Raw genomic sequence first — 56,142 nt, 5'->3', positions numbered from 1 at the left:
CTGCGCGACGGTGGTCAGCCGCGGCGACGTCCATTCGCCGAGGGTGATCCCGTCGCAGCCGATCACCGAAAGGTCTCCGGGCACCGACACCCCGGCGCGGCGGGCCGCTTCGAGCAGGCCGACCGCGGCGATGTCGCTGGCGGTGAACACGGCCGTCGGCTCCGCGCCGGCCCGTGCCATATGCGCGAAGAAGTTCATGCCGAACGCCGAGCTGAAGGCGCCGCGCACGATCATCGACTCGTCCACCTCGACCCCGTGGGTCTTCATGGCCGCCCGGTAGCCGGCCTCGCGCTGGTCGGCCGTGCGCAGCCCGGCCGGCCCGCCGACATGGGCGATCCGCCGGTGGCCCAGGGAGATCAGGTGGGTGGTCGCCTGGTAGGCGCCGCCGAAACCGTTCGCCGTGACGTGCGCGATCCGCGGACCGGTGGCTTCGACGTACTCGTCGAGGAAGACGACCGGGAAGTCCCCTGCCAGCCGGCTCGCGAAGGCTTCGTTGGTGTTGTGCATCCCCAGGTAGACCAGCCCGCCCACGTCCGGCACCCGCATCAGGCGCTCGACGGCGGCGCGCTCCCGCAACGGCGACGAGCCGGTGAGCGTGGTGAGCACGTCGATGCCGTCGGCCGCGGCGGCGTCGACCACCGCGTCCGCCAGCGTGGAGAAGTACGGATTGTCCAGCGAAGGGACCACCAGGCCGAGGCTGAGGCCGGTCACCTGTTTCTGCACGGGCGGATGCCCTTGGGCCGACAGTGCGGCGTCGATGCGCCGGGCCGTCTCGGAGGCGACGTTGAGCTCTCCCTTGACGTACCTCGACACGGTCGACACGGCCACTCCGGCCTCTCGGGCCACCTTCGCCAGCGACATCCGGCTCCTCCCCGTTGAGCGTTGACGGCGACTGCAGCGCATCTTATATTGGCGGCGTTGCGCTATGTTGCGCAACAAACGCTACCGCTTTCGCCCGAAGGAGTCGTCGATGGTCAAGGTCCTGCTAGCCGGGGAGTCGTGGGTCAGTGCGACGATCGACCACAAGGGATACGACCCGTTCGCGCACACGCAGGTGGAGATCGGGTGCGAGCGGCTGCTGGCGGCGCTGGCGGCGGAAGGGGTCGAGGTGACTCACCTGCGTTCGCACGACGTGGCCGAGAAGTTCCCGCAGACGCTGGAGGAACTCGGCGCCTACGACGTCGTCCTGCTCTCCGACGTCGGCTCCAACACGCTGCTGCTGCATCCGGACACCTTCACCCGCGGCCGTCCGACCCCCAACCGGCTCAAGCTGCTGCGCGAGTGGGTCACGAACGGCGGCGGCCTGATGATGGCCGGCGGCTACCTGAGCTTCCAGGGCTTCGAGGGCAAGGCCAACTACCACCGGACCCCGATCGAGGAGATCCTGCCGGTCGACATCGACCCTTACGACGACCGCGTCGAGACGCCGGAGGGCGTCCGTGCCCGCGTCGTGCGGGCCGACCACCCCGTGGTCGCCGGTCTCGACCAGGAGTGGCCGATCCTCCTGGGCTACCAGCACACCACGCTGAAACCGGACGCGGAGCTGCTCGCCACCGTCGAAGGCGACGTCATGCTGGCCACGCGTCAGGTCGGCAGCGGCCGCACGCTCGCGTTCACCTCGGACATCTCCCCGCACTGGGCTCCGGAGGAGTTCATGGACTGGGACGGTTACCGCAAACTCTTCGCGCAGGCGATGACCTGGCTCGCCGGCCGCGAACTCTGAGCCGCGCGCACTCGGGATCAAGGAGGATTCGATGAGTACGTCACCCACCGGCCGCGCGGCCTCGGTCGTCGTCCTGACGATCGCGACCGTCTTCGCCGGAATGCTCGGCCCGTTGCAATCACTCGTCAACGGGCATCTCGGCACCGCGCTCGCCGACGGGCACGCCGCCGCGCTGGTGTCCTTCGGCACCGGCCTGGTGCTGATGCTGATCATCGTGCTGGCGCGCGCCCGGACACGCGACGCGTTCTTCCGGCTGCCCGGTCAGCTGGTGCGCGGCGAGATCCCGCGGTGGAACTTCTTCGCCGGCCTGTGCGGTGCGGTGATCGTGCTTTCCGAAGGTGTCACGGTGGGTTTCCTCGGAGTCGCGATCTTCCAGACTTCGCTGATCTCCGGCATGGTCATCTCCGGCGTGGTGTGCGACCGCCTGGGCATCGGCGTCCCGTTCAAGCAGGCGATGAGCGCGCCGCGCGTGGCCGGGGCGATCCTCGCCATCTGCGCCACGGTGCTGGTGGTGTCCCCGAACTGGTCGGCCCCGCACATGATCGCGCTGGCGATCATGCCGTTCGTCGGCGGCCTGCTCGCCGGCTGGCAGCCCGCGGGCAACTCCGAGGTCGGCCTGCTGTCCGGCTCGATGTTCGTTTCCATCACCTGGAACTTCCTCATCGGCTTCGCGGCGCTCGGTCTCGTGTACGTGGTGCGCATGGTCGTCTCGGGCGCGCATTTCGCGTTGCCGGGCACCTGGTGGATGTACTTCGGCGGACCGCTCGGCCTCCTGTCGATCGCGTTGATGGCCTTGCTGGTGCGTGGTCTCGGGCTCCTGTTGCTGGGGCTGGCCTCCACGGCCGGTCAGCTCATCGGGTCGCTGCTGCTCGAAGTCGTCGCTCCCGCGGCGGGTTCCAGCCTGCACCTGGTCACCGTCATCGGTGCGGTCGTGGCGCTGGCGGCCGCGGCGATCGCGATGATCCCGTCCCGGCACACGGCCGAACCGGTGGTCCTCGCCCAGCCCGCCGAGGTGCGCCGTGGCTGAGGTGCGCGGTGTCCTCGGCGCGGTCGACGCGGCGGATCTCGGGCTGGTGCTGCCGCACGAGCACCTCTTCAACGATCTGTCCTCCGCGGTCGCCGAGCCCGCCTATCCCTCCACGCGGCGGCTCGCCGAGGCGGAAGTGGGGCCGGGCTGGCAGTTCCTCCTCTGTCAGGATCCCTACTGCTGCGCCGACAACGTGGCGCCGAAGGACCGGGCGAGCGTCGTGCGCGAGGTGACCGCGTTCGCCGCGGCGGGCGGCGGCACGGTGGTCGACGCGACCGGAAGCGCGGCGATCGGCCGGGATCCGCTCGCCCTGGCGGCGGTCGCCGAGGCCACCGGGGTCACCATCGTCATGGGCACCGGTGCGTATCTGGAGAAGTTCGAGGGGGAGCGCATCACCGCGGTCGCCGTCGACGCGCAGACCGAGCGCATCCTCGCCGAACTGGACGAGGGTGTCGGCGAGACGGGGATCCGGGCCGGGGTCATCGGCGAGGTCGGTGTTTCGCCGCTTTTCACCGACGGGGAGCGGGCCTCCTTGCGGGCCGCCGCGCTCGCGCAGGCGGCGCGGCCGACCGTGGGGCTGAACATCCACATGCCGGGCTGGCAGCGTCGCGGGCACGAAGTGCTCGACCTCGTGCTGGACGAATGCGGTGCGCTTCCGGGAAAAGTGGCGCTGGCGCACAGCGATCCGTCCGGCGAAGACCCGGGATATCAGCGGGGTCTTCTCGAACGCGGTGTGCTGCTGGAGTTCGACATGATCGGCCTCGACATCGCGTTCCCGGGCGAAGGCGTCGCCCCGACGGTTTCCCAGACCGCTCGCGCCGTGGCCCGGTGGGTGAACGAGGGCTTCGGTGACCAGATCATGCTGTCGCACGACCTGTTCCTGAAGCAGATGTGGACGCGCAACGGCGGGAACGGGCTCGTGTTCGTGCCGACGATCTTCGCCGATCTGCTCGTAGCAGAAGGAATCGCGGCCGAAGCCGTCGCCCGGCTGATGCGGGACGTCCCCGCCCGATGGCTGACCGCATGAGCCGCGCGATCGCGGTGGTCGCGTCGCTCAACGTCGATCACATCGTCCAGGCGCCGCGCATCCCGGAGCCGGGGGAGACCCTGATGGGATTTTCGGCGAGCCGGGAGCTGGGCGGTAAAGGCGGCAACCAAGCGGTCGCCGCCGCCCGGCTCGGCGCGGAAGTGGCCGTGATCGGGTGCGTCGGCAAGGACGAGGACGGCGACGAGTACCTGGCAGCCCTGCGCGCCGAAGGTGCCGACGTGACCCACGTGCACCGGTCCGCTTTGCCCACCGGCCGGGCGGCGATCACCGTCGACGCGGAAGGCGTCAACTCGATCGTCGTCGTGTCCGGGGCGAATGGCGACATCCCAGCGGAGGCGGCCGAAGCGGCGATCTTCGACCTGCCGGGGCTTCGGGTCGTCGCGGGCCAGTTGGAGGCGGCACCCGAAGCGACGGAACGCGCTTTCGCGGCCGCTCGCTCGCGGGGCGTGCTGACCGTGCTCAACACCGCGCCCGCCGACGACGTCGCCGGGAAACTGGTGCCACTGAGCGATGTCGTGGTGTCGAACGAAATCGAGTTCCGTCAGCTCACCGGCCAGGATCCGTTCGACGACGACGGTTTGCGGCGCGGCGGTGCCGATCTGTTCGCCGCGGGATGCCGGTGGGTGATCGTGACGCTGGGCGCCGAAGGATGTGCCGTCCTCGACGCGTCGTCGTCCACGCGCGTCCCGGCCGTCCCGGTACGGGCCGTGGACACCACCGCCGCGGGCGATTCGTTCGTCGGAGCGCTCGCCGCCCGGCTCGCGGAAGTTCCCGGTGAGCCGGCGACCGCGGACGTGGTGGCGGCTTGCCGTTTCGCGGCGAGGGTGGCCGCTGTCGTCGTGACGCGGCACGGAGCGCACCCTTCTTTGCCGCTCTTGGCCGAGGTGCCGGCATTCCGGCGGTGAGCCGGGTGAATATGCGCTGATCCAGCGTCCGGCCTCCGGCATACTCGCGGGATGGCGGAACAACTTTCGCTCACCGGCTATCAACGGGGCCTGCGGGCAAGGATCCTGGCCGCGCCGACGGTGGCGGCGCCCCCGCCGTGGCGTCCAGCCGACCGCCACGTGGCCGCTGTCGGCGGGTTGCTCGGTGTCGGTTTCGCCGCTGACCCCGGCACTGGCCGCGACTTGCTGTTGGTGGAGTCGACGAACGGGCTCGGGCTGTTCGACACCGTCACCGGTGAACGGCTGGCCCGCGACCCCGATCCGGATCAGCCGGAGGGCAACGACTTGACGTGCCAAGGGATCGGGCCGATCGCGGGGCATCGCGTGCCGATGGCCGGGCTGGACGGCGGCGGCCTGCACACCGGCACCACGGGGTGGTCGGTGCATGTCGCAGGCCCGGACTGGCCGCACGAGCGGGTGCTGCTGTCCACCGGGAATCCGTACACCGGTGGGGCGCACGGCGAGACCTGGTGGCATATCTTCCATTCGCGCCACTCCGAACTGCGGGCGGCCGGGTTCTCGCCGTCCGGGGCGACGCTGGTCGTGGCGACCAGCAGCGACGTCACCCTCTGGACCAGGGCCTGACCCAGGCCCCCGAGGTGGGCTGAAAGCGTTCTTCGCCCCATGTCGTGCGGTGAAGGCGCCCTTCGGCTCACGTCAGCGCTGGATGTCCCTCGCGTCCGAGCTGCCGGACGAAAGGTGTTTAGGCGGTACCGGGCAGGGGCATCACGGTCTCGCCGTAATTCGTTCTACGCGAGGAGTCTCCGGGTGGCGTCGTTCAAGGTGAAACCCTCCAAACCGGTCGCCGTGTTCGGAGCGGTCGGTGGGATGGCGGTGCTGGTGTTCGTTCTGGTCAGCGGAACCGGCCGCGGAAACGGCTTCGTCTGGTTGTGGGCGGCCCTCTGCGTCGGGGTGGTGGGGTTCAACCTGTGGGCGGCGTTCAGCGAACGAGGCGCCACCGAAGTCGTCGAACGCAGCGCCACGGACCGGTCTTGACCGGGCTGACTCGGCGGGGCGGTGCGATCCTGGCGGTATGACGAGCAGGTCAGGGCCTCGACGAGAACTGGAGCGGATCCTGGAGAACGCCGGGCCGGGCGCGGTTCATGCCCGGACGGCGCTGGGTACCGGGCCGGTGCCCGATCGGTTGCGGGCGGCGATCCTCGCCTTGGCCTTCGCGCGAGGCGAATGCGGCAGCTGCTGCCCTTCCGACGCGGCCCGGGCGCTCGCGGACGAGTGGCGTCCGTTGCTGCCGCGGGCTCGGGAACTGGCGCGCGAACTCGCGCGGGCGGGGGAGGTGCGGTTGACCCAGGGCGCCCGGTCGCTCGACCCGGACGCGGAATGGGAGGGGCCCATCAGGATCCGGCTGGCCGGGGACGCGGATGACTGAGCCGGACCGCACCCCCGACGGGCGTTTCGTCGTGATCGGCGGCCGGCGCTGGCGCGCGACCGATCCGGAGATACCGGAGGAGACGGCGGCCCGGTTGCGCGGCCTGCTGATGCGGGCCCGCCGGGACGTCGGCGCGGCCCGGCGAGCTCAGGATCCCGAAGCCGAGCGGGAGGCCCGGGCGCGGGTGCACATCGCCAAGGTCGCCTTGGGGGAGCGTGGAACTCCGTGGTGGGAGCAGGACCAGGCGGAGCGTCGGCAGCGGTGGCAGCGCGGCCTCGACCTCTTGAGCTGAAGACCAGGACGGCGGCCGTTCAGCCCGCGGCGAGCCCGGTTCGCCGTCTCCGGCCCCCGCCGACGTACTTCGAAGCGGCCAGCCGGTTCAACAGGCCGATCCGTCCTCGGTTGGGGACCGAACGAAGCGGGTGACCGGCGAGGCCCCAATGCCCGAGAAGGGTGTTGGCCGCGGCCCAGCCGGTGGCGGCCGCGCGCTCCATGAGGGCGACCGGCAGGTCGATCCGGATGCCGTCGCCCGCGAGCGCGAGGAGCGGGTCGGGAGTCCGCACGGCCGGCCGCCGGGCGAAGTCGCCGACTCCGAACAGTGGGCAATCCTCGCGCCACAACGTGCTTTCCCCGGCCACTCGCGCGTCCCGGGTCTCCGGGTAGATCTCGTGAAGCCGTTGTTCGAGGGCTTTCTCCAAGCCGCTTTGATCCGCGGTGGCGGCCGCGTAGGCGTGCAGTTCGACGACGGAGCCGCCGGTGCGCGCCGCCCAGCGCCGTGCTTCGCCTTCGTACCGGTCGAGCAGGCTGATGTTGTCCAGCGGCGGGACGCTGCCGGTGCCGAGGAAAGGCGGACGTCGTCGCTCGACCGGCCGGTCGAGCCAGAGCCGCCGGACGAGGAAGGGCGGCGCGGTGCGCAGTTCCCCGATCGCGCGCCGCCAGGACTCGGTCGCGAGGTCCGGGGATGCGGTGACGAGGTCGCGCAGCCCGGCGATGTCGCAGGCGAGCACCACCCCGTCGAAGCCCTCCGTGCGGCCACCGGTCTCGACTTCGAAACCGTCCGGCGTCCGGCCGAGGGCGGTGACCGCCGCGCCGGTGCGGATTTCGACGCGGCGCCCGGCGAGGTAGCTCGCGAGCGGATCCCACAGTGCCTGCGGGAACGGCTCGGTCGGCACGTCGAAGACGAGTCCTTCGCTGGAGCCGAGGAAATAGAGGTGGAACATGGCCGCCAGTTCCGCGGCGGACAGGTCCCGCGGGTCGGCGAAGAAGCTGCGCGAGAACACCTCGAACGCGAGATGCCGTGCGGCCGCTGGGAAGTTGATCGCTTCGAGGAAGGTCGACGCGTCGATGTGATCGAGCCGGTGATAGGTCTCGGGCACGCTGACCGTGGCGAGTGGCAACGCCTCGCGTCCACTGAGCCGCAGGAGGTCCCTGGGGGTGAAAGTCGGGCTCCGCAAGGCGAAAACCGCCGCGTTCCAGATCGGTGTGCGAGGGAGCCCGGCGAAGGTGTCGATGCGGCCGTGCGCGTCCAACAGCGGGTAGTCGGAGAGCGGAGTGAGCCGCTCCGAATGCGGATCCGTGCGGGTCAGCAAGGTACGCAGGTTGTAGTACTGGCGGAAGAAGGCGTGGAAGCCCCGGCTCATCGTCACCGGAGTGCCGTCCGGCAGCCGCTCCCGCCAGCCGCCGACCCGGCCCCCGAGATGGTCTTCTCGTTCGAAGACGGTGACGGTGACGCCGCGTTCGGCCAGTCCGGTCGCCGCGGTGAGACCGGCGATGCCGCCGCCCACGACGGCCACCGTGGGGCGCGCGCCGAGTTGCCCGGCGTCCGCGAGGCCGCGCGACGCCGGATAGGTGACCAGGCGGCGGTCCAGGGGAGAGGTCACGGAGTCTCCTCGGGAGCTGTGCCGACGACGGTGTGCACGATGTCGCGTTGCCAGCCGGGGACGGTGGCGGTGTGGACGTCGGTGAAGCCGGCGTCGGTGAGACGGTGGGCGAGAGAGCCGATTCCGTCGAACTCGGCGACGCTGCGGCGAAGATGGCGGTAGAGCGTGGCGTCGCCGGTGACGACCTTCCCGAGAGGGATGATCACAGCCGCGCAGACCGCGTTCCAGACCCAGCGGGCTCGCCGGGAGTCCCGGACCGAGTATTCGTGCACGGCGATCCGGCCGCCCGGGCGCAGCAGGCCACGCAGGCGGCGCAACTGGCTCGTGGGGTCGGCGAGGTTGCGCAGGAGATAGGCCGCCAGTATCGCGTCGAACGGCCCCTCCACCCCCGCCAGCTCTTCCGCTGAGGTGTGGACGAACTCGACCCCTTCGGGCCAGGTCTTGTCCCGGGCTCGCGCCAGCATTTCGCGGGAGGCGTCGAACGCCGTGATCTTCGCTCCGGGTGCCGCCGCGACGAGCGCGGCGGTGGACGCGCCGGTGCCGCAGCCCGCGTCGAGCAATCGAAGGTGCTGGCCGTCGTACGGCAGATCGAGCCGCTGGGCGGACAGCAGCAGATGCCGGTGATAGCCGGGATTCGCCCGCACCAGACGGTCGTAGAAGCGGGCTTCGGTGTCGAAGGCCGACGGCACGGTGTCCCGCGGCAGGCCGTCACGCGCCAGGGCGTTCACCGCGCCTCCTCGCGTGGCCGGGACCGTTCCCACAGCAGCAAAACGGCGGTCACCAGCGCATAGCCGAAGAGGAAGTCCTCGACCGGGATGTCCCACGGGAAGCGCCAGCCGGTGACGTGCTCGGGCGCGTAGAGGACGATCGGCGCGGACAACTTCGTCAGCCAGCCGTCGACGGGGATCTGGAAGCCGAGGACGATGGCCATCGTGATCCAGTAGGCGGGTTTCCGGAACAGACCGGTCTTCAGCACGACGACCTCGGCGAGCACGACCACGACCACCGCGACGACGGCCGGAACGGTGTAACCCCAGGGAATCACCGGCGGACCGCCCGTTCGCCGCGGCGCCGGGCCACGGTGAGCGAAAGCTGGACCATTTCGTAGGTGAGCAAGCCACAGATCGGGATGACGACGAAGAACAGGATCTCCTCCAGCGGGATGGCGAACGGGGCGTGGACGCCGGTCATGAATTCCGGTGCGTAGCCCCAGACCCCGGCGGCGATCGCCAGCGCGTCCCAGACCAGGAAGACCAGCGCCACCGGGAGCAGGGCGCGGGCGAGCCGTTTCGGTTGCCGGTAGACGCGGGCGCCCGCCATTTCCAGCGGCAGGGTCACCAGGACACAGGCCGCGAGGACGATCAGGTACTCGAATTTGCCCACTCAGCTCACCGCCGCGGGGGGAGCGGGCGCCGGATGCCGCCTGCGGGCCCACTGGGAACGAGCGAATGCGCCGCAGGCGACCCCGAGCCGTCGGCGGCGTGTCACCCTCACCCGGCGGGCGAACACGTCGTGGCCTGCGTCCTCGATCCGGTCGAGGATCTCCCCGTAGAGGGTCGCGGCGGTGGCGACACAAGGGCGCGAGACCGGGTGCAGCATCGCGATTCCGGGCCGTGCCTCGGCGTAGATCCGCCGGGTGACCGCGATCTGGTCCCTGATCGCCGCCCGTACCGGTGCGTCGGCCCGGCCGTGCTCGGCGCACCAGGCCAGCCGGTCCCGGTCGACGTCGTGCACCTTGAGCTCGTCCGCGGGCAGGTAGACCCGTCCTCGCGCGAAATCCTCGGCGACGTCGCGGAGGAAGTTGGTCAGCTGGAACGCCTTGCCCAGCGCGGCCGCTCGCGGGGCGGCCTCCTCGCGGTGGGTCACCGCGCCGAGGATCGGCAGCACCTGCAGGCCGATCACCTCGGCCGAGCCGTGCACGTAGACGTCGAGGTCGTCTCGCGTGGCGTAGCCGGTGACGCTCAGATCCATCCGCATCGACGTGAGGAAGGCGCGGAAGAGGTGTTCTTCGAGCTCGTACCTGGCCGCCGTGTCGATCACCGCTCTGAGCAAGGGATCCGTACTCGTGCCCGAGGCCAGATCGGCGCGGAAGCGACCCTCCACTTCGGACAGTCGCGCGGCCAGTGACCGCGGCGTGGCGGCGGGATCCGGTTCGTCGACGATGTCGTCCAGCCATCGGGCGAAACCGTAGAGCGCGTGGACCGCGGGCCGCTGCGGCGCGGTCAGCATGCGGGTCGCCAGGAAGTACGTGCGCCCGTGGCGGGCATTGAGGCCGCGGCACCACGTATAGGCGGCACGAAGGTGTGGATCGCGGATGCCGGCGGCGTCGAGTTCGTGCTTGGTCATCGGTTCGCCTCCGCGCCGCGCATCGGTGTCCCGGTGATCCGGTCGGCGGCCAGCCTGCCGGAGATCAGCACGGTCGGGACTCCGACGCCGGGCACCGTCCCGCCGCCGGCGAGGACGACGTTTTCGGTACCGCGCGGGAAGTTCCTAGGACGGAACGGTCCGGTTTGACCGAACGAGTGCGCGTAGCCGAAGGGGGTCCCGGCGACCAGGCCGCGGTCCGCCCAATCGGCTGGGCTGATCACCTCGGTGAACTCGGGTTCGAAATCCGGCAGCAGGCGTTCCCGGGCCACGGAAAGGATCTCCTCGGCGTACGGGCCCGCATCGGCGGTCCAGTCCGCCGGGCCACGGTCGAGATTGGGTACCGGCGCGAGGATCGAGAAGAGCTGCCGCCCCGGCGGGGCGAGTCCCGGATCGGTCGCGGTGGGCCGGGTGATCAGCAGGGACGGATCGGTCATGCGGCGCCCGGTGGAGATGAGCTCGTCGAAGGTCGAAGCCCAGCCCTGCCCGAAGGAAATCGTGTGGTGGCCGATGGCGGAGTGCTCACCTGGGCCTCCGGTGTGCAGGATCAGCGCGGACGGCGCTGGCCGCAGCGGGACGGGCCGCTTCGGGTGCCGGCCGAGGAGCCGGTAGCTCTCGGGTGGCTCGGTCGTCAGCACGACGGCGTCACACGGGTGGCGTTCGCCGCCCGCGGTGCGGACCGCGCGGATCCGGCCGCCGTCCCGTTCGAGCGCGTTCACGGGGTCGCCGTAGTGGAAGACGACCCCGTTCGCCGCGGCGACGCGGGCGAGGGCCTGGGGGAGCGCCGCGACACCTCCGGGCGGGAAATACACGCCACCGACGGTGTCCATATAGGAGATGACCGCGTAGAGCGCCAGTGCCCGCATCGGCGACTCGCCCGCGTAGAGGGCCTGGAAGGTGAACACCCGCTTCAGCCGCTCGTCCGACAGGAACGAGCCGATCTTGGGATCCAGCCGCCGGAAGCCGCCGAGCGCCACCAGCCGCGCCAGTTCCGGCCGGAGCATGCCCGGCGGCGAGTCGATGTTCGAGTCGATGAACCGGGAGAACTCGGTGCGATACAGGCGAGTCAGCCATTCGCGGAGCCGGACGTAACCCGCGGCCTCCGCCGGGCCCGCGAACTCGCGGACCGCGTCCGTCATCGCCGCGGCGTCCGTGTGCACGGGCAGCGTGCTGCCGTCGGCGAACTGCGCCACGTACGCCGGGTCGAGACGGATCAGCGGCAATTCCTCGCTCAGCTCGGCGCCGACGGCGCCGAAGGTGTCCCGCAGGATCGAAGGCATGGTGAGCACCGTGGGCCCGGTGTCGAGCAGATAGCCCTTACGCTCGACGCGTCCCGCGCGGCCACCCGGACCGGGGTCGCGTTCGAGAACGGTGACCGAGCGTCCACGGCCCGCCAAGTGCAGGGCGGCCGCGAGTCCCGACAGCCCCGCTCCCACCACGACGACCCGGTCCGTGGGCCCCGGCACCGTTTTCACTGGTCGCGCTCCGTGCATTTGGTGGCCAGGACGGCCAGCGAATCCGCGGCGTGCCGAGGGAACACGGCCGGGTCGATCACGGCCTGGGCCTTCTCGGCCCGTTCCCGGATGAGCTCGCCGAGGCGTTCCCGCGCCCCGGTCGCCGTGATCAGGGCGCGCCAGCGGGCCACGGCTTCGTCGTCCACCGTCGACGGCGCGAGCAGTTCGCCGAGTTCCGCGCGCTGCCGCCGGTCGGCCATCTCGGCGGCGAGCACCACGACACTGGACGCCTTGCGATCACGGAGGTCTTGGCCCGCGGGCTTGCCGGTGACCGCCGGATCGCCGAAGACGCCGAGCAGATCGTCCCGGAACTGGAACGCCTCACCGACCAGGCCGCCGTATTCGGCGAGGGCGGCCAGGACGTCCGGCCCGCACCCCGCCAGCGCGGCGCCGAATTCGAGCGGCCTGCGGACGGTGTAGTTGCCGGACTTCCGGCGCAGGACGTCGAGCAGTGTCTCCCAGTCCGGGAGCGTCCTGGCGTCGTTCACGAGATCGGCGAGCTGCCCGACCGCCAGTTCCGCGCGCATGAGGTCGTATCGCGGCCAGCCGCGGGCCAGCGCCGCCGCGTCGAGGCCGGATTCCCGGAGCATCCGCTCCGACCAGACCAGGAAGAGATCGCCGGACAGGGTCGCCGCGGATTCCCCGAAGCGGTCGGCGGATCCGCTCCAGCCCTGTTCGGTGTGCCAGCGCGCGAACCGGACGTGCAGCGCCGGGCGGCCGCGGCGCAGCGGTGAGCCGTCCATGACGTCGTCCTGCGCCAGCGCGAAACAGTGGAGCAGTTCCAAACTCGCCGCGGCCCGCAAGGCCGCGTCCGATTCCGGTCCGCCGCATCGCCAGCCCACGTAGGCGAACATCGGGCGAAGGAATTTCCCGCCCGCGACGAACTCCGGGATGACGGTCTCGGCGAGTTCACCCTCGCCGTGGCCGGCGAAATGTTCGGCGGCCCGTGCCTCGACGAAACCGTACGCCTCGGCGAGGCAACGTCGGCCCAGGGTGTCCAGCCAGGCGGCCGGCGCCTCTTCCGCCATGATCGACGCCATCCGACCGTCCCTTCCGCCATCCGGTGATTCGATTCGCAACCGTTTCATTGCCGGTGTACCTTGTCTACTGGATCGGGTGACAGCCTCGCAACTCGAGCGGGATCCTCCGGTAGACGCCAGAAGCCGGGGTTCCCTCGAGTTCCGGGCTCAAACCCCGGATCGCTCACGAATCGAAGATGACCGCCCAGCGACGGAGGTGGCCGGGACCTCGCCACCCTCCGGGAATCCGGCGCCCCTCCCCTGAGCCGGGTTCCGGACGCCCGGCGGTGCCTGGCGGATCGGTCCCCTCCCGATCGCCCTCGGCACCGCCGGGCGTTCGTTCCTCAGTGGACGCCATACGTACCGTGTTCGAGATTCGACCGACGGTGAGCAACGTAAGCTCGGGCATCGGATGTCTTCGTGCGAAACGTGGTACTGAATGGAAGTCGACGAGGAGAACGGCCTTCGGCCCACGGGTTCGTGGACGCCCGGCAAGGTCGCCGAAGTGCTGGGCATCTCGCCGGTCACGCTCCGGACGTGGGCGACGCGGTACGGCGTGGGACCTTCACTGAGGGCCGACGGGCGTCATCGCCGGTACTCGGACGCGGACGTCCGCAGGCTCCAGCACATGCAGCGGCTGATCGACCGCGGTATCCGTGCCCGTGAGGCCGCCGCGGCCGCGTTCTCCGGCGCCGCAGCCGCGCTCCCCGAAGTCCCGGCCGACCGGCGGGTCGACGAACTGGAACGGGCCGCGGAAGATCTGGAGTTCGCCTCCATCGCCGCGTTGCTCGACGAAACGCTGGACTCGCTCGGCGCGGCGGCGACGTGGACCGACGTGCTCCTGCCCATCCTGCGGAACCTCGGCGGCCGCTGGCAGCGGGGCGACGTCTGCTTCGAATCGGAATGGGCGCTCACCACCGAGGTCTCCCTGGCGTTGCAGCGCTACGTCGCCCGATTCGCCACGGCACCTTCGGAACGCGGCGCGCTCCTCTCCTGCTGTCCGGACGAACGGCACAGCCTGCCGGTCGAGATCCTTCGCGCGTCGATGGTCGAGATCGGTATCCCCGCGGTCTATCTCGGTCAGATGGTCCCCGCGGAGACCGTCGCCGGCATGGCCTCGAAACTGGATCCGGTGCTGATCGTGCTCTGGTCGATGTCCGTCACCACGGTCGACGACCTGCTCCGCCGTCGTCTCCAGCAGCAGGGTTTCGAGGTCGTCGTCGCGGGGCCCGGCTGGGAAGGACTCGATGTGCACGGCACCCCGTGGGTCAACGATCTCGACGGCGCGCTGGAGGTCGCCGCCGAGCGGCTGAAGTCCTGAACCGTTGCGAGATCGCTCCAAGTGCCAGAGGATGGTTCCGTCGGATATCGCGGGACGGGAGAGTCTGTGGTGGATCTCAGGCGGCAGGTGCTCGAGCGGTGGCCGTCGAACTGGCCGGTCCAGCCCTTCCGGGAACCGGCCTGGGCGCGGCAGGAACCGACGTACCGGGAATGCGCTCCCGCGCTGATCGACGCCGCGGTCAAACGCGCCGACGCCCGGGTGGCGGGCAACTGGTTCGTCGTCGCGGCGAGCCGTGAAATCCGTGCGGACAAGCCACTCGGCCTGCGGGCGGGCGGCCGGGAACTGGTCGCCTGGCGCGGTCCGGACGGTGCCCTGACCATCGGTCCCGGTGCCTGTCCTCATCTGGGCGCTCCGCTGGCGGAGGCGCGTGTCCATTGTGGAGAGTTGGTCTGCCGATGGCACGGCCTTCGGGTCGGGTCCGATCGGCCGGGCTGGACGTCGTTGCCGTCCTATGACGACGGTGTGCTCGCCTGGGTCCGCCTCGATCGCTTCGGCGGTGAGGCTCCGACGGAACGGCCGGTCGTGCCGGACCGCCCGCTAGGAGACCTCGCGGTCGACGCGGTCGCGACGCTGACCGGGATCTGTGAACCGATGGACGTCGTCGCGAACCGGCTCGACCCTTGGCACGGCGCCTGGTTCCACCCGTATTCCTTCACGCGGCTGCGGGTTGTTTCGGCGCCGCAAGGAAACGAGGTCGCCGACGCGGACGACAAGTTCGTGGTCGAAGTGACCTTCCGGCTCGCCGGGAAGCTGGGCGTGCCGGTGATCGCCGAATTCACCTGCCCCGAGCCTCGGACCGTGCTGATGACCATCGTCGAAGGCGAGGGCACCGGAAGCGTGGTGGAGACGCATGCCACCCCGCTCGGAACCGGCCCGGACGGCCGTCCGCGCACCGCCGTGATCGAGGCGACGATCGCGACCTCCGAACGTCCTGGGTTCGCGAAGGCCGCCCGGATCGCCCCGGCACTGCGGCCTTTGATGCGCCGGGCGTCCGCGCGGCTGTGGCGGGACGATCTCGCGTACGCGGAACGCCGCTACGCCTTGCGAGCAGGACACGTCTGAGTTCGCGTCCACCGTGACACCGAGGAGCGTTTCCGATGCCTGTGCACGAAACCGAAGTCGTGGTCATCGGTGCCGGACTCGCCGGTCTCTCGGCCGCGCTGCACCTTCACCGCGCAGGCGTCGTCTGCACCGTCCTGGAGGCCGGGGACGAGGTCGGTGGCCGCGTGCGGACCGACGTCGTCGACGGCTTCCGGCTGGACCGCGGCTTCCAGATCCTCAATCCCGCGTACCCCGCGATCCAGCGCTTGGTGGACGTCGACGCGCTGCGGCTGGGCAGGTTCTGGCGCGCGGTCCGGGTGGCCGACGACGACCGGCTCAGCCTCCTCGGAAACCCGCTCGACACACCCAAGGCGCTGCGGGACGTCGCGGCTAGGCGCTATCTGTCGGCGAAGGACCTAGCCGCGCTCGGTGCCTTCACCGCGCGGGCGGCGGGCGGTCCGGCGCGGTCGATCGTCCAGGGACGCGACGGCACGACCGCCGACGAACTGCGCGGTGCGGGATTGTCGGACCGCGCGGTGGAAACCGTGCTCCGCCCGTTCCTGTCCGGGGTCTTCCTGGAGGCCGGGTTGAGTACCTCCTCGCGGTTCTTCCGGCTCGTCTGGCGCAGTTTCCTGCGATCCGCGCCGTCGTTGCCGTCGCTGGGCATGGGCGAGCTGCCCCGGCAACTCGCCCGGCTGCTGCCCGTTTCCGCGGTGCGGACCGGAACGCGCGTCGAGCGAGTCGGCGACGGTGAGGTACGCACCTCCGGCGGAGACGTCTGGACCGCGCGCGCCGTCGTCGTCGCCACGGACGGCACCACCGCCGCGGGCCTGGTCGACGGCGTCCCCGAACCGCGGTGGAACAGCGTCACGACTTGGTATTTCGCGCCACCACGGTCACCGTTGCGAGAGCCGGTCATCGTGGTCGACGCCCGCGGCGGCCCGATCCTCAACACCTCTGTACTGAGCGAGGTCTGCCCGGCTTACGCCCCGGAAGGCTCGGCGCTCGTCAGCGCCTCGGCGCTCATGCCGCTCGGGGAATCGGAAGTGCGGCGGGAACTGAGCCGGATGTACCGTGTGGACGCTTCGCGCTGGCCGTTGGTCGCGCGCTACGAGATCCCCCGCGCGCTCCCGGCCATGCCTCCGCCGCACGACGTCCGCGGCGAGATCCGGTTCGGTGAACGGCTTTACGTCTGCGGGGATCACCGCGACACCAGTTCGCTGCAGGGCGCGCTCGCCTCCGGGGGACGGACCGCTCGCGCGGTGCTACGGGACCTGTGAGGCGATTTCCCGGATCGCGTCCGACAGCCGCGGATACACCGGCACCCGCACGTCGAGGCCGAAGAGCCGCAAGATCCTGAGGTCCGTCGGCGACGAACTGACCAAGGCCAGCCGACGGCGCTCGTGACCGGCCCGGGTGACGGCGGCCTCCAGCACCTGAAGCCCCGCCACGCCGAGAAAGGTCACCCGGGACAGATCGATCACCGTCCGATCGTGGAGGTTCCCGTCCAGATGCCGGTCCAGTAGCGGGGCTGTGCTCGCGTCCAGCTCGCCGGTCACGGTGAGGATCAGCAGACCGGTGGCGTGCTCGTGCCCCAGTACGGGGGCAGGTGTTTTTCGGTGCGGTGATGGCATGGAGGTCTCCTCGGGAAGCGGTATGACGCGCACTTCGAGTGCCCGCAGCAGCACGTCGCCGGACGCACCCGGTCTTCGGCCGGACGGTGCGAGGCCGGGCAAGGTCGCCGAACACGCGAAGCTGCGAGTTGAACCTCACGTGCTCTCACCGTACGTCGCCGGAGCCGCCTCCGCAGTCTGCGGGACAAGGAAATCCGACGCGGTGAATCGGTCTCGAATCGGTTTGCGACGGGTGGTGGCGGGTAAGCCGATCGTGATGGCCGCGCACGTGTGCTCCGGGAAGAACCGGGGTAACCGGCCACTGATTCATCCGGATCATGGGAAAGGGAATCGACATGAGCCTGAACGACGACGACATCTCCACCACCTCGGGCGAGGACCGGGAAGGACCGGCCGACGCCGGTGCCGGCCAGGGGACTCCCGGCGAACACGACGGCGGGGCCGACGGTGGCGCCGAGGGGCCTGCCGATTCCGGCGCCGGCGAAGGCACCGCGGGCCAGCACGACGGTGGAGCCGACGGCGGCGCCGACAGTGGCGCGAGCTGAGCTGAGCGGGCCGTCCACCGGCTCCGGGGAAAGCGTCCCGGAGCCGGTGGACGGCCACGTGCCGACAAGTGTCCTGTCGCGTCTGGTCGGTTCCGACGTCGCGGAGTTCGCCACCCGGCACTGGGGCAGGGAACCGTTGCTGCGGCGAACCGGCGGCGACTTCGGTGATCTGCTCGATCTGGACGGCGTCGACGAAATGCTGTCCCGCCGCGGGTTGCGGACGCCGTTCCTGCGGCTGGCCCGCGACGGGGCGGTGGTCGATTCCCGTTCGTTCACCGGTGGAGCCGGTGTCGGCGCGGAAATCGGCGACCAGGTCCGTGACGACCGGGTCGCCGCCCTGTTCGCCGAAGGCAGCACCATCGTGCTCCAGGGATTGCACCGCATCTGGCCTGCCATCATCGACTTCACCACGCGGTTGACCGGCGAACTCGGCCACCCCGCGCAGGTCAACGCCTACATCACCCCGCCGTCGTCGCAGGGCTTCTCGGCGCACTACGACGTGCACGATGTCTTCGTGCTTCAGGCGGCGGGCCGCAAGCGGTGGAAGGTGCACGCGCCCGTCCACCCGTCGCCTCTGCGTGACCAGCCGTGGGGCGAGCACGCCGACGCCGTCGCCGGACGGGCCCGCGACGATGCTCCGGTCATCGACGAAGTCCTCGCGCCCGGGGACGTGCTGTATCTGCCTCGCGGCTGGCTGCATTCGGCGACGGCGCTGGGTGACGTCTCCGCGCATCTGACCGTCGGCGTCCACGTGATCACCGCCTTCGCCCTGGTGGAAGCGCTCACCGCGCTCGCCGGTTCCGAGGAACGGCTGCGCAAATCGCTCCCGCTGGGGATCGACGTCGCGGACCCGAGCCTGTTGGAAGCCCATGTCGAGTCCGTCCGGGAAGACCTGATCGCCGCCCTGCGGGCGGTGCCCGGCGACGCCGTCGCGCGGCACGTCCGGGACAGGACATGGCGCGGAAATCGTCCGGAACCGCTGGCGCCGATCGCGACGGCCAGGTTCGTGCTGGGCCTCGGCGACGGGGATTCGGTGCGGCGTCGCGACGGCTTGCGCTTCCGTATCGGTGGGCCGGCGGACGGCCGGATCGTTCTCGAACTCCCGGATCGCCGCCTCTCGTTGCCTGCCTCCACCTCGACCGCCTTGGCGGCGCTGCTGGACGGAAGGACGTGGCGGCTGGGAGAGATCCCGGGAATGGACCGGGCCGACCAGCTCGTACTCGTGCGCCGCCTGCTCCGGGAAGGCGTGCTGATGGCCTCGACCGCATGACCGCGGCGCAACGGTGCGCGGAACTGGCCGAAGCCGCGGGCGATCCCGGGGAAGGAACGGCCCCGCCCGCGGAGCATTGGCTCCTGATCGAGCATCCGGGCCCGTGGGGCCGGTTCGCGCTCAAGGAGTCCGGGATCGATCCGGCGGCGGTCGCCCACCTCGGTTCGTGGGCGGCGCGGGTCGGTGGCCGGATCGCTCTGGTCCGCCGGGTCGCCCGGCGTCCGTCCACTCGCGACCGTCCCTTCCGCTGGTTCCGGGTCGACGCTCGCCCCGGCCACGAGCAGATCCGGACCGGGGAATTCACCGACGCCGCGGAACTCTCCCGCGTCACCTCCGCGGCGGGGAGCGTGTGGCCGGAACCCCTCGCGCTGGTATGCGTCCACGGCAGACACGACACCTGCTGCGCGGTGCGCGGCCGTTCGCTCGCGACCGCGCTGGCGGCGGAGTTCCCCGGGGCCACCTGGGAATGCAGCCACCTCGGCGGCTGCCGCTTCGCTCCCTCGATGGTGTTGCTGCCACACGGTTTCACCTTCGGCGGCCTGCGTCCGGACGACGCGATCGGTCTCTATCACCAGTACGTGGACGGCATCCTCGATCCCAGGTTCCTGCGTGGCCGTTCCTCGTATCCGCCGATCGTCCAAGCGGCTCACCACCACGCCCGCGCCGCCACGGGCGCCGCTGGAATCGACGATCTCCGGCTGACGAAGACCACGCGTGCAGGTGATACCTGGCAGGTGGGCTTCGCCGAACCCGACTGCACCGTGTACCTGCGCGAAGGCCGAATCCCGGCGGGCAGGCGGCTCACGTGCGCGTCCGAGCCCGTGCGGACGATAAGAGTGTTCGAATTGGTGGATCTCCGGTACTGACCGGGGGCCGCCAGGAAGGTGGGGAGCCCATGGGGGAGCAGTGGTGGTGGGGCGCGATCGGCGCGGTGATGGTCGTCGGCGGCTTGCTGATGCGCCGGCCGAGCGACCGGAAGTGGCGATCGTTCGCCGTCGGGATCGTCACGTCGGCGGGCTGGATGCTGGTCGCCCTGTTCGTGATCGCGCCGCTGATCCCGGCGAACGTACTCGGGATCACGATCCTGATCGTGATCGTGCTGGGCGTCCTCGCGGTTCCGCTGATAGTCCGGCTCGGTGCCGTTTCGCGCACAAGCCGCGGGGTACCCGGCCGCATGACCGAATACCGGCACACCGCGACCATCGAGATGCCCGCCGCGGATCTGTTCGCCTACTTGCGAGAGCCGCGGAACCTGCCTCGCTACTTCCCTCGGATGAGTCGTGCCGAGCCTGAAGGCGGCGAGGCGGTGCACGTCGAAGCCGACGTCCACGGTGAACATGTGGAAGGCGAGGCGTGGCTGAAGGTCGACGAGGCCAATCGTTCACTGCGCTGGGGAGCCCAAGGGCCACACGACTATCAGGGGGAACTGTCGATCGAGGACGCCGGTCCCGCGGCGTCCCGCCTCACGGTGACACTGCACAGCGTCCGGGACGCGGATGACGAGGACGTGCAGCGCGGGCTCGAGGAGACCGTTGCCGCGCTGGCGCACACCGTGACCGCCGATGCCGATGTGGACGCCGCCGAAAAAGAAGGAGGCTGGGCGGGACACCGGGATTCGTGACGGCCTCAGGTGCGGAACGGCCGCGACCCTGATCCGGGTCGCGGCCGTCATCGCACTCGCTCCTCACGAAGCGTTGTCGTCGATCAGTAGGGCCGGACGGTCCATCGCTGGTGCGCCTGACCGCTGTCCACCTGCTGGACGACGGCGGTGGCGTTGGGGTCCGCGCCACCCGCGGCTTCGACGATCTTCGCCGAATGCACGCTGCGCAGGGCGACCGAGCCGTCCGCGGTGGTGGTGAACTCCCACTGCTGCGTCGTCCCGTTGTGGCACTGGTACTGGACGATCGAGTTGCCGTTGTGCAGTTCGCCGTACCGCAGGTCGAGGCACTTCCCCGAGTGGCGGTTCTTCAGGACGTAGACGTTGTTGCCGAGATGGGTCACGTCCCAAAGCTGCTTGACACCGCCGACGCAGTCCCACAGTTCCATGCCGGCGAGGTCGTTCAACGCGCCTTCCCCGATGAGACCGGCCGTCTGGATGCAGCGGCCAGACTTGGCTCCCCTGAGATCGACCGTCTTGTGGGGGACCGCCGCGACCCGGTATGCGACGGTCGAGCCGGTCTCATTGCTCCAGTCGATCCGGCCGTTCTGGAACAGGTTGCGCCTGCCCATGGGGAGGGCGGTCTCGTCGGACTTCGGGTAGCCGAGGTACGAACGCTCGGCCCCCAGCGACTTGTACTTCGCGCTGATGCTCCCGTAGACCAGGCGTGCGCCGGTGCTGGGATGCCAGTAGATCGAGCCCGAACCGACGGCGAAGTCGGCGACCTTGCCCACACCGTCCGAAGTGGACCGGATATCGCCCGTCGGATTCCCGAGAGGACCGGTCTCGTAACCGTGCTCGGCGAACTTCCGGTGGATGTCACCGTTGATCGCGACGGTTCCGTTGCGGGTGATGTACACCGAGCCCGACGTGAAGCGCTGCATGGGGCTGGCGTCGGGGCCGTAGGTGCCGGCGTCCGCCAGGGGATAACCCATGCCCGCCTCGAAGCCCATGGCGGCGAACTTCCGGTGGAGCTCACCCTTGACCTGCCGGATCGCGCTACCGGGCACGTAGTAGATGGTGCCCGCGGCGAACCGGCTGTAGCGGACGTTCGTGCCACTGACGGTGCCCTCGTCGGCGAGCGGGTAGCCGTAGGGACCCGTTTCCCCGCCCGAATTCGCCCAGATCTCCCCGATCAGGCCGAAGACGATGTGGACACCCGTCGACGCGCTCCACACGATGTGGAGGTGCGGCCCGCCCATCGTGGGTTTGACGACCCGCAGGACCTGGCCGTTGCCGTCCTTGGTCGGCACCTGGTCGGTCATCGCGCCGCCGACGCCGGCGGGCCCGCCGAGTGCCAGTAGCTTGTCGAGGACCGGTCCGTTGTAGACCGCCTGCACCGCGAAGCGCTGAGTGGTCCCGTCGTTCCCGGCGGTGAGGTAGAGCCTGCCCCGTTCGTACAACCGGTGGCCGAGGCCGACCCCGTTGGAAGTCCCTTCGGGAACGAAGTCGCCGACGGGCTTGCCGAGCTTGTCGCGCAGCGGCTGCTCCGCGGCGTAGCGCCGGTCGATCGGGTGCGGGGCCAGCGGAGCCTCGGCGTGCCACTTCGTCGCGATCGCATAGGCGTCGTCATCGATCGCGCCGGTGACGAACAGGTACTTGGCGGAACTGCGCGAGGGGCGGATGGAGACGCTGGAGGCGTCGCCCCGCACGCACCAGGTCGCGTCACCCTTGAAGGCGTTGGAGCCGTCGGTCGGGTCGACGTAGGCCCGCACACGTTGCGACTGCGGGGGGATCATCGCCGTGTTCGCCGCGGAAGACGCTCCCGAACGCCAGCGAAGGTAGTGGTTGGGGCGGCTGACCGACTGGAACGAGAAGCACTCGGGATTGCTCAGCCCCGGCTCGATCCTCCACCGCGCCTCCGGACGGTCGCCCGGCTGCCACTGCTCGAGCACGACGTCGCCGTTGCGGTCGGTGAGGTAGACGTCGACACCGCTGTACGCGTCGACCCGCAAGGTCTGGACCAGGTTCTCGTACTGGCCGGTGCGAAGGAACTTCTCGCGATCGCTGCGCTTGGCGGCGAGTGCCGCGTCCGCGGCGGCGACCAGCGCCGGCCGGATCAGCTGGTTCGCCGCGCGCGTGCGCAGTTCGGTGATCAGCCGGATGTACTCCTGGTCGCGTTTGGCGAGCTCGTTGACGATGTCCCGCAGGTGCGCTTCCTCGGCACCCTGGTTGATGAAGAAGGCCCAGTCGGCGGGGTCGAGGCTGCCGACGGCGTCTTCGGCGGCGCCGTGGACCTCGGTGTCACGGGGGACCGACTTCCAGATTTCGACGACGAAATCCCGGTCCTTCAGGTTGATCAGGTACTCCAGCCGCGCCGGGGGCACGGATCCCAGCGTGTGCGACACGGCGTTCGCCTTGGCGGCCTTCGCTCGTTCAGCGGCCTTGGCCGCTTCGTCCTTGGTGGCGTCGTCCTGGATGACCCGGTCGACGTCCTTCTTGTGCTCGGCGAAGAGCACGACGGTCAGGAAGCGCCACTGATCGTCCGCGGTACCCCGCAGTGCCGCGCGGGCGGCCTCCTTGACGGCCATGTCCTTGTAGCCGTCGGCGTTGAGTTCCAAGTGGACGATGAAGTCGAAGATCGACTTCGCCAGGACGGTGTTGTCCACCGGGATGCCGAGGGTCGAGGCGGCCAGCGCCTTGGCGGCGCGTTCCTGCTCCTGCTGCTGACGGCGGTCGGTGACGATCTTCTGGTCTTCCCGGTGCGCGTCGTGGATCCCGACCTTGATCCACTGCGTGGACGCCGCCTCGCCGTCGGCGGCGAGCGCGGCGATGGCCGTCTCCTTGAGCTTCTGGTGCTCGGGTTCGAGCGGATGCTGCTTGTCGATGTCGTCGGCCGCGTAATACATCGCGGCGACGAAGCCCCGGTCGCTGAGGACCAGGAGATCGGGTCCGGCCACGATCTTCAGGACGGCGGCGGCGTTGCCCTTGTCGATGTCCGTGGACTGCGCGGCTGCCGACGGCGCCGATGGCGGGGCGGCGGAGGCCGTGACGGGTGCCGCGACGCCCGCCGTCGTCGCGACGATCGCGGTGGCGATGATCAATCTCTTGAAAACCCCTCTTCGCCGTGCCGATGGCACGCCGGAGGGACCCCAGTATTCGTTCAAGACATCCTCTCCTTGGATGTAACGCGCGAGACCGTCATTCGGTCTCCATCGCGAGTTTGAATAGGAGACCAGTTAATGGCGAAAAAAAGACCGTGACTGTGATGTGGATCACGTCCTTTACGGGCGTTGTGTACTTGTGCCATAGTCGTCTTCAGGCGTGCGCGAGCACGCAATTCTGGGGTCTGGGGTTCTGGGGATGAGACTTCGTGCACTGTTCGGCGCCCTCGTGGTGTCGATCATCGGGATCGGCGCAAATGTCGCTACGGCGAATGGAGTAACGGAAACGGCCATTGGTTCGAGTGTTCCCGGTATCGAGAATTCGATTTACTATCCGATCGTCCGTCAGAACGCGTTGTACCACTCGGAGGATCTGGTCAGGGTGGCGGCGTGGCAGGCGCTGCGGTCGGACGAGGGCGAGCCGGCGCTGCGGGCGTTCGTCCGGACGGGGTTCTTCGAGGCCAGGAAGCGGGCCGAGGGGTATCACGCGCGGAACAAGGAGTTCGCGCGGCGGGTCATGACCAACTACAGCGCGCAGTATTCGCCGAACGTGCACGCCGAGGCCACGGCGGCGTACAAGGGCAGTGCCGCGCAGCAGGAACAGTTCTTCCGGACCGGTTTCGCGGCGGCGAAGGCGCTCGACGATGCCGCCCGTGAGGCCGATGAGCAGCACAAACAGCAGATTCTCGAGCAGGACCGCGCGTTCGTGCGGCTGCTGGCGGAGTTCGATCCGGGTGAGCAGGTGCGCCTGGCCGCCCAGCACGCCTTGCGAGCCGGGGGTACGGACAGTCACCTTCGGGCGTTCTTCGCCTCCGAGTGGATGGCCGCGGCCGCGACGGATGTCGAGGTCTACCGGATCCGCACGCAGGAGGCGGGTGTTCGCTTCTACGCCTTGATCCCGCAGCTGATCGCGGACGCGGAGGAGGCCGAGCGGGAAGCGCTGGCGGCCGAGGGTGCCGCGGCGGAGCAAGCCCGCGCGGTCGCCGCCCGGGCATGGGCCACGACCAGGGAAAAGGCCGACGAAGCCCGTACGGTCTGGGAGAACGAAGCGCTGGCCTGTGCCGAGCAGGCCCGGTACTGGCGGACGGTGATCGACCGGGCCAACGCCGGTGTCGACCCGGTCTGGGCGATGATCGCCACCAGGGCGGACAAGAATCGTGCCGGCTGGGCCGCCGACGGAACGTTCGCCGACGGGCAGACCCAGTACTGGGCGAGTGTCGAAAAGCATGCGAAAGAGCATCGAGACCAAATGTCGCCCGCGGGCTGAGCTCGGCCGGGCACCTCTTTTCAAGCACTGAAAGGCCTTCTTCTTTCGATTAAATTCGAAAAAGGCTCCAGTGTGCTCGATTCAACGCCGAGACGGGTAATCGACGGCCGACGGGGCGGAGTGGCGGACAGCTGCACCCGTCCCGTTTTCTCCGGTGCCCGGAAACCCTCCCGGGATTCTTTCTCGTGCGCGATTCACGAAATCTTTCTGCTACTGGGGAGTGGTGTGCCATGAAAAGGAAGACGCGACGCGCCAGACGGGGGCCACTCGCCTCCGGATGGTGCCGCGGCGCGGTCGTGCTGACCGTGACCACGGCCTTGGTCGTCTCGGGCGCGGGCCTGGAACTCGCCGCCGCCGCGCCCGCCGTCCCGGTGGTGGCGGACGGGCGGCAGGCGCCCGCCACACCGCCGGGCGCGGCGACGCCGCCCGCCCCGGCGACGGCGACGATCGATCCGGAAGAGGAGGCGCTGCTGCGGCAGTTGCAACTGGACCTCCTCGCCGACATCGCGGCGCTGGACGAGCACGAGGAAGTCCGCGTGGCGGCGCGGGAAGCCTTGAAGAAGGCCGAAGCCGGCGACGACGCGGCCATCACGACGTTCTTCGAGCGTGGGCACCAGGAAGCCACGGCACGGGCGGAACGCCGTAAGCAGGAGGCCGACGACCGCAACCGCGCGGTGATCCAGTCCCTCGCGGGCACCGGCGGTCCGGCGTTCAACGCCGCCGTCGACCGCGCGCTGCGGGGCAACGCCTACGACCGCGAGAACTTCCTGGCCTTCGGGCGGGACATCGCCACGGAACAGGATCGCCGTTCCGGCGCCTACGAGAAGGAGATCCGGGACCGGCGGCGCGCCCATGTGCAGATCGCCGCGGACCGGGGGACACCCGAGGTCTCCGCCGCCGCGAAGGCCGCGCTGGCCCAAGGCGACGCCGCGATCGAGGAATACCTCAAGACGGGCTACCTGGCCGCGGCCAAACGCGACGCGGAGGCGCGGGAGAGCCGGCTCGCCGAACTCGAACGACAGCGCAAGGAAGCCGAAGCGAACTCTGAACTGGCGCAACGGATCGCGCGGGTCATGCGGGCGCGGCAGAACCTGCTCTCCGCGCACGCGAGCGGCGTTCAGGCGCTGGAGCGGACCGCCAACGACATGACACTGGCGGCGAACGCGTCCCGGGAGGCCGCGCGGGCGCTGGCCGCCGATCAGGCGGGGAACAGCTATCACCCCGAGCTGTACCAGCGGGCGAAGGACGACGCCGCCCGGTTCGTCCGGGACGCGCGGACCGACGCCCAGCAGGCACAGTCGGCGGCCGCGCTGGCGAGCGCCCAGGTGGACGTCCTCGTGCAGAACCAGATGCCGCACGGCACCCAGTGGGCCAAGGTCGTCCAAGGCATGGCGGCCGCCGCGAACGCCGCGAAGCAGGCCGCCGAAACCGCGGCGCACGCGATCGACGCGATCGCCGCCGACGCGGCGGCCACCGACGCCGCGGAGAAGGCCAGGGCCCGGGAAGAGAACGCCCGCCGCTGGCGGGCCAACGCGCAGTCCCACGCCGACGCGGCGGAGCGCCTGGCCACGGCCGCCGGTGAACAGGCCGCGGCGGCCGCCCAAGCGGCGGCACAGGCACAGCAGGCGAAGACCGACGCGGAAACCGCGCTGCGGAACGCCAAGGCACACGCCGCGAAGGTCAAGCAGGCACGTGCGGACGCCGAGCGGGAACGCGATATCGCCGACGCCAAGCGGCGTGAAGCCGAACAGTGGCGTGGTCAGGCGGCCCTCAAGAGGCAGGAGGCCGAGGCCAAGCAGCGGGAAGCCGCGAGCGAGCGGGACAAGGCCAAACGCGAGGCGGGTATCGCCCAGCAGAAGCGGCAGGAGGCCGAATCGCAGCAGCGGATCGCCTCCGAGAAGCGCGTCGCCGCCCAAGGACAGGAACAGATCGCCGCCGACGCCGCGAAGGAGGCCCGGCGGCAAGAACAGATCGCGGCGGGAATCGACCAGAACGCCGGTGTCGAGGAGGGCAAGGCCCATCAGGCTCGGGAGGACGCCGCACGGGTGCGGCAGTCGGCCGAGACGACCGCGAAGAAGGCCCAGGCGCTCGAACAGCTGGCCGCGCGGGCGGAAGCGTCGTCGGAGATCCTCCAAGAGGAAAAGGAAAAGGTGCGGGCCGCGGCGACTCAGGCCCGGGCCGAGGCGAACACGGCGAGGGACGCCGCGCAGGCGGCCGACGGCCTCGCCACCCAGGCGGGCCAGGCCGCGGCGTCGGCTCGTGCCGCGGCGACGGAGTCACAGGCCGCCGCGGGCAGGGCGCGAGCACACGCGGATCGAGCGCAGGCGGCGGCGTCGCAGGCGCGAGCGGCGGCCAGGGAAGCCGAAGTCGCGGCGGAGAAGTCCCGGACGGCGGCGAACGAAGCGGAGGCCGCGGCGGCGCGCGCCAACGAGGCGGCGGCGCGCGCCGAGCGGGAAGCCTCCGCCGTCCACGCGGAAGCGATGAAGGCCCGCGCGTCGGCGGAGGAGGCGACGGCCGCGGAATCGCGTGCTGCCGAGAACGCCCGCAACGCGGCGAATCTGGCGCAGGAAGCCGCGGTGCACTCGGAGCAGGCGCTCACCGCCGCGCATCGAACCCAGGAGGAGGCCAACGCCGCCGCGGCGGAGGCCGCCACCGCGGCCACCCAGGCGGGGATCGCGACCCGTGCGGCGGTCGCGGCGGGGCTGTCGGGGTCCGGGATCGCCGCCCCGGCCGACCAGGCGATCAATCTGGTGAGCCCGTTCACCGGCGACGACCTCGACGCGGACTTCGTGCTCATGGTGGCGAACCGGGCGAAGGACGTCGGTGACACCCAGGTCCGGGCCGCGCAGGCCGCCGCGGCCGATGCCGCCGCGCAGGCGAGCCGGGCCGCCGAGGCGGCCAGGAACGCCGGGCTCGAGGTGAAGCCAGCGTTCGAGGCCGCGGCGGCGGCCGCCACTTCGGCGGCCAACGCGGCGAAGTCGGCGGCGGCAGCCCAGCAGTCCGCGGCAGCCGCGGCGGTGGCCGCGGCCGCGGCCAGGGCGGCATCGGCCGAGGCTGACGCCGTCGACGCCGCGGCACAGGCCGACGCCAAGGCCTCACGTGCGGCGGCCGACCAGGCGGCGGCCGATGCCGCCCTGGCGGGACGGGCGGCCGATCAGGCGGCGGCCGACGCCGTCGCGGCGAGGAAGGCCGCCGACGACGCGACCCGCGCGGCGAACGAAGCCACCGCCGCCGCCACCCGGGCCCAGCAGGACGCGGTCGCCGCCCAGCAGGCGGCGGAGCAGGCCCAGCGTGACGCGGACGCCGCTCGCGAGTCCGCGAACCGGGCCGCGGATTACGCCCGTGACGCCGATTCCGCGGCCACCAACGCGGAGAAGTACGCGAAGAACGTCGAGGACCGGGCGGCGAACGCGGCGGCGGACGCCAAGGCGATCCAGGACCAGCTGGCCGAGATGCAGGAATTGCTTCGCCAGGAGGAGGAAGCACGCGAACGCGCCGAGGCCGAACAAGCCATCACCGACGACAGCGAGGTTCCCGAGCTGACGCCGGAGGAAGTGGAACTGCTGCGCGCGGAGAAGGGGCAAGCGGGTGTCGACGAGTACAACCGTGCCCGTGCCGACGCGAACAGGGACCTCATGGACCTCATCGTCGACGAAGGCGGCCAGGTCATCCTCGACCTGATCGGCTACACCGACGCGAAGCGGTGCTTCATGGAAGGCGACTTCATCTCCTGCGTGATGACCGTGATCAACGCGCTGCCGATCCTCAAGATCGCGTCGGTGCTGCGGAAGATCCCGGACGCGGTCGGGGCGACCGTGCGCATCGTGAAGGGCATCCGCACCTTCAAGGACGTGAAGATGCTCGGCCGCCGCATCACCGACAACCTGCGTGACCTGATCAGGCAGCTCAAGGGATGCAAGAACCCCGCGGCGGCCGCGTCGGCGGCGGCACCGCCCGCCTGCCAGGTCGTGGACAGGGAAGCACTGCGCAAGAAGGTGGAGGACGAACACAAGAAACAGCCCGCGGTCAATCCCCAACCGGGACAGCGGCTCAGCACCATCGCCCGGCAGCGCGAGGTGGAGGGTTGTTTCAAGAGCGTGATCCCGGCGAACATCTCCTTCAACTACCCCATGGAGGACTTCACCTGGCTCGGCAACGACGCGAAACGCGCCACCGGCGGCATCGTCTGCGTCAACCAGACCGCGAAACGATCGGGAGAACCGGCGGCGCCCGTCGGGCATCCCGACACCTCGCCGCCGAAGCTGAACGGTACGGCTGTCCACAAGGGACACCTGGTGCCCGCCAGGCTCCACGGTTCCATGCTGGTGGACAACATCGTGACCCAGTGGTCGAAGGTCAACCTCTCCGACGTCAAGAAGGTGGAGAACGCGGTGGGGGACATGCTGGACCGGTATCCCAACCGGGACGTCTCGGTCATCTACGAGGTCCACGTCCAGTACGCGACCAAGACCGCGGCGATGCCGAGGTGGATCTTCATCGAGGCGATCGCTTCGAACGGCGCGAAGTGCTTCGCGAAGATCGAGAACATCCCCACCGGTAACCTCGTCAAGGAAACCTGTCCCGCCTTCCGGACGGCCTGACGATCGAATGAACGGAGGACGGACGTGCCGAAACGGTCGTACGTCGACGAAATCTGCGAGCTCGTCGGATGGCGGCCCGGGGACTTCGTGCCCGGGACGGACTGGACCACCGTCGAACGCGAACTGGGGACACCGCTCCCCGGCGACTACAAGGAGCTGCTGACCCGCTTCCCCTCCGGTGGATTCCGCGGCGTCATCTCCTTCTCGAATCCCGCCGAAAGCGTCGAGGCGTGCGGGAACGTCAAGAAGGAGAACGCCGAACTGCTCGAGATCTTCGGCGACGAGGACCTCGACTACCTGCGGGGTGTCCCGTACCGGCTCTTCCCGGAGCCGGGCGGGATCTACCCGTGGGGGACCAACGGCGCGGGGGGATCGTTCTGGTGGGTGCCCGGCTCGGCCGACCCGGACGAGTGGGCGGTCGCCTACAACGACCGGGACTCCTGGCACGAGGAGCATTCCGGGCCGATGACGAAGGTCCTCTTGGAGCTGCTGGAGAGTACCGGCGAGGACAACATCCTCGGCTGGGACATGGCGGGTAAACCGGTCGGCTTCGACGGCTACTGGGCGGGCCGGTACGTCTCCTATCCTGGCTGACCGGTCCGGGCGGCGGCGTGCGCACGCCGCCGCCCGGCATCGATCTCATGCGTCGACGAAGAGCGTGCCCGCGTCGGCGAGTCGTTCGACCACGTGGGCCGGTTCGAGCAAGGTCTCCGGGGTGTAGAAGCCGGGCGGGACCGCATCTGCGCGCAGGCCGAGCAGCCGTTCGATCCCCATGGCGAGGCCGAGCGAGGTCAGCGGACGCTGGCCGCGCGGATGGACCAGGTACCGGCTGACGCTCAGCGGGACGCCCGCCGGGCCCGTCCCGTCGAGATCGATCCGGACCTCGACGGACGGACCGTCGCCCCGGCGCGTCCCCGCGGATTCACCGACCGCGAACGCGAATTCGACGTCCGGCGCGCCCGTCGCGAACGCCAGGCTGGTCACGTCGAGGATCGGGATGGTCTGCCCGGTGACCGTGGTGCCGTCGAGGCCGCGCAACTCCACCCGGGCGTCGGCCGCGCCGGACCAGGCGAACACGCCGTCACGCCGCGCGTACCCGGCCGAGGTGACCTCCGCCCAGCGCGCCAGGTCCGCGAGTCCCGCGGGGCCGCCCGCGTCTTTCTCGTCGAGGATCGCGCCGATCCGGATCGTGTCGACCCGGTCGAATGCCTCGGCCCACGCCAATGCCGTGAGAGTGATGACGCCCGCGGCCCAGTGGCTGGCCATCAGCACCGGCGCGGCCGCCGGGCGCTGCGCGGCGGCGGTGACCTCCGGCGCGATGTCGATCATGCCGCTGGAGAGACTGACGTAGGGCACGCCGTGGTCCTGGGCGAAACGCAGCCCGTTCAGCCTGCTGTCCCACAGCGTCGCGACCACCGCCGCGTACTCCCGGCCGGCGGGCAGGCCGAGATCACCGCGGGTGAGATCGACCCTCACCGCGGTGGCGCCGCCCAGTTCGCCTGCCACCTTCCGCGCGCGTTCCGGATTCCGGCCCGCGATGGTCAACGGCAGCTCCGGGTACCGCCGCCGTAGGAGAGTGGCGGTATCCGAGCCCGCCTGTCCCGCCCCGCCCAGTAGCAGAACCGATCCCCGTTGTCCCATGTCGTCCTCCTCGATCCCCATAACCTACATTTTGTAACTTACACGATGTAGCTAGGATGGGGCGATGACCACCGCACCGACCCGGCTGTCCAAGGAGGCCCGGCGTGAGCAGTTGCTCGACGTGGCCCTGGAGATCGTGCGTGCCGACGGTGCCGACGGGTTGACGCTGCCCACTCTCGCCGAGGCGGCCGAGGTGAGCAGGCCCATCGTGTACAACCACTTCGGCACCCGCCCCGGACTGCTGCTGGCGCTCTATCGGCGACTCGACGAACGGCACCGCGCCGCCATCGCGCGGGCACTGGAAGAAACCTCGCCGACCGCGGTGGACGTCGCGGAAGCCATCAGCGTCGCCTACTTCGCCTGCGCCACCGACATTCCGGAGTTCAACGCCGTTTCCTCGGCCTTGAAAGGGAATCCGGAGATGGAGGCCAGCCGGCGCGACCTGCACGAGGGCTACACCGATCTGATGGCCGACGCCTTGACGCCGTACTCCGGCCTGAGCCGGGCGGCGCTGCGACTGCACTGCGTCGGCGCGCTCGGTGCCGCCGAGGCGATCGCCGGTGAACTGAACCGTGGTGCCACGACCGCCGCCGACGCCGTCGCGGCCTTGACCGGTGTCATCCTCGGCCGTATTGAGCGAACGGCCGGATAGTGTCGGCGCGTGTCGCGAAAGCCAGGCGGATTCATGGGGTCGTTGCAACATCCTTCGTGAGCTGGGAGTTGTGGTGGCTGGTGGGTTGGTGTTGCCGCGTGTGGTGCGGGTGCGGTTCTGGGATGCGGTGCGGGCGGGGTGTCTGCCCAAGCCTGCAGCCCGTTTGGTGGATGTGTCGCACGAGACCGGGCGGCGGTGGTTCGCGCAGGCTGGCGGGGTGATCGGGAACGCACCTGGCTCGTTGGGTGAGCGCTATCTGAGTTTGGCTGAGCGGGAGGAGATTTCTCGTGGTCTGTCCGGGGATCTCTCGTATCGGGAGATCGCTCGGCAGCTGGGCAGGGCCCCGTCGACGATCAGCCGGGAGGTGACGAACAATGGTGGCCGGGGCGGGTATCGAGCACATCGGGCGGAGTCGGCGGCGCGGGATCGGGCCCGGCGGCCGAAGACCGCGAAGCTGGCCGAGGCCGGTAATCGCGAGTTGCGGGATCATGTGCAGGCGCGGTTGCTGCAGGAGTGGTCTCCGGGGCAGATCACAGCCAGGCTGGCGATGGAGTTCCCCGACCGGCCGGAGATGCGAGTGTCACACGAGACGATCTACCAGTCCTTGTATGTGCAGAGCCGGGGAGCGCTGCGCCGCGAGCTCACCGCGTGTTTACGGACAGGACGGGCGCTGCGCCGCCCGCGCAAGCAAGCACAGGCACGACGGTCACGGATCCCTGACCTCGTCGAGATCAGCGAACGGCCGGCCGAAGCCGAGGACCGGGCAGTCCCGGGGCATTGGGAAGGCGACCTGATCACCGGTGCCGGTAACAAGTCCGCGATCGGCACCCTCGTGGAACGCTCCACTCGGTTCGTCGTACTGCTGCACCTGCCCCACGGCCACGACGCGATCCAGGTCCGGGACGCGATGATCGACGCGATCCAGACCCTCCCGCACCAGTTGCGGCGGTCACTGACCTGGGACCGGGGCAACGAGATGGCCCGTCACGCCGACATCACCCTCGCCACCGACCTGGCCATCTACTTCTGCGACCCGCACTCCCCATGGCAACGCGGGACGAACGAGAACACCAACGGCCTGCTTCGCCAGTACTTCCCCAAAGGGACCAACCTGCACCAGCACACCGCAGAACACCTCACCGCAGTCGCCGCACGACTCAACAGCCGCCCCCGCAAAACACTGGACTGGCACACCCCACTCGAAAAACTCACCACGCTACTGTCCTAAACAGAGCACGTTGCGACCACCGCATGAATCCGCCCCACTTTCGGGACACCAGACGTCCCGAAAGTGGCTTTCGCGACGCCCGCGAGCGGCGGCGGCGTTGCTCGATGGCCGGCGCCCGGATCTGCCGGGTGAGGTCAGCTCTGCCCTGCTGTTCGTAGCCTCGCCAGCAGTTCTCGACTGGTCGAGTCCTCGGAGTCGAAGGCGTGAATCGTGTCCTGCTCGGGGGGAACGGCGGGCCCGCGCAGCAGCGCGCCATGGCACCGGAAGCAGAAGCTGATCTCGAAAAGGAACCGCGTGCCGCTGTGCGCCCGGATCTTCCAGACGGGGATGAAGCACCGTTTGAGCTCGCCCTCGGGCAGGCCGGCAACGAGCGTCAGCGCGGCTTGGGCCTCGTCCCCTTCCCAGATGGCGACCAGCTGATCGTCTCCGGTGCCATCGGGACCGATCACCTCGACGAGTTCGACTCGATCGTGCGCGACTGGAAGGAACACCGGGCCACGATAACCCGCACGGCCTTCCGGCGGTTCCCCACGTCGAGGAACCGCCGGCCGGTTCGCATCAGGGCCGGAGCCAGGGCCCGGTCATCGCGGCGAGAAGGCTGTGCTGCGGATCGTCGGCGCCCAGCTCCCACATCATCATGCCCGCCAGGCGGTTGCGTTTCGCGAACAGCGAGCGGTCCTGGATGGACCGCGGGTTCTCGTAGCTCACCCAGATCTTCTTCTCCGGGTTCCAGAGGTACGGCGAGCGGACGATGGGATCCCAGCCCTTGCGGAATCCGGGATCACCGGCCCACTCCGGGCCCATGAGGACCTTGTAGTCGAGGAACTGCATGGCCGTGTACGGCTGGTAGAGGCCGTCGTTGGCGGTCGAGGTGACGGTGAACGCCCGGCCGTAGAAGGGAACGCCGAGGACGATCTTCTCGCGCGGGACACCGTGGTCGGTCATGTACTTCAGGGCGCCGACGTTGTTGTTGTACTCGTCGTTCGGATCACCGGGCCGCTTGACCAGCGGGTCGTTGAAGCAGGAGAACTTCGAGTAACCCGTGCAGAAGTCATAGGTCATCAGGTTGAAGATGTCGACGAGCCTGCCGACTTCGCGCAGGTCGAAGCTGTTGGACGCGTCGTAAGGCGCGCCCCCGGTCCCGGTGCCGTCGTCCTGGACGCGGCCCGCGGGGATGTCCGCGGACAGCTTCATGGCGCGGCCGGGCCTGCCGTGTTCGCGGGCATAGCGCTGCAGCTGTGCCCGGAACTCCTTGAGCAGCAAGGTGAAGTTCGCGCGGTCGGCGGGCGAGTTGCCGATACTGGGCAGCCCTCCGGATACCGGGAACTCCCAGTCGACGTCGAATCCGTCGACCAGCCCGACGGGGAACGCGCTCAGCCAGTTGTCCACACAGGACTTGACGAAGGCGCGCCGGGATTCCCCGGTCGCGGCGCCCGCCCCGAAACCCGGTGCGGCCCAGCCACCGATGGAGATCAGCACGGTCAGATCCGGGTGGCTACGTTTCACCGCCGCGAGGCTTTCGATGTCCTTGCGCTGCTTGGCATCCGGGGTGCTGCACCGGCCGCCCGCCGGTGAGGCGAACCAGTAGCTGATGGTGTTCAGCATCTCCCAGGGGACCTGATCGGCGGGCGGTGTACCGCCCCAGAACGCCTCCAGGACCGGCCGGTCCGGTGGCGGGGCGGCCTCGATCTCCGGTGCCCCGGAAGCGGGCGAGGCGGGAAGCAGTGCGAGGACCGCGGCGAGGCACAGCCCGAGCCGCAAGGCCAGATTCTTCGGTCGCATGGAACACCCTTCCTATCGGTGACGCGTACGAGTGGTGGTGGCGACCAGGCCCGCCCGTGCGGCGGCGACGCCCGCCTGGAACCGGCTCTCCGCGGCGAGTTCCTGCATCATCGCCGAGATGTGCCTGCGCAGCGTCCGTTCGGACAGGCCGACGCGGCGCGCGATCACCTCGTCCTTGAGGCCGGCGGCGAGCAGGTCCAGCACCCGGGCCTTGACGACGTCGAGGGTGCCGGCGTAGCCCGCCCGGCCGGGATCGAAGTCGGTGCCGGATTCCCAGCCCCGATCGTGCGTCCCGGCGAGGAACTGCGCGATCACCGGACCGTGCACCATCGCGACGGCCTGGTCGCCTTCGAGCCCGGCTCGGAGGAACGCGACCTCGCGGTCGAAGACGGCGAACCGGTCGAAGATCTCGCCCGAGGTCCGCACCCGGCCGCCGAGGGAGGCGACGTTGCACAGGAACGACCGGGTCGCCGCGTCCGCGCGGGCCGCGTGCGGATACAGCACCCGCACGCGGATCCCGCGCCGCAGCGCGTCCAGCACGAGCGGCCGCAGATGCCGCGCTTCGGGCGGCTCGTGCGCCACGCAGGACTGCATCATCAGCACTTCGGACTTGCAGCCGTTCGCCGTTTCGACGAGCCGCAACTCGGTTTCGCGCGGATCGCGCGAGACCTGGACCGGCGGGTTCGCCCGTTCCGTGCGGCTGAAGGCGTCCGCGAACGAGCGCAGTTGCCGCCGCCGGGCCAGCAGCAGGCTGCGCTGGTCGTGGATCGCCCGTTCCAGCGGCAGCAGCAGTTCGGTCCGCGCGCTGTCGGGATCGACCGCGACGACCTCGCCGTCGCGGGTCTCCCGGATCAGCCGCAGCCGCCGCAGGAGGCCGAAAGCGCGGTCCACTTCGGCCGCCGGGACGCCGAGCCGGTCCGCGATCTCCGCGGCCCCGTCGCCGTCGAGGATCCGTTCGTAGACCTCGACGGCGAACTCGTCGGCCTCGGTCCGGTCACTGAGCACTTCGCAGGTCCCTGATCGAGCGGACCGCGAGCAGCAGCCCGGTGCACACGAGCCCGAGTACGGTCGCGAGGATCATCAGTGGCCGGGCGCCGAAAAGGCTCGCCATCGGCCCGGCGAGCGACCTGCCCAGCACCAACGCGAGCAGCGACCCCGAGACGTCGTAGGCGTAGACCCGGTTCAGCAGTTCCGCGGGAATCTGGGTCTGGACCGTGGTGGCCCACAGGACACCCCAGTAGGCGAGGCCGAAACCGGCCAGCGCCCAGCCGGCGAAGAGGAAGGCGACCGGAAGTCCCACCGCGGGCGTGATCGGGTACAGCGCGAACAACGCCCAGCCGATCGCCCCGGACAGCAGTGGACGGCCCGGGCGGACGCGCATGGCGATCGCGCCGCCCGCGACCCCGCCCGCGCCGAAGGCGGCCATCCCGATGCCCAGCGCGGTCGACCCGTAGTCCGAGACGACCAGGTCCGCGCCGACCGGCAGGGACACGCCCGCCACGAAGCAGCCGTACACCAAGTGGATCGCGATCACGCCCCAGAGCCAGCCACGGGCGGCGAACTCCCGCCAGCCTTCGACCAGCTGACGCCAGAACGACGGTTCACTGTCCTCAGTGGACTTCACCGGCGTGAGCCGCAGGGCGAACAGGCAGATGGCGCTGACCCCGTACGTCGCGGCATAGATCCCGAACACGGTCCCGGTGCCGGCGACCGCGACCAGCACACCGGCGAGCGCCGGGCCGAGAACTCCCGAGATCGCCTCGGAAATCCGCAAGATCCCGTTCGCGCCCTGGACGTCCTCCGCGACCTGCGGGACCATGCTCGCCACACCGGGCTGGAACAACGCGGTGGCGGCACCGCTGAGGAACTGCAGGACGACGATCATCGGCAGCGACGGCGTCCCGACGGCGAAGGCGACCGCCATCCCGCCCTGGACGACCAGCCGGACGAGGTCCGCGATGATCATCATCCGGCGCGGCGTGAACCGGTCCGCGAGCACACCGCCGAACAGCATGAACAGCGCGAGCGCGCCCATCCACGCGCCGAGGGCGTAGCCGACGCCGTCGATCCCGTGGCCCGCCGCCAGCACGGCGATCGAGAGCGCGACGGGCAGCATCGCGTCGCCGAGCATCGAGCCGCTGCGCGCGGTGAGGTAGAGCTTGAAGTTGCCGGACCAGAGCCGTCCGGCGGCCGGTTTTCCTTCACCGGTCAGGGTTTCCGTGTCGTGACTCATACCGGCAGCTCCCGCCCGCTCGCGGAGTCGACGGCCGTGGCCCGCCAGGCGTCCGGATCCAGCGGATCGGCGGGAGGCCCGGCGCAGATCACGTAATGGTGCGGTGCCAGCGCGGTCGGCCGTCCCGGCAACGCGGTCAGTACCTCGGCGTGCAGGTCCGCGGGTGTCGCCGGGCCGGTCAGGTGACACACGAGCCGGTGACCCAGGACGTCGTCGGGCTCCGCGGTCACAAGATGCGGCCGGTCGCCGAGGACGCCGGCGACCAGTTCCCGGACGGCGTCCAGCTCGACCCAGCACGAATCCGAGAGGTACCAGCCGTCTCCGCGTTCGATGGGGGCGAGCGTGGTGAGCGAATGCAGTTCCTTCAACGGAAGATCCGCTTCGGCCGCCGCACGCAGCAACGCCAGGAGGCCGCGGCCGAACTCGGTCACCTCGGCGGTGTCGAGACAACCGGGGTCGACCCACAGCGTCAGATCCAGTTCCGTGTCGAGGCGGTACAGGCAGCCGAAGAAGCGGGTCGGGATGTCCTCCTGCGGCAGTAACTCCAGCGTGCCACCGATCTCGGGGTCGTCTTCGACGTCCGGTCCGCCCGGCACCCACACCGACGGCAGCCTGCTGTACGCGGCGCGAGGCGGCTCGCCGACCGCGGTGTCGCCGAGCGCGCTCATGTCGTTGAACACGAGATCCCTGGCGAAGGAGAAGCCCCGTTCGCCGGTGACACGGGTGATCACCTCCCAGATGGCGTCGGCTTCGAACCAGCTGTGCCGGTACGCGGGCACGGACGCGGCGCGGACGGCGTGGACCAGTTCGTCGAACGTCTCCGGGATGGTGACCGGGAGCAGCGCGTCCTGCGCCATCGAACCGAAGAAGCGGCGCAACTGCTTGAGCACCCGGTTACCGGACAAGGACGTCGTCACACAGGTGGATTGCGCGGTCCGGTGCGCGATCAGCGCGTTGAGCGCGGCGAGCGCGATGGCGGAGGGGCTCGCGCTGGTCCGTTCGGCGATCGCCGCGATATGGCCCATCGCGGCCCGCGAACGGACTCGCAGCCCGGGCCGGAGGAAATCGGTCCCGGTAATGGGCACGGGGAACATCGCCTGCGGAACCGTGCGCAGCTTGCTCTCCCAGTACCGCGTCGCCGCTTGCCCCAGCCGCTGCACGGCGGGCGTCTTCTCGAGTTCGACGACGTCGAGGGGCTGCGGTGAGTCGTCCTCCGGCAGGTCGTGCCCCGCGGCCAGTTCGGTCCATTCGCCGAGGAGGAGTTCGCAGGTGGCGACGTCCATCGCGGCGTGGCTCACCACCCAGACGAGCCGGCGCGGGACGGCGTTCTCGGTCACCACGGCGAGCCGCAGCGGCAGCTCCGCGGTCAGGTCGAAGACCCGGGATCGCAGGGCGCGCGCGGTGCCCTCGGCCGTCTGGAGGACGTCGCCGCCGCTCTCGACGACCTCGACCTCCACCTCGCCTTCCGCGAGCACGTGCTGGAGCGTCCGGTCGCCGAACGAGTAGGTCGTGCGCAGCGACTCGTGGCGTTCGAGCAGCACCCGGATCCAGGTGTCGATCCGCTCCAGCGGCGCGCCGGGCACGTCGAACACCATCGCGAGGTTGAGCCGCGTCGGATCGTCGTCGAGGGTGATGGCGCGGACGATGTTCGCGTGGCCGAACGCCAGTGGGCCGGAGCGTGCCGTCTTGCCGGTGAAACGGACCTGGAACCGGGTCATTTCGTCACCTCGTGGGTCGGGCGGGTCAGGGGAGCGGCGGTGGTCTCGAACCGGCAGAAGACGACTGTCGCGTCGTCGTGGTGTTTCCCGGCGAACTGGCCCGGCGCGGTACGGAGTTCGGCGCGGCGGGTCTCGCCGACGACGGCGGCCGGGCCGTCGAACTCGGCGACGTCGAGCAGCTGGTGCCAGGTCCAGCCGTAGCGTTCGACGAGCCGGTACGCGCCGTCGGTGAGGAGCGCGGCGCGCCGCAGTCGCGAGAGTTCCACGGTGCCGGTGCGGGCCTGTCCGGCGGCGGCCGGATCACTGCCCGCGACCCAGAACCCGCCGGGCGCGTTGCGCAAGGGCCGGACCTCCTGCCAGGACAGGTGCAGCAGCCGGTCGATCCGGTCGTCGATGACGGCCTCGACGGTGCCGTCGAGCCGTTCGAGCACCACCGCCGAATCGCTGAGCACCAGGTAGTCGGCGAGCCCGTCCCGTTCGCGCAGGATCGCCACGGTCGCGGTCGGGCCGCAGGGATTGCCGAGGTCGCAGGTGCCGGAGTGGGCGTCGCGGACCGACTCGATGGCCGCGCGGAGGATGGCGCGCAGGTCTTCGGCGGGACGTTCGATGAGGAGCCGGTCCAGCGCGGTGCCGAGCCGCGCCACCAGCCAGCGGACGTCGTGCACGCAGCCGGTCTCCGCGCCCGGTTCCGCCGTCGCACCGTCGATGACCAGCGCGTGATACCGGCCCGACAGCGCCAGATCCTCGTTGACCAGGCCGTCACCGGGCTGGGAGAGACGATCGACTTTCATGCTTCTTCCTTTTCGTAGGCGAGCCACTGGGCCAGTGCGCGGATGCCTTGATCGAGTTCCGTCGCCGGTTCGTCGGCGACCAGGGGAGGGGCGGAAGGGCTGTGCGGCGACGACGGCCAGCTGACCGGAACCCGCCGGACGGTCCGGGCGACCGCGTCGGCCAGTTCCTGGCTGGTCAGCGGGGACGGTGTCGCGACGGTCCGCCGCGGGGCGGGCTGGTGCAGGAGGTGGTGCACGGCGAGCGCGATGTCCCGGATGTAGGCGGGCCGGTGGGTCGCCCCCGCCGGAACGTCGGCTTGGATCGGTTGTGCCAGCAGGGCTTGCCGGGTGAACGTCTCCAGGACGGAATAGCCCTCGATACCGGGCCCGTACGGCGAACCGGTCCGAAGGACGCTGGTGCCCGGCGAGGCGGCGGGGACGGGTACGCCGGGAGGACAAACCTGGACCACGTGCCGCGCCGTCACGGGCGGGAGCGTGGAACCGGATTCGGCGACGTGGACCACGGCGTCGACGTCCGGCGCGTCGTTTCCGTGCAGGATCTCGTAGCCGCGATCGGCCAGATGGCGCGCGATCTCCCGGCCGAGCGGACGGTGGGTGGTGGTGACGAGGACGCGTCCCCGCCGGCGCGCGGGTGAACGCTGGGCCCGGGCACCGGCTTCGTGGCCGAGACGGGCCAATTCGGACAGAGCGGGCCGCAGTGTCCGGAGCGTGAAAGCGCCGACGGTGGTGCACACCCCGCCCGCGCCGATCGTGCCCAGCGCGAGGGAGCCGACCCGGTCGAGCCTTCGGCCGGTCCCGAGCGCGCCGAGGAGGTACGCCGTGGTCCAGAGCCCTTCGACGGCCTGTTCGTCGAGATGCCGTTCCAGCTCGGCGAGAGCGCCGAACACCGACCCGGTGACTTCGAGTCGTTGCTTCTGGCAGGCGTCGAAATCCAGTCCCGCCCGGCCGAAGTAGCGCTCGGCGTCGATGGTCGTCCGTCTTCCGCCGTCACGGACGACGCATTGCGCGACCCCGTGCTTGAAGAACGGGATGACGCCGGGATCGAGCGGGCCCGCGCCGAGCGACCAGTCGTCGTCCGGCGGGGCGGCGAAGCACGCCGACCGCCGTGAGCCGTGGGAGTCGTTGCGGAGGACGCTGGGTTCGTCCGCGTGCTCGACGAGGTTCGGCGCGACCAGGAGCACCGGTACCCCGGCCGCGCGCAGGTACCGGGACATGACGACGTCGTCGGGCCAGGTCGAGCCGTGCGCTTCGGCGAAATCCGCGAAACCCGCCGCGATCTCCGCGGGCAGGACCAGCGCGACGGTCGGGGTGTACTCGTGGGTCGCGGCGACCCATCTCGCCCCGGCCAGCGCGGCGATCCGCACGGCGGCGCCGTTGCGGGAGTTCCAGTTGGTGTAGAAGGCGATCGCGGCGTCGGGCGCGGCCGCGACGGCGGCCCGGGCGTGGCCGAAGAAGCCGTCGGCGGGAACGGCGTCGTCCTGGAGGACCAGGTGGTGGGTCGTGCCTTCGGCGATCGCGGACCAGGCCCGGATCGCGGTGCGCAGGGCGGTCGGCGGTCCGGCGGGCTCCGGATCGGCGACCGGTCGCAGCGCCCCGGCGGGCGCGGCGGCCAGCAGACGGCCGGTGAGCCCCGGCCGCCGCGGATGGGTCATGACGGCACCGGTGAGCACTATGTCGTGGCGGGGAGTCGGAGTGGTCACGTGGCAGGTCCAATCAGGACGTGAATTCGAGACGATCCAGAACGGAATCTAGGTCGGTCCCCGCCGGTGCCACCATAATTTGGCCGAAAGCGGACTCGGCGACCGGCGAAAGGGGCATCGATCGGCGCCGCTGGTAATGATCAATCCACAGTGGACTGAAAATGCGTCCGGAACCGGACAACCGCTTCAGCCGAGTGCGTCGGCGGGAAGCCATCCGCATTCCGCCGCCCGGAATCCGAGTTCGAACCGGCTTCTCGCGCCGACGCGGGCCATGAGGACGTTCACGTACCGCCGAACGGTCCTCGCGGATACGCCCAGCCGGTTCGCGACCGCTTCATCGGTCATTCCGTCGACGAGGCAGCGCAGGATCGCCTGTTCGAACTCGTCCGGCCGAGCGGACGTCATCTCCCAGGGCGTCGCCTCCTCCCAGCGGGGGTCGAAGGCGTCGGCCAGTGCGGTGATCAACGTCGGCGTGGTCACCATGAGCAAGCCTCCGGCGTCGTCGCCACCCGAAGGGACCAACGCCAGTCTGCGGTCTATCAAAAGGGATTCTTCGATCGCCCGATCGGTAACCTTGACGCGCAGCCCGTGCCGCACCGCCTCGATGATCTCGCCGCGCGCGTGCTCCGCCGGTGTCGTGCACAGCAGCCGCACCCGGACGTGCGGCGGGAAGGCGCCGCGGCGCGCGGCCTCGGTGACGGTCCCGCCGAACCACGGCGAACCACCCGTCGCGGTGGTCAGCACTTCCCGTCTTGCGGTGGAAACCAGATCGAGTACAGTCGACAGGCTCGTTCCAACGGCCGGGTTCGGAGCGGATGACGCAGACACTGAACTTGCCCCCAGGCGTGTTCGTCCTACACGGTCGCACTTTGTTTTCCCGCCAGCTGAATTCTTGTTCCGAAGCATGCGGAGAGCCGGTATAAATCTGGTATGGACCACTGATCCGTGAAGGTCGGGAGCGCTTCGCGATTATTCCGGCGAGGTGAGTGGGGGGTTATATGGAGTTCACGATTCTCGGGCCGCTCGGCGTCCGCGACGGAAATACCGAACTCGATCTCGGCGCGCCGAAAGTCCGCCGCCTGCTGGCGCTCCTGCTCCATCGCGCGGGCGAGGTGGTCCCGGTGAGCGCGCTGCTCGACGGCCTGTGGGCGGGCCGCCCGCCCCGCACCGCGGCGAAGAACCTCCAGCTCTACGTCCTCCAGCTCCGCCGCGCGCTGGCGGATCCGGATCGCGTGGTCCACCGCAGACCCGGCTATCTGCTGGTGGTGAACCCCGGCGAACTGGACGTGCGGCGGTTCGAGGACCTCGCCGACCAGGCGCGCACGGCGCACGAGCGGCGGAACGCGGTCGTCGCCGGAAGTCTCGCGCGGCAGGCGCTCGCGGTCTGGCAGGGCTCACCGTTCAGCGGGCTGGCCGAAAGCAGCGCCGCCCTCCAGGTCGAGGCGGACCGGCTGCAGGAACGACGGCTGGTCCTGCTGGGGCAGCGCATCGACGCGGATCTGGCGCTCGGCAGGCACGCGGACGTCGTCGCCGAACTCACCGAGCTGGTCTCGGAACATCCGCTGCGGGAACATTTCCAGGCCCAGCTCATGCTCGCGCTCTACCGGTCGCGGCGCCAGGCCGAGGCGCTCAAGGTCTACCGCCGGGCACGCGCCCTGCTCACCGGCGAGCTCGGTCTCGAACCGGGTGCGGAGCTGACCGACCTCGCCCAGGCCATCCTGCGCACCGATCCGGCACTGGACCTGCCCACCGCCGAACAGCCGGTTTCCGCCGGGCCGCGGCAGCTGCCCGCCGCGGTGCCGACGTTCACCGGCCGCACCGCGCACCTGCGCCGGATCGACGCCCTGGTCGCCGGCGGCGCACCGGTGGTGGTCATCAGCGGCACCGCGGGGGTGGGCAAGACCGCGCTGGCACTGCAATGGGCGCACGGCGCACTCGACCGGTTCCCCGACGGCCAGCTCTACCTGAATCTGCACGGCTACGCGCGGTCGGCCTCGGTGACCGCGGCCGAGGCGCTGGTCCGGCTCGTGCGCTCGCTGGGCGTCCCGCCCGACCGGATACCGGTGGACCTCGACGAACTGGCCGCGCTCTACCGGTCCGAGCTCGCGGGCAAACGGATGCTCGTGGTGCTCGACAACGCCGGCACGGCCGATCAGGTGCGGCCGCTGCTGCCCGGCCGTCCCGGCAGCCTCGTCGTGGTGACCGGCAGGCAGGAACTGCCAGGGCTCGTCGTCCTGCACGACGCCGGTGCCGTCCGGCTCGACCTGTTGAGCGAAGAGGACGGGCTCAAGCTGCTCGCCAGGATCGTCGGCGCGCAGCGGGTCAAGGAGGAACGCCGGGCGGCGGCGACGCTGGTCCGGTTGTGCGCCGGGCTGCCGCTCGCGTTGCGGATCGCGGCCGCGGACATCGGCATCGGCCGGGACCGGCCGATCGGCGCCGTGGTCGACGGGCTGCTGCGGGCCGACCGGCTGGACCGGCTCGGGGTCGACGGCGACCCGTCGACCGCGGTCCGCGCCGCGTTCGCGCTCTCGTACCGGCGGCTCGGTCCGGCCGCGCAGGGCTTGTTCCGGTTGCTCGGCGTGGTCCAGGTGCCGGATTTCACCGCACGGTCGATAGCCGTGCTCGCCGGGCAGGCCCCCGAGAACACGGCACAGGCTCTCGCCGAACTGGAGCGTGCGCATCTCGTCGCCCGGGGCGCCGACGGCCGGTACCAGTGCCACGACCTGCTCCGGCTGTACGCGACCGAACGCGCGCGGGCCGAGGACGGCCCGGCCGAACGCGACGCGGCCAGGATCCGGCTGTTCGGCTGGTATCTCGCGACGGCGACCGTCGCGGTCACGCGGATCACGCCGCACATCCTCCGGCTTCGTGAAGGAGCCGAATTCGGCGAGACCGACGTCGTCTTCGATGACGACGCCGAGGCGCTGGAGTGGCTCGAAGCGGAACGCGCCGACCTCGTGGCCATCGTCCACGACGCCGCCGCGCAGGGTCCGCACCGGGTCGTCTGGTTGCTGGCGGACGCCCTTCGCGGTTTCTTCTGGCTCAGAAGGCATTCCGTGGACTGGGTCGCCGTCGCGAAGGCCGGGCTGGCCGCGGCGGTCGTGGACGGTGCGCCGCGCGGCCGGATCGCCGCCCAGCAGAGTCTCGCGCAGGTGTATCGCGGGCTGGGGGACTACGCGGCCGCCGTCACGCACTACACCAGGGCGCTGGGGCTGGCGACCGCCGAACGGTGGCCGGAGGCGGAAGCCGCCGCGCGAGGCAATCTCGCCGGAGTCCACTGGGAGCTCGGCGCGCTCGACGAGGCCGTCGCCGAACTCGACCGCGCGATCGAACTGAACAGCCGGATGGGCTGGGAAGCGGGACTTTCGGCCAACCTGCACAACATCGGGACACTGCTGCGGGAGCTGGGCAAGCCGCAGGAAGCCATGCAAAGGCTGGCTCAGGCCCTTGCGCTCATCGAACGCACCGGCAATCGCGACGGCGCCGCGCACGTGTACACCACCCTCGGCGAGGTCTATCTCGACCTCGGCAGGCTGTCCGATGCGCGCGAGTCGCTGTCGAAAGGTGTTGCCCTGCACCGGGAGAACGGCGCTCGTTACGGCGAGACGACCGCGCTCTGCACACTGGCGGCGTTGTGCGCCGAGACCGGGGACTTCGCCGAGGCGGCCGAGCACGCCGAGGCGATGCTGGAACTGGCGAGGGAGACAGGTGATCGCCGGGCGGAGGCGAACGCGCTCGCGGCGCTGGCCGAACTCGGTGGCCGGGCCGAGCTGTCCGTGGCCCCCGAGGTCCTGGCCGGACAGGCGGTCGAACTCGCCCACGAGATCCGCTACACCCGCGCGGAGATCGTCAGCCTGCTGGCGCTGGCCGAGGTATGCCGTCGCGGCGGGCGGCTCGACGACGCCGTCACGCATGCGGCCGCGGCCGCGGAACTGGCCACACGAAGGGACTTCCGGCTCCTGGCGGCCCGGGCGCAGACGGTGCTCGCCACCACCCGGCGGGACCGCGGCGACCGGAAACAGGCGGCCGAATGCGCCGAACGGGCGCTGATCCTGCATCGCGGCACCGGTAACCGGCTCGGCGAGGGACACGCGCTCGCCGTCCTCGGCGAAGTCACCGCGAATCGGGATCCCGGTGCGGGGCAAGGACTTCTGCGAAAGGCGCACGACATCCTCGCCGACTGCGGTTCGGTCGAACGCGTCCGGGTGGCGAACCTGCTCGCGACCTGAGGTCAGGCCGTCCCCAGCGCGACCGCGATCACGAGCCCCCGCTCACAGGAAATGGAGACGTCGACCCGCTCGATGCCCAGCGCGCGGGCACGTTCGGACGCCGCGCCGCGCAACTCCACCGACGTCGCTCCCGCTCCGGAACGCCGGACCACGATCTGGGTGGCCGGAACCGGACCGGACAGGCAGGTCCTGAGCACCTTCAGCACCGCCTCCTTCGCGGCGAACCGGCAAGCGAGACAGACGCTGCCCGCCGTCGCGAGATCGTCGAGTTCCTCCTGGGAGAACAGGAACTTCAGGAACCAGCCGCGCCGCGCGAGCAGGTCGAGTTCGGCCACGCGCAGCGCGTCCACTCCGACGAGCGTGGTCATACGTTCCCGGTCCCTTCGCACCTCGCGCCGGTCGCCCGGTCGAGTGGGTCGTGAGTGGCGATTCGTGTTCTAACCCGAATCGCCACTCACGACCCCCTGTGTCCTCGCCATGCGACCACCCTATGCCGCCACCGCACCGGGAAACCAGGGTGCTGGCCGGTGTCGGCCAGACCGCTTGTGGACGTTGAATCGCGCGGATTCCTTGCCGTAGCGTCGAATTGAGTCCGGAAGAACGGAGGAAGCCTTCGTGGCCAGTGACATCAGCGACATCATCGACGCGGACGAACGGTTTCGCGGCCTGCTCGATCGCCTTTCGTCGAAGTCGATCGACGACTACTACAACCCCTATCAGATGTTCGAGTGGCCGGACAGCCTGCCCGAACGGATGTGGTGGATGAGCCCCGAGCTCACCACCACCCACGGCACCGAGTTCGCGACGACGCTGAGCGAAGACCGGCTCTTCGCCCTGTCGCGGTTCGAAAGCATCAACTTCTACAGCCTCAACGTGCACGGGATCCGCGAGCTGCTCATCGAGGTCGTCGCGCGTATCCACACGGCCGGCTTCGAGACGCCGTCGGAGTTCTTCCACCACTTCATCGGCGAAGAGAACGAGCACATGTGGTTCTTCGCCGAATTCTGCCTGCGCTACGGCCAGAAGATCTATCGCGCACCGGCCGCGGGCGTCGCCATCCCGCCCGCGTCTTCATCCAAAGTGGAGAGTCTGCTGGTGTTCGCCAGGATCCTGATCTTCGAGGAGCTGGTGGACCACTACAACTCGCTGATGGCGCGGGACGAACGCCTGCACGAGACGATCCGCGCGATCAACCGCATCCACCATCAGGACGAATCGCGGCATATCGCGTTCGGCCGGGAGCTGGTGGAGCATCTCTACGGCGACCTCAAGAAGACGGCGACCGAAGAGGAGCTCGCCGAGGTCTCGGCCTATCTCCGGCGGTATCTCTCCTACAGCTTCGAGTCGCTGTACAACCCGCAGGTCTATCGCGACGCCGGCATCGAGAACCCGCTGGAATTCCGTCGCGCGCTGCTCGACGCGCCCACCCGGCCCGCCACCGAGAAACAGGTGTTCCGCAAGACCTTGAAGTACCTGGAGCGAACGGGGATCCTGCGATGACCCGCACCACCGGAGTGGACGGCGCCGAAGCGCTGGCGATCCTCGGCCCCGACGAGACCGCCCTCGTCCAGGAACTCGACCGGACCTTCCTCGGCTGGGCGGTCACCGCCGGGGCGCGGGAGATCAGCCCGCCGCCGCTGTACCCGGTCACCGACCTGGAGAAGTTCGACGTCTACGCGAACTTCCCGCAGCTGGCGTTCGTGGCCGGTCCGCTGGATCTGGCCGGCCGGGAGGGAAAGCCGGTCGACGGTCGGTTCGCCGGCGGCGATCTGCAGGACGGCCGTTACGGTCTGCCGCACGCGACCTGTTACGGGGCTTACCTTTTCTACGAGGGCACGAAGGTGTCCGATACGGAGATCGTGACGCTCGTCAACCGCTGTTTCCGCAGCGAAGACCACTACAGCGGATTGCGGCGGCTGGCGAGTTTCCAGATGCGTGAGATCGTCGCACTCGGCTCGTTCGAGCACACGCAGGAGGTCGTTTCCCGCTTCACCGAACGGATCCTGGCGTTCTCCGGCGAGCTCGGCCTCGGCCTGGAGAAGGAGGCCGCGATCGACCCGTTCTTCCAGAACGACGGCGCCCGCGCACTCCTGCAGAAGCTGAGCCCGGTCAAGTACGAGTTCCAGCACGGCACCCTCGCGATCGCCTCGGTCAACACCCATCGGAACTTCTTCGGCGAACGGTGCGACATCCGCTTCGGTGACGGCAAGGAGTTCGCCTACACCAGTTGTGTGGCGTTCGGCCTGGAGCGCTGGCTCGCCGTGCTGACCGAGGTCCACCACGGCGATCTCCCGGCGGCGCTGGCGGCCGTCCGAGCGGCGGCAGGCCGGGCCGGGTGACCATGCCCGCGAGACGGATCGGCATCGACGTCGTCCCGCTCAGCCGGGTGCGCGAGCTCGTCGCCCAGGACGCGGAACCCGCGCTGCGGCGCCTGCTCTCCTCCGCCGAACTGCTGAGTTCGTCCACTCCGGACGGTCCGGACCTGCCTGGTATCGCGGGACGCCTGGCCGCCAAGGAAGCGGTGTTCAAACTCTTCCACGTCGGCGGGCAGCCCGTGCCCTGGCTCTCGACCGAAGTGCTCAAGAGCGACGGCGGCTGGCCGGTGGTCCGGCTCACCGGACGCGCCGCGCGGCTGGCCAGGGAAGCCGGGCTCGGCGAGATCGAAATCAGCATCACCCACGACGACGCGTACGCCATCGCGGTCGCGGTGTCCGCCGCGGACTGAGAAGGAACAACCTCGAAGGAGAAGACATGCCCACTCCCGGTATCGAAAAGGTCAGTGACTGGATTCTCGGCAGGCACCCGGAACGCACCGAGCTGGCGTTCGAGGAGGACCTGATCGAAAGCCGTCTGGTCGACTCGCTGTCGTTCGTCGAACTGGTCTACGTGATCGAGGACGCGAGCGGCGTCGAGGTCGACTTCGACAACATCGACATCGCGGACTTCAAAACCCTGTCGGCCATCGAGAAGGCGTTCTTCGCCGGAGCGGGAGTCAGCTGATGCACGCCGTTTCCTATACCGCGCAGTGGATGGCGGCCGCTCGCTCGCTCGAGTCCGAGCGCGACGACGCGCTGTTCGTCGACCCGCTGGCGAGCGCCCTGGCCGCGCCGGACGGGTTCCGGCTGATCGAGCGTTACGCCGGTGGCGGGCTGCTGCCGTTCATCAGCATCCGGACCAGGTTCCTCGACGACGCGATCGGCGAGCTGCGGTCGGATCCCGCCATCCGCCAGGTCGTGCTGATCGCGGCGGGGATGGACACCAGGGCGTTCCGGCTGGACTGGCCCGACGGCACCGTCGTCTTCGAGGTGGACCACGAGCCGCTGCTGGTGGAGAAGCAGCGGCGACTGACCGAACTGGGCGCCGAGCCGCGTGTCGATCGCCGGGTCGTCCCCGCCGACCTGACCCGTGAATGGCTGCCGGAACTGGAGAAGGCGGGCTTCGACCCGGCCCGCCCGACGTTGTGGGTGGCCGAGGCGCTGACCTTTTTCCTGACCGAGGAGCAGGCTGGCGGTCTGCTGACGACACTGGGTTCGGTGTCTGCCCCGGGAAGCAGGCTCGCGCTGGACATCCTCGGCCGTGCCCTGCTGCGCAGCCCGTTCTCGAAGCCGTTCCTCGACCGGCTGGCCGACGACGGGACACCGTGGATCTTCGGCACCGACAAGCCGGAGGAGTTCCTGCTGGCCCACGGCTGGAAGGCCGACGAGATCAAGGAGCCCGGCCAGCCCGGCGCGGGTGAGGGCCGCTGGCCGTACGAGGTACAGCCGCCGGAACGCCGCGGCGCCAACCGGCTCTGGCTGCTGCGGGCCGAATATCTGGAGGGCTGATGGGCGCGACCACACTGGAACGCGTCGAATCGTTCGTCCCCGAACGCAGCGTTCGCATCGAGGAGCTCGGCGAGCACCTCGGGCTGCGCCGGGCGGAACTCGGCGTGTTCCGGAAGTTCTACGGCCTCGACACCCTCCGGTTCGATCCCGGGATGGACCTGTTCGACCTGCTGATGCCCGCCGCGAAGCGGGCGCTGGCGGCACTGCCCGCCGGCCGGCGGATCGACAGGCTGGTGTTCGCGCATACGACCCAGGCGCTCGCGCCGGCCGACGTCGACATCGCCCAGGAGCTCGCGCGGCGGCTGGGGCTGGCGGACGTCGAGGCGTTCGCGTTGTCCCACCAGGCGTGCGTGAGCAGTTTGGGCGCCATCGACGTCGCGGCCGAGCTGCTGCGGGCCGAAGGCGAGACCGGCGGGTACGCGCTGATGGTGACCGGCGAGCGGGCGTTCTCGCCGATCGTGCAGCTGATCCCCAACACCGCGATCATGGCGGACGCGGCCTCGGCGTGCCTGCTGACGGTGGACGGCGACGGCGACGTCGTGCATTCCTTCGTCACGAAGACGCTGGGGGAGTACGCGGAATGGCTGGCGCTGACCCCGGAGCAGAACACCGAATTCGGCCAGCTCTACGGGCCGCGGCTGGCCGAGGTGATCCTGGCGGCGGTGGCCGAGGCGGGATACGGGTTCGACGACATCGATCTGGTGATCCCGCACAACGTCAACGCCCTCGCCTGGCGGCAGACGGTGAAGGCGCTGGAGGCGCCGCCGGAGAAGTTCTTCCTGGAGAACATCCCGAAGCTCAGCCATTGCTTCTCGTCGGACGTGTTCCTGAACTACACGACCTTGCGGGAGAACGGCAGGCTCGTCGACGGCGCCCGCTACGTGCTCGTCACGGTCGGTCTCGGTGCGACGTTCGGCGCCATGGTGATCACCCATCGGACGCGGGGGAGCGGGACATGACGGCCCGCGACGAGGTGGTGTCGGCGATCGGGGACGCGCTCGGGGATGTCCTGGAACGGGAGATCACCGGGCTGACCGAGGACACGCGGCTGTTCGACGACCTGCGGCTGGACTCGTCGAAGGTACTGGAACTGCTGATGCTGGTGGAGATGGCCGTCGGCATCACGGTGGATCCGGACGACCTCGACATCGATCACCTCCGTACCGTCTGTTCGTTCGCCGACTACGTCGAATCCAGACAGGCCATCGGGGAAGGAGTGTCATGAGCGGCGAACCGACCCTGCGCGGCACGAACGCGGTGATCTCACCGCCGGGGCCTGGCTACCGGGAGGACGCGGCGGTCTCGAGGTTCCTCGCGGATCTCGTCGAACCGTTCGGGTCCAAAGTGGACGAAGAACGCTGGCAGCGCGGCGCGCACGTCTCGCACAAGGCGCTGACCGACCGGTTGCTGGAGGCCGAGGGCGTGCGGGCGAGCCGCCCGCAGCTGGTCATCGTGACCCACGCCCTGCCCGACGTCCTCCCGTTCACCGCCGTGGCGCCGTATCTCGCCGACCGGCTCGACGTCACCGCGACCACGTTCTCCGTGGCACAGCAGGGTTTGGCCGCGCCGTTCACGGCCCTGCGCATCGTGGCGGCGTATCAGCGGTCGGGACGGTGCGACGAGGCGGTCGTCGCGGTACTGGAGCAGACGACGCTCCCGACCCCGCATCCGCTGGTCGACGACGGCGGGCTGGTCGATTCGGGGGCCGCGCTGGTCCTCGGCACCGGGCCGGGGCCACGGCTGGCGTCGGTGTCGTCCGGCCGGACGGTGGGCGAATTGCTCGAACCTCACCGGGAGTCCGGCACTCTCGTGGTCCTCGGCCCGTGGGTGACGGAAGCCGTCGAGGCGGGGGACGTCCACCGGGTCGCGCCGGGCTCGTACTGCACCAGTGTGTGGCTCGCCCTGGCGGGAAACTGGCCGGCGTGGCAGGAGACGTACCGGAAGGTCGTGCTCTGCGACACCGATCCGCTGAGCGGTCGCAGTCACGCCGCGGCCTTCACCTTCCCGGCTGGGTAGTCCATGCGGATCGGGGCCGACCTGCTGAACCTCGGCGAACTGGACCGGCTGCTGGCACGGCCGTGGTTCCGTGCCTATGTTTACGCCGAGTCCGAACTCGCCACCGCGGCCGGGTTCGGCCCCGATCGATGCCGGGAGTTCCTGGCGGGCCGGTTCGCCGCGAAGGAAGCCGTCGCGAAGGCGATCGGCACCGGTTTCGCCGACGGCGTCGCGCCACGCCAGATCGCCGTCGAACGAGCCGATTCCGGAGAGGCCCTGGTGGTGCTCGCCGGCGCGGCGGCCGCGAGTGCCGCCGCGCTCGGGGTCGTGGAGGTACAGGTCTCGATCACGCACAAGGCGGACCTGGTGCTGGCGGTCGCGCTCGCGGTGATCGCTCCATGATGTGCGGGAGTGCCTCGCGTTCCGCCCGGTACTCCCCACGTCCTGGATAGACGCCGCCATGTGATCCAGGTCACGATTCGCCTGGCGGCCGCCCCATCCTGGCCGTGCGCGGGGTCTGCCCGAAAAAGAACGCCCGACCTTGGAGGGGACCCCTTGACCGTCACGCTGCCCGCAGTGGCCCGGGAAATGCTCGATGGGCCGCATACCGCGATCCTCGCGACCACGAACGCCGACGGACGGCCACAGTCCTCGGTGATCTTCGTGAAGCGCGACGGCGACGAGATCGTGTTCAGCACGATCAGGGGGCGGCTCAAGACCCGCAACATGGAGCGCGATCCCCGCGTGAGCCTGCTCGTGGTGGCGAATACGGCCGCGTACGTGGAGATCCGCGGGACGGTGACGATCACCGACGACCCCGGCAAGGTGCTCCTGCGCGAGATGTACGACCGCTACCTGGACGGTGCGGAACCGCCGCCGGAGCCCGAAGCGGCGCGGGTGGCCGTGCGCGTCGCCGCGGACAAGGTCTACCTCTGGCCACCCGTACCCGTCGCCGAGCAGAGCTGACAACCGAAAGGACTACGCATGCGCAAGATCGTCGAGTCGACGCTGAGCAGCCTCGACGGAGTGGTCGACGACCCCGGATCGTGGGCACTGGACTACTTCGACCACGAGTTCCTCAAGGAGGCGTTCGAGCTTCTGCGGGGATGCGACGCCATGTTGATGGGCCGCGGCACCTACGAGGACCTGTCCTGGCGATGGCCCGGTCAGACGGGGGACTTCGCCGATGCGATCAACGGGATCCGCAAGTACGTGTTCTCCTCGACGCTCGAACGGGCCGACTGGAACAACTCGGTGGTCGTACGGGGTGACGTGGTCGCCGAGGTGCGGAAGCTGAAGGAGGAGGGCGGCGGCGACCTGGTCGTCTTCGGCCATGGGCGGCTGTCGCACACCCTGCTGGAACACGGCCTTCTGGACCGGCTTCGCTTCGCGGTGCACCCCGTCGTCGTGGGCCGGGCTTCGGGGCCGTTCCGCGAGAATCCCAAAACGCCGCTGACGCTGATCGGCACGCATTCTCGCCAGTCGGGCGTCGTCGTACTGAACTACCTTGTCGGAAACGACTCCGTCGGCGCCGGCTGACGGCGAATTTCGTGGGAGTGCCGGATGACCGGGGACCTGATCACGCGAGCGCGGAACGGGGATGGGGAGGCGTTCCGTGAGCTCACCGATCCCTATCGGCGCGAGTTGCACGTTCACTGCTACCGGATCCTAGGTTCGATGCAGGATGCCGAGGACGCTCTGCAGGAGACCCTGGTATCGGCCTGGCAAGGTCTGGACGGCTTCCGGGAGCGCTCCTCGGTGAGGACCTGGCTGTATCGGATCGCGACCAACCGATGCCTCAAGGCGGTGCGATCGGCGGGCCGGCGCCCACGCACGGGCGGACCGGTGCCCGGGTTCGACCCGCCGGAACCCACTCGCCTCGGCAAGGCGGAATGGCTTGAGCCCTATCCGGACATCCTGCTGGCAGAACGGATGGACACCGCTCCCGGCCCCGGACAGCGTTATGAGGCCAAGGAATCCATCTCTCTGGCGTTCGTGACGGCGGTGCAGTTGCTGCCGCCCCGTCAGCGCGCCGTCCTCATCCTGCGTGACGTCCTCGAATTCCCCACACGCGAGGTGGCGCACATCATGGACACCACCGAGCAGTCGGTCGCCGGCGCGCTCAAACGCGCACGAACCACGCTGCGGCAGCGCCCGTCAGCCGCGCCTGAGCCGCCGCCGGCGAACTCCGCCACCGAGCGGGAACTCGTCATCCGCTTCACCCGGGCCTTCGAGGTCGGCGACGTGGACGGCTTGGTCGCCCTGCTGACCGACGACGTCTGGCTGACCATGCCGCCACTGCCGCTGGAATACCAGGGCCGCGATCTGGCGGCCCGATTCCACACCGCGGTGACCTTCCGCCGGGGCCGGACCTACCGGTTGATGGCGACCAGGGCCAACGGCCAGCCCGCGTTCGGCATGTATATACCGGATCCCCAGGCGGGCGTCTGCCACGCGAACGGGCTGATGGTGCTCACCCTCGCCGGCAGCCGGATCCGTGTCATGACCCGCTTCGAAAAGGAGGTGCTGCGAAGCTTCCGGCTGCCCTTGACCTTGCCCCATCCAGCCGAAGCCGGTCGGCCCGCGGAAGTCTGAGGATCCGACCAGGTTCGCCGGTCAAGCGACCTGAGCCGAGGGGAAGCGGAACGGCGTGGCGCCAGTACACACCGGTCCCGTTCGCTCCGGCGACGTCGCACTTCATGACGGCCGCCCGCCGAACCTCCATTCGTGGACCTCGATGTGGGCGAACCGGTCCGGGATCAGGACGGTGCGTGCCGCCTCCGGGTCCGGTGCCTGGACCAGCACCGCCTTGCCCAGCCAACTGGTGCTGTCGTCGGACAGCAGCGGCCCGTACGCGATCAGATCGTCCTGATCGGACGGCACGTCGATGTCGGCGGCCCGCCCCGTGCCGAGACCGAGCACCAGGTACCGGTTGTCACCGGCACGACCACCGGGGAAGTCCCACATGGTGCGCCCGAGCATGTTGCCCCACCGGCGCAACATGACGTCCCGGTACACCCCCTCCTGATAGTTCGGCTCGTCGAAGGCGAACGCCCGTGCGGCCGCGGGATTCGGCAGGTCGACGATGTGCACACTGCCGGTGGGGGTCTCGCCGTCGCTTGCGAAGGTCGGACCGCGGGCGATCATCCTTGCCGCGTACCGGTCCATGTAGGACCAGTGCTCTTCCAACAGTTCTTCGCGCAAAGCCAGGGAGTCGGGCCGATCGCGGTGGTAGCAGAAGAACTCCATGCCCACAGTGTCCACTCACCACGCACCGCCCGCCCCGTAGTCGATCAGGGGAATGCCGCGGAGTTCCTGAAGGCCTGGATATCCGTCGTGGCCGATCAAGATCGAGTGTTCCGGCGGGAACATGGCCGCCGAACTTCACCATCGGCTCGGCCAGCGGAGCAGGCACCTGGCCTGACCCGATTCGTGTCGAACCGGGTGCGAAGTGTAGTCGCCTGCGGCATGGTGGAGGTGTGCGAACCCTTCTGGCCATACTCAGCGCCCTGTTCCTGATGCCGGTGCTCGCCGGAACCGCCCATGCCTACGACAAGATCACCGAGGCCGCGTCGGCGACGATGGTGGAGTCACCCGGCGGCGAAGGCGAAGTCCGCGCCCGGCTCGTGCTCGGCACGGTCACCGCGGGCACTTCGCACAACCTGCGTAGCGAGATCGAGGTCGGCGACGGCCGGGTGGACGGTGCGGTGTCCGCCATCGCGATCGGGCACAAGATCACTTGTCAGCCGGTGGGTGGCACGACGTTGCCGAACACGGCGACCCAGCACGGGCAGATCTGGAGCGGCCAGAACCTGCTGCACGGCGGCGGCAGGGTCACGCTCGTCGTACGCATGCTGTTCAAGCCGGCCACTACGGGCAACTACGAGTGCCTGCTGCGGGCGTACGTCCTCAACGGGTACGCGGCCGGGCAGCCCGGCCAGCCCGGTCGCGAGACCGCCAGGCTGTACAGCGGCTTCATCGGGGACATCGACGGAGCCATCGGCCCCGAGGGCGTCGCGCAGACATTCGGGTCCTCGCAGAACACCTTCCTGGGGATGGACGCGCCCGGCAAGCAGGTGAACCCGGTGGATTACACCCCCTTGCCGGGAACCACCAGTTTCCTCGCGACCACTGATCTCTTCGCCACGAGCTGTTACGGCGACGGTGGCAACGCCTGCCCCGACGGCACCACCTACCCCGGCAAGGCCAATACCGCGATGGTGCGGTTCCGGACGGTCGCGACGCCGTCCTCGGCCGCACCCGGCTGCGTCGCCCAGGCCACGTCCTCGCAAACCGCGGCAGTGAGCGGGAATCTGCACCACCTGCGGCTCCTCGGGCAGCTGACGGTGACGCAGCCGGCCAGCGGTTGCGGGACCTGGCGGATCAACGCCTTCGTGCAGGACAACGGCGGCACGTTGCCGTTCGTCATCCACGGCAACCCGTACTCGGTCACCTACGCCCGCCCGCCGGTCTGACCATGGGTTCGTGGCCGGCCCCATGGAAGCGTCAACTGGGATCGCCGCATAGCGCGATCGGCGGATTCGGATGGCACCGCCGGACGCTCGCGCGAACACATGCCGTTCGGCAGGACGGCTCGCCCGCCCAGCTGTCCTGGTCGTAAGTCGGATGCACTCATCCCCACACTGGAGGTTCCATGCCCAAGGGCTACTGGGTCAGCGTCTACCCCACCATCGAGGATCCCGAGAGGCTTGATGTCTACAACAAGCTGGCAGGTCTCGCCGTTGCGGGCGCGGGCGGGCGGCTGCTCGCCGGTATCGGTGGCCGGGTCGAGGCACACGAAGCCGGAATTGCCGAACGCGTCGTCCTGATCGAATTCGACAGCTTCGAACAGGCGGTCGCCGCACGCGCGAGCGCGGCCTACCAGAAGGCGCTGGCCGAACTCCCCGACGGCTTCGAGCGCGATTTCCGCATCGTAGAAGGCCTCGGCTGACCGATGTCGCGGCCGGATGGCACGGTGGTCG

At 69.9% G+C, this 56,142-nt stretch carries 56 protein-coding genes (1 of these 56 only partly in view); 35 read left to right on the top strand and 21 right to left on the bottom strand.

Features of this window, described 5'->3' with window-relative positions:
* Positions 1-861 carry the 5' portion of a LacI family DNA-binding transcriptional regulator gene (locus NQK81_RS06185; protein WP_257487439.1) on the bottom strand. 129 nt of this gene lie to the left of the window's left edge, so the window shows 861 of its 990 coding nt (coding positions 1-861); the start codon lies at positions 859-861; its stop codon lies off the left edge, out of view.
* A 109-nt stretch (positions 862-970) separates the two neighbouring features.
* Here NQK81_RS06185 and NQK81_RS06180 point away from each other — a divergent pair, with 109 nt between their 5' ends.
* The 8 genes from NQK81_RS06180 (at position 971) to NQK81_RS06145 (ending at position 6,421) form a co-directional block, all read left to right on the top strand.
* Positions 971-1,723, top strand: a complete 753-nt coding sequence (locus tag NQK81_RS06180; protein WP_257487438.1) for a glutamine amidotransferase — start codon at positions 971-973, stop codon at positions 1,721-1,723.
* Between the two features lie 31 nt (positions 1,724-1,754).
* Entirely contained in the window at positions 1,755-2,750 is a 996-nt protein-coding gene (locus NQK81_RS06175) for a DMT family transporter (protein ID WP_257487437.1), read from the top strand.
* Positions 2,743-3,777: a phosphotriesterase family protein gene (locus tag NQK81_RS06170; protein ID WP_257487436.1), complete on the top strand. Its 1,035-nt coding sequence runs from the start codon at positions 2,743-2,745 to the stop codon at positions 3,775-3,777. The genes NQK81_RS06175 and NQK81_RS06170 overlap by 8 nt, the downstream gene beginning before the upstream one ends.
* Complete coding sequence (locus NQK81_RS06165; RefSeq protein ID WP_257487435.1) at positions 3,762-4,703, top strand: ribokinase; 942 nt, start codon at positions 3,762-3,764, stop codon at positions 4,701-4,703. The genes NQK81_RS06170 and NQK81_RS06165 overlap by 16 nt, the downstream gene beginning before the upstream one ends.
* Positions 4,704-4,754: 51 nt before the next feature.
* A complete protein-coding gene (locus tag NQK81_RS06160; RefSeq protein ID WP_257487434.1) occupies positions 4,755-5,327 on the top strand; it encodes a hypothetical protein in 573 nt (190 codons plus the stop codon).
* A 183-nt stretch (positions 5,328-5,510) separates the two neighbouring features.
* Entirely contained in the window at positions 5,511-5,738 is a 228-nt protein-coding gene (locus tag NQK81_RS06155; protein ID WP_257487433.1) for a hypothetical protein, read from the top strand.
* A gap of 37 nt (positions 5,739-5,775) precedes the next feature.
* Positions 5,776-6,129 (top strand): DUF3253 domain-containing protein, encoded by a 354-nt coding sequence (locus NQK81_RS06150; protein WP_257487432.1) that lies wholly within the window; start codon positions 5,776-5,778, stop codon positions 6,127-6,129.
* Positions 6,122-6,421: a hypothetical protein gene (locus tag NQK81_RS06145; protein ID WP_257487431.1), complete on the top strand. Its 300-nt coding sequence runs from the start codon at positions 6,122-6,124 to the stop codon at positions 6,419-6,421. Before NQK81_RS06150 ends, NQK81_RS06145 begins: the two co-directional genes overlap by 8 nt.
* 19 nt (positions 6,422-6,440) lie before the next feature.
* Here the strand turns inward: NQK81_RS06145 and NQK81_RS06140 are convergent, their stop codons facing one another.
* From NQK81_RS06140 to NQK81_RS06110, 7 genes are read right to left on the bottom strand one after another with little or no spacing between them, the layout of a single operon-like run.
* Positions 6,441-8,009, bottom strand: coding sequence for an FAD-dependent oxidoreductase (locus NQK81_RS06140; RefSeq protein ID WP_257487430.1), 1,569 nt, complete (start codon positions 8,007-8,009; stop codon positions 6,441-6,443).
* The gene (locus NQK81_RS06135) at positions 8,006-8,737 is read right to left on the bottom strand and encodes a class I SAM-dependent methyltransferase (protein ID WP_257487429.1); all 732 of its coding nucleotides are present in this window, start codon (positions 8,735-8,737) and stop codon (positions 8,006-8,008) included. Before NQK81_RS06135 ends, NQK81_RS06140 begins: the two co-directional genes overlap by 4 nt.
* On the bottom strand, positions 8,734-9,054 hold the full coding sequence (locus tag NQK81_RS06130; RefSeq protein ID WP_126731003.1) for a lycopene cyclase domain-containing protein: 321 nt from the start codon (positions 9,052-9,054) through the stop codon (positions 8,734-8,736). The genes NQK81_RS06135 and NQK81_RS06130 overlap by 4 nt, the downstream gene beginning before the upstream one ends.
* Entirely contained in the window at positions 9,051-9,392 is a 342-nt protein-coding gene (locus NQK81_RS06125) for a lycopene cyclase domain-containing protein (RefSeq protein ID WP_126731004.1), read from the bottom strand. The genes NQK81_RS06130 and NQK81_RS06125 overlap by 4 nt, the downstream gene beginning before the upstream one ends.
* Positions 9,393-10,355 carry a phytoene/squalene synthase family protein gene (locus NQK81_RS06120; protein ID WP_257487428.1) on the bottom strand — a complete coding sequence of 321 codons (963 nt, stop codon included), beginning with the start codon at positions 10,353-10,355 and terminating at the stop codon, positions 9,393-9,395.
* Entirely contained in the window at positions 10,352-11,848 is a 1,497-nt protein-coding gene (gene crtI, locus NQK81_RS06115; RefSeq protein ID WP_257487427.1) for a phytoene desaturase family protein, read from the bottom strand. Before crtI ends, NQK81_RS06120 begins: the two co-directional genes overlap by 4 nt.
* Positions 11,845-12,927, bottom strand: coding sequence for a polyprenyl synthetase family protein (locus NQK81_RS06110; RefSeq protein ID WP_257487426.1), 1,083 nt, complete (start codon positions 12,925-12,927; stop codon positions 11,845-11,847). Before NQK81_RS06110 ends, crtI begins: the two co-directional genes overlap by 4 nt.
* A gap of 418 nt (positions 12,928-13,345) precedes the next feature.
* Here NQK81_RS06110 and NQK81_RS06105 point away from each other — a divergent pair, with 418 nt between their 5' ends.
* The 3 genes from NQK81_RS06105 (at position 13,346) to NQK81_RS06095 (ending at position 16,569) form a co-directional block, all read left to right on the top strand.
* The gene (locus NQK81_RS06105; RefSeq protein ID WP_257487425.1) at positions 13,346-14,227 is read left to right on the top strand and encodes a MerR family transcriptional regulator; all 882 of its coding nucleotides are present in this window, start codon (positions 13,346-13,348) and stop codon (positions 14,225-14,227) included.
* A gap of 69 nt (positions 14,228-14,296) precedes the next feature.
* On the top strand, positions 14,297-15,310 hold the full coding sequence (locus tag NQK81_RS06100; protein WP_257489705.1) for a Rieske (2Fe-2S) protein: 1,014 nt from the start codon (positions 14,297-14,299) through the stop codon (positions 15,308-15,310).
* 35 nt (positions 15,311-15,345) lie between these two features.
* Positions 15,346-16,569 (top strand): NAD(P)/FAD-dependent oxidoreductase, encoded by a 1,224-nt coding sequence (locus tag NQK81_RS06095; RefSeq protein ID WP_257487424.1) that lies wholly within the window; start codon positions 15,346-15,348, stop codon positions 16,567-16,569.
* Here NQK81_RS06095 and NQK81_RS06090 read toward each other — a convergent pair.
* Positions 16,555-16,923, bottom strand: a complete 369-nt coding sequence (locus tag NQK81_RS06090; RefSeq protein ID WP_257487423.1) for an STAS domain-containing protein — start codon at positions 16,921-16,923, stop codon at positions 16,555-16,557. The two genes, NQK81_RS06095 and NQK81_RS06090, sit on opposite strands and share 15 nt — an antisense overlap.
* A 335-nt stretch (positions 16,924-17,258) precedes the next feature.
* On the opposite strand from NQK81_RS06090, the gene NQK81_RS06085 reads away from it, so the two are divergent.
* The 4 genes from NQK81_RS06085 to NQK81_RS06070 are packed head-to-tail and all read left to right on the top strand — an operon-like array spanning position 17,259 to position 20,359.
* Positions 17,259-17,468 carry a hypothetical protein gene (locus tag NQK81_RS06085; protein WP_126731016.1) on the top strand — a complete coding sequence of 70 codons (210 nt, stop codon included), beginning with the start codon at positions 17,259-17,261 and terminating at the stop codon, positions 17,466-17,468.
* The gene (locus NQK81_RS06080) at positions 17,455-18,738 is read left to right on the top strand and encodes a cupin domain-containing protein (RefSeq protein ID WP_257487422.1); all 1,284 of its coding nucleotides are present in this window, start codon (positions 17,455-17,457) and stop codon (positions 18,736-18,738) included. Before NQK81_RS06085 ends, NQK81_RS06080 begins: the two co-directional genes overlap by 14 nt.
* Entirely contained in the window at positions 18,735-19,604 is an 870-nt protein-coding gene (locus NQK81_RS06075) for a sucrase ferredoxin (protein ID WP_257487421.1), read from the top strand. The genes NQK81_RS06080 and NQK81_RS06075 overlap by 4 nt, the downstream gene beginning before the upstream one ends.
* Before the next feature lie 29 nt (positions 19,605-19,633).
* Complete coding sequence (locus NQK81_RS06070; RefSeq protein WP_257487420.1) at positions 19,634-20,359, top strand: SRPBCC family protein; 726 nt, start codon at positions 19,634-19,636, stop codon at positions 20,357-20,359.
* Between the two features lie 83 nt (positions 20,360-20,442).
* Here NQK81_RS06070 and NQK81_RS06065 read toward each other — a convergent pair whose 3' ends face one another.
* Positions 20,443-23,439, bottom strand: a complete 2,997-nt coding sequence (locus NQK81_RS06065) for an RICIN domain-containing protein (protein ID WP_257487419.1) — start codon at positions 23,437-23,439, stop codon at positions 20,443-20,445.
* A 442-nt stretch (positions 23,440-23,881) separates the two neighbouring features.
* On the opposite strand from NQK81_RS06065, the gene NQK81_RS06060 reads away from it, so the two are divergent.
* From NQK81_RS06060 to NQK81_RS06050, 3 genes are all read left to right on the top strand, one after another.
* On the top strand, positions 23,882-24,766 hold the full coding sequence (locus tag NQK81_RS06060) for a hypothetical protein (protein WP_257487418.1): 885 nt from the start codon (positions 23,882-23,884) through the stop codon (positions 24,764-24,766).
* A gap of 305 nt (positions 24,767-25,071) precedes the next feature.
* Positions 25,072-29,367 carry a DNA/RNA non-specific endonuclease gene (locus tag NQK81_RS06055; RefSeq protein WP_257487417.1) on the top strand — a complete coding sequence of 1,432 codons (4,296 nt, stop codon included), beginning with the start codon at positions 25,072-25,074 and terminating at the stop codon, positions 29,365-29,367.
* 24 nt (positions 29,368-29,391) lie between these two features.
* On the top strand, positions 29,392-29,961 hold the full coding sequence (locus NQK81_RS06050) for an SMI1/KNR4 family protein (protein ID WP_257487416.1): 570 nt from the start codon (positions 29,392-29,394) through the stop codon (positions 29,959-29,961).
* Positions 29,962-30,006: 45 nt separating this feature from the next.
* On the opposite strand, the gene NQK81_RS06045 is transcribed toward NQK81_RS06050, so the two are convergent.
* The gene (locus NQK81_RS06045) at positions 30,007-31,029 is read right to left on the bottom strand and encodes a saccharopine dehydrogenase family protein (RefSeq protein ID WP_257487415.1); all 1,023 of its coding nucleotides are present in this window, start codon (positions 31,027-31,029) and stop codon (positions 30,007-30,009) included.
* A 43-nt stretch (positions 31,030-31,072) separates the two neighbouring features.
* On the opposite strand from NQK81_RS06045, the gene NQK81_RS06040 reads away from it, so the two are divergent.
* Complete coding sequence (locus NQK81_RS06040; RefSeq protein WP_257487414.1) at positions 31,073-31,660, top strand: TetR/AcrR family transcriptional regulator; 588 nt, start codon at positions 31,073-31,075, stop codon at positions 31,658-31,660.
* 70 nt (positions 31,661-31,730) lie between these two features.
* Entirely contained in the window at positions 31,731-32,888 is a 1,158-nt protein-coding gene (locus NQK81_RS06035; protein WP_371878853.1) for an IS30 family transposase, read from the top strand.
* A 134-nt stretch (positions 32,889-33,022) separates the two neighbouring features.
* On the opposite strand, the gene NQK81_RS06030 is transcribed toward NQK81_RS06035, so the two are convergent.
* From NQK81_RS06030 to NQK81_RS05995, 8 genes are all read right to left on the bottom strand, one after another.
* Positions 33,023-33,379 (bottom strand): hypothetical protein, encoded by a 357-nt coding sequence (locus NQK81_RS06030; protein WP_257487412.1) that lies wholly within the window; start codon positions 33,377-33,379, stop codon positions 33,023-33,025.
* A 67-nt stretch (positions 33,380-33,446) separates the two neighbouring features.
* Complete coding sequence (locus NQK81_RS06025; RefSeq protein WP_257487411.1) at positions 33,447-34,670, bottom strand: glycoside hydrolase family 18 protein; 1,224 nt, start codon at positions 34,668-34,670, stop codon at positions 33,447-33,449.
* A gap of 12 nt (positions 34,671-34,682) precedes the next feature.
* Positions 34,683-35,675 carry a helix-turn-helix domain-containing protein gene (locus NQK81_RS06020; RefSeq protein WP_257487410.1) on the bottom strand — a complete coding sequence of 331 codons (993 nt, stop codon included), beginning with the start codon at positions 35,673-35,675 and terminating at the stop codon, positions 34,683-34,685.
* A complete protein-coding gene (locus tag NQK81_RS06015) occupies positions 35,665-36,903 on the bottom strand; it encodes an MFS transporter (RefSeq protein ID WP_257487409.1) in 1,239 nt (412 codons plus the stop codon). The genes NQK81_RS06020 and NQK81_RS06015 overlap by 11 nt, the downstream gene beginning before the upstream one ends.
* Positions 36,900-38,621 (bottom strand): condensation domain-containing protein, encoded by a 1,722-nt coding sequence (locus NQK81_RS06010; RefSeq protein WP_257487408.1) that lies wholly within the window; start codon positions 38,619-38,621, stop codon positions 36,900-36,902. The genes NQK81_RS06015 and NQK81_RS06010 overlap by 4 nt, the downstream gene beginning before the upstream one ends.
* Positions 38,618-39,412 carry a protein phosphatase 2C domain-containing protein gene (locus NQK81_RS06005; protein WP_257487407.1) on the bottom strand — a complete coding sequence of 265 codons (795 nt, stop codon included), beginning with the start codon at positions 39,410-39,412 and terminating at the stop codon, positions 38,618-38,620. The genes NQK81_RS06010 and NQK81_RS06005 overlap by 4 nt, the downstream gene beginning before the upstream one ends.
* The gene (locus NQK81_RS06000) at positions 39,409-41,112 is read right to left on the bottom strand and encodes an NAD-dependent epimerase/dehydratase family protein (protein ID WP_257487406.1); all 1,704 of its coding nucleotides are present in this window, start codon (positions 41,110-41,112) and stop codon (positions 39,409-39,411) included. The genes NQK81_RS06005 and NQK81_RS06000 overlap by 4 nt, the downstream gene beginning before the upstream one ends.
* Positions 41,113-41,298: 186 nt before the next feature.
* Positions 41,299-41,856, bottom strand: coding sequence for a helix-turn-helix transcriptional regulator (locus NQK81_RS05995; protein WP_257487405.1), 558 nt, complete (start codon positions 41,854-41,856; stop codon positions 41,299-41,301).
* Positions 41,857-42,110: 254 nt separating this feature from the next.
* Here NQK81_RS05995 and NQK81_RS05990 point away from each other — a divergent pair, with 254 nt between their 5' ends.
* On the top strand, positions 42,111-45,341 hold the full coding sequence (locus NQK81_RS05990; protein ID WP_257487404.1) for an AfsR/SARP family transcriptional regulator: 3,231 nt from the start codon (positions 42,111-42,113) through the stop codon (positions 45,339-45,341).
* A 2-nt stretch (positions 45,342-45,343) separates the two neighbouring features.
* Here the strand turns inward: NQK81_RS05990 and NQK81_RS05985 are convergent, their stop codons facing one another.
* Positions 45,344-45,709: a holo-ACP synthase gene (locus tag NQK81_RS05985; protein WP_257487403.1), complete on the bottom strand. Its 366-nt coding sequence runs from the start codon at positions 45,707-45,709 to the stop codon at positions 45,344-45,346.
* 247 nt (positions 45,710-45,956) lie between these two features.
* On the opposite strand from NQK81_RS05985, the gene NQK81_RS05980 reads away from it, so the two are divergent.
* The 12 genes from NQK81_RS05980 to NQK81_RS05925 all read left to right on the top strand — a co-directional run bounded on the left by NQK81_RS05980 (position 45,957) and on the right by NQK81_RS05925 (position 53,755).
* Positions 45,957-46,841 carry a diiron oxygenase gene (locus NQK81_RS05980; RefSeq protein ID WP_257487402.1) on the top strand — a complete coding sequence of 295 codons (885 nt, stop codon included), beginning with the start codon at positions 45,957-45,959 and terminating at the stop codon, positions 46,839-46,841.
* The gene (locus tag NQK81_RS05975) at positions 46,838-47,680 is read left to right on the top strand and encodes a class-II aminoacyl-tRNA synthetase family protein (protein ID WP_257487401.1); all 843 of its coding nucleotides are present in this window, start codon (positions 46,838-46,840) and stop codon (positions 47,678-47,680) included. The genes NQK81_RS05980 and NQK81_RS05975 overlap by 4 nt, the downstream gene beginning before the upstream one ends.
* A gap of 2 nt (positions 47,681-47,682) precedes the next feature.
* Positions 47,683-48,066, top strand: a complete 384-nt coding sequence (locus NQK81_RS05970; RefSeq protein ID WP_034307271.1) for a holo-ACP synthase — start codon at positions 47,683-47,685, stop codon at positions 48,064-48,066.
* Between the two features lie 26 nt (positions 48,067-48,092).
* A complete protein-coding gene (locus tag NQK81_RS05965; RefSeq protein ID WP_125737615.1) occupies positions 48,093-48,341 on the top strand; it encodes an acyl carrier protein in 249 nt (82 codons plus the stop codon).
* Positions 48,341-49,165, top strand: coding sequence for an SAM-dependent methyltransferase (locus NQK81_RS05960; RefSeq protein ID WP_257487400.1), 825 nt, complete (start codon positions 48,341-48,343; stop codon positions 49,163-49,165). The genes NQK81_RS05965 and NQK81_RS05960 overlap by 1 nt, the downstream gene beginning before the upstream one ends.
* Complete coding sequence (locus NQK81_RS05955) at positions 49,165-50,124, top strand: 3-oxoacyl-ACP synthase III family protein (protein WP_257487399.1); 960 nt, start codon at positions 49,165-49,167, stop codon at positions 50,122-50,124. The genes NQK81_RS05960 and NQK81_RS05955 overlap by 1 nt, the downstream gene beginning before the upstream one ends.
* A complete protein-coding gene (locus NQK81_RS05950) occupies positions 50,121-50,390 on the top strand; it encodes an acyl carrier protein (RefSeq protein ID WP_257487398.1) in 270 nt (89 codons plus the stop codon). The genes NQK81_RS05955 and NQK81_RS05950 overlap by 4 nt, the downstream gene beginning before the upstream one ends.
* Positions 50,387-51,181: a hypothetical protein gene (locus NQK81_RS05945; RefSeq protein ID WP_257487397.1), complete on the top strand. Its 795-nt coding sequence runs from the start codon at positions 50,387-50,389 to the stop codon at positions 51,179-51,181. The genes NQK81_RS05950 and NQK81_RS05945 overlap by 4 nt, the downstream gene beginning before the upstream one ends.
* 3 nt (positions 51,182-51,184) lie before the next feature.
* Entirely contained in the window at positions 51,185-51,562 is a 378-nt protein-coding gene (locus NQK81_RS05940) for a holo-ACP synthase (RefSeq protein ID WP_257487396.1), read from the top strand.
* A 153-nt stretch (positions 51,563-51,715) separates the two neighbouring features.
* The gene (locus NQK81_RS05935) at positions 51,716-52,126 is read left to right on the top strand and encodes a PPOX class F420-dependent oxidoreductase (RefSeq protein WP_306856033.1); all 411 of its coding nucleotides are present in this window, start codon (positions 51,716-51,718) and stop codon (positions 52,124-52,126) included.
* A gap of 18 nt (positions 52,127-52,144) precedes the next feature.
* On the top strand, positions 52,145-52,699 hold the full coding sequence (locus NQK81_RS05930; protein ID WP_257487395.1) for a dihydrofolate reductase family protein: 555 nt from the start codon (positions 52,145-52,147) through the stop codon (positions 52,697-52,699).
* Positions 52,700-52,723: 24 nt separating this feature from the next.
* Positions 52,724-53,755, top strand: a complete 1,032-nt coding sequence (locus NQK81_RS05925; protein WP_257487394.1) for an RNA polymerase subunit sigma-70 — start codon at positions 52,724-52,726, stop codon at positions 53,753-53,755.
* Between the two features lie 102 nt (positions 53,756-53,857).
* Here NQK81_RS05925 and NQK81_RS05920 read toward each other — a convergent pair whose 3' ends face one another.
* Positions 53,858-54,409: a YciI family protein gene (locus NQK81_RS05920; protein WP_257489703.1), complete on the bottom strand. Its 552-nt coding sequence runs from the start codon at positions 54,407-54,409 to the stop codon at positions 53,858-53,860.
* Between the two features lie 230 nt (positions 54,410-54,639).
* On the opposite strand from NQK81_RS05920, the gene NQK81_RS05915 reads away from it, so the two are divergent.
* Positions 54,640-55,635: a hypothetical protein gene (locus NQK81_RS05915; RefSeq protein ID WP_257487393.1), complete on the top strand. Its 996-nt coding sequence runs from the start codon at positions 54,640-54,642 to the stop codon at positions 55,633-55,635.
* A 179-nt stretch (positions 55,636-55,814) separates the two neighbouring features.
* Entirely contained in the window at positions 55,815-56,111 is a 297-nt protein-coding gene (locus tag NQK81_RS05910; protein WP_257487392.1) for a DUF1330 domain-containing protein, read from the top strand.
* Positions 56,112-56,142 lie beyond the last annotated feature (31 nt).

Source organism: Amycolatopsis roodepoortensis (genome assembly GCF_024628825.1).
Taxonomy (GTDB): domain Bacteria; phylum Actinomycetota; class Actinomycetes; order Mycobacteriales; family Pseudonocardiaceae; genus Amycolatopsis; species Amycolatopsis roodepoortensis.
This window is presented reverse-complemented; position numbering and strand designations above follow the sequence as displayed.

Excerpts from the sequence above, each read along its gene's own strand:
- NQK81_RS06010 (WP_257487408.1), bottom strand. The coding sequence starts at position 38,621 with ATGACCCGGTTCCAGGTCCGTTTCACCGGCAAGACGGCACGCTCCGGC.
- NQK81_RS05930 (WP_257487395.1), top strand. The coding sequence starts at position 52,145 with ATGCGCAAGATCGTCGAGTCGACGCTGAGCAGCCTCGACGGAGTGGTC.
- NQK81_RS05970 (WP_034307271.1), top strand. The coding sequence starts at position 47,683 with ATGCCCGCGAGACGGATCGGCATCGACGTCGTCCCGCTCAGCCGGGTG.
- NQK81_RS06025 (WP_257487411.1), bottom strand. The coding sequence starts at position 34,670 with ATGCGACCGAAGAATCTGGCCTTGCGGCTCGGGCTGTGCCTCGCCGCG.
- NQK81_RS05925 (WP_257487394.1), top strand. The coding sequence starts at position 52,724 with ATGACCGGGGACCTGATCACGCGAGCGCGGAACGGGGATGGGGAGGCG.
- NQK81_RS06160 (WP_257487434.1), top strand. The coding sequence starts at position 4,755 with ATGGCGGAACAACTTTCGCTCACCGGCTATCAACGGGGCCTGCGGGCA.
- NQK81_RS05920 (WP_257489703.1), bottom strand. The coding sequence starts at position 54,409 with ATGGAGTTCTTCTGCTACCACCGCGATCGGCCCGACTCCCTGGCTTTG.
- NQK81_RS06120 (WP_257487428.1), bottom strand. The coding sequence starts at position 10,355 with ATGACCAAGCACGAACTCGACGCCGCCGGCATCCGCGATCCACACCTT.
- NQK81_RS05975 (WP_257487401.1), top strand. The coding sequence starts at position 46,838 with ATGACCCGCACCACCGGAGTGGACGGCGCCGAAGCGCTGGCGATCCTC.
- NQK81_RS06040 (WP_257487414.1), top strand. The coding sequence starts at position 31,073 with ATGACCACCGCACCGACCCGGCTGTCCAAGGAGGCCCGGCGTGAGCAG.
- NQK81_RS05945 (WP_257487397.1), top strand. The coding sequence starts at position 50,387 with ATGAGCGGCGAACCGACCCTGCGCGGCACGAACGCGGTGATCTCACCG.
- NQK81_RS05940 (WP_257487396.1), top strand. The coding sequence starts at position 51,185 with ATGCGGATCGGGGCCGACCTGCTGAACCTCGGCGAACTGGACCGGCTG.
- NQK81_RS06165 (WP_257487435.1), top strand. The coding sequence starts at position 3,762 with ATGGCTGACCGCATGAGCCGCGCGATCGCGGTGGTCGCGTCGCTCAAC.
- NQK81_RS06095 (WP_257487424.1), top strand. The coding sequence starts at position 15,346 with ATGCCTGTGCACGAAACCGAAGTCGTGGTCATCGGTGCCGGACTCGCC.
- NQK81_RS06085 (WP_126731016.1), top strand. The coding sequence starts at position 17,259 with ATGAGCCTGAACGACGACGACATCTCCACCACCTCGGGCGAGGACCGG.
- NQK81_RS05950 (WP_257487398.1), top strand. The coding sequence starts at position 50,121 with ATGACGGCCCGCGACGAGGTGGTGTCGGCGATCGGGGACGCGCTCGGG.
- NQK81_RS05990 (WP_257487404.1), top strand. The coding sequence starts at position 42,111 with ATGGAGTTCACGATTCTCGGGCCGCTCGGCGTCCGCGACGGAAATACC.
- NQK81_RS06015 (WP_257487409.1), bottom strand. The coding sequence starts at position 36,903 with ATGAGTCACGACACGGAAACCCTGACCGGTGAAGGAAAACCGGCCGCC.
- NQK81_RS06180 (WP_257487438.1), top strand. The coding sequence starts at position 971 with ATGGTCAAGGTCCTGCTAGCCGGGGAGTCGTGGGTCAGTGCGACGATC.
- NQK81_RS05985 (WP_257487403.1), bottom strand. The coding sequence starts at position 45,709 with ATGACCACGCTCGTCGGAGTGGACGCGCTGCGCGTGGCCGAACTCGAC.
- NQK81_RS05955 (WP_257487399.1), top strand. The coding sequence starts at position 49,165 with ATGGGCGCGACCACACTGGAACGCGTCGAATCGTTCGTCCCCGAACGC.
- NQK81_RS05960 (WP_257487400.1), top strand. The coding sequence starts at position 48,341 with ATGCACGCCGTTTCCTATACCGCGCAGTGGATGGCGGCCGCTCGCTCG.
- NQK81_RS06045 (WP_257487415.1), bottom strand. The coding sequence starts at position 31,029 with ATGGGGATCGAGGAGGACGACATGGGACAACGGGGATCGGTTCTGCTA.
- NQK81_RS05965 (WP_125737615.1), top strand. The coding sequence starts at position 48,093 with ATGCCCACTCCCGGTATCGAAAAGGTCAGTGACTGGATTCTCGGCAGG.
- NQK81_RS06105 (WP_257487425.1), top strand. The coding sequence starts at position 13,346 with ATGGAAGTCGACGAGGAGAACGGCCTTCGGCCCACGGGTTCGTGGACG.
- NQK81_RS06075 (WP_257487421.1), top strand. The coding sequence starts at position 18,735 with ATGACCGCGGCGCAACGGTGCGCGGAACTGGCCGAAGCCGCGGGCGAT.
- NQK81_RS06150 (WP_257487432.1), top strand. The coding sequence starts at position 5,776 with ATGACGAGCAGGTCAGGGCCTCGACGAGAACTGGAGCGGATCCTGGAG.
- NQK81_RS05910 (WP_257487392.1), top strand. The coding sequence starts at position 55,815 with ATGCCCAAGGGCTACTGGGTCAGCGTCTACCCCACCATCGAGGATCCC.
- NQK81_RS06175 (WP_257487437.1), top strand. The coding sequence starts at position 1,755 with ATGAGTACGTCACCCACCGGCCGCGCGGCCTCGGTCGTCGTCCTGACG.
- NQK81_RS06005 (WP_257487407.1), bottom strand. The coding sequence starts at position 39,412 with ATGAAAGTCGATCGTCTCTCCCAGCCCGGTGACGGCCTGGTCAACGAG.
- NQK81_RS06110 (WP_257487426.1), bottom strand. The coding sequence starts at position 12,927 with ATGGCGTCGATCATGGCGGAAGAGGCGCCGGCCGCCTGGCTGGACACC.
- NQK81_RS06145 (WP_257487431.1), top strand. The coding sequence starts at position 6,122 with ATGACTGAGCCGGACCGCACCCCCGACGGGCGTTTCGTCGTGATCGGC.
- NQK81_RS06070 (WP_257487420.1), top strand. The coding sequence starts at position 19,634 with ATGGGGGAGCAGTGGTGGTGGGGCGCGATCGGCGCGGTGATGGTCGTC.
- NQK81_RS06090 (WP_257487423.1), bottom strand. The coding sequence starts at position 16,923 with ATGCCATCACCGCACCGAAAAACACCTGCCCCCGTACTGGGGCACGAG.